This is a genomic window from Scopulibacillus darangshiensis (genome assembly GCF_004341035.1).
Taxonomy (GTDB): Bacteria; Bacillota; Bacilli; order Bacillales; family Sporolactobacillaceae; genus Scopulibacillus; species Scopulibacillus darangshiensis.
Map to the genome: position 1 here is coordinate 57672 of NZ_SLXK01000009.1, position 57671 is coordinate 115342.

At 42.6% G+C, this 57671-nt stretch carries 43 protein-coding genes and 2 pseudogenes (2 of these 45 cut by a window edge); 33 read left to right on the forward strand and 12 right to left on the reverse strand.

Features of this window, described 5'->3' with window-relative positions; genetic code table 11:
• The 10 genes and pseudogenes from EV207_RS08300 to EV207_RS08350 form a co-directional block, all read left to right on the forward strand.
• Positions 1-723, forward strand: the 3' portion of a protein-coding gene (locus EV207_RS08300) for an MFS transporter (protein WP_132745588.1). The gene continues 591 nt to the left of window position 1, outside the view; 723 of the gene's 1314 nt are visible here — the last part of the coding sequence; its start codon lies beyond the left edge, outside the window; the stop codon is at positions 721-723.
• A 49-nt stretch (positions 724-772) separates the two neighbouring features.
• Positions 773-2041, forward strand: a complete 1269-nt coding sequence (locus EV207_RS08305; RefSeq protein ID WP_132745590.1) for a M20 family metallopeptidase — start codon at positions 773-775, stop codon at positions 2039-2041.
• Between the two features lie 92 nt (positions 2042-2133).
• A pseudogene (locus EV207_RS08315) lies at positions 2134-2735 on the forward strand (AroM family protein).
• A 28-nt stretch (positions 2736-2763) separates the two neighbouring features.
• Positions 2764-3723 carry an aminopeptidase gene (locus EV207_RS08320; RefSeq protein WP_132745596.1) on the forward strand — a complete coding sequence of 320 codons (960 nt, stop codon included), beginning with the start codon at positions 2764-2766 and terminating at the stop codon, positions 3721-3723.
• 180 nt (positions 3724-3903) lie between these two features.
• Entirely contained in the window at positions 3904-5988 is a 2085-nt protein-coding gene (locus tag EV207_RS08325) for a sigma-54 interaction domain-containing protein (protein WP_132745598.1), read from the forward strand.
• 191 nt (positions 5989-6179) lie between these two features.
• A complete protein-coding gene (gene nhaC / locus EV207_RS08330; RefSeq protein WP_132745600.1) occupies positions 6180-7628 on the forward strand; it encodes a Na+/H+ antiporter NhaC in 1449 nt (482 codons plus the stop codon).
• 20 nt (positions 7629-7648) lie between these two features.
• Positions 7649-8827: a beta-aspartyl-peptidase gene (gene iadA / locus EV207_RS08335; protein ID WP_132745602.1), complete on the forward strand. Its 1179-nt coding sequence runs from the start codon at positions 7649-7651 to the stop codon at positions 8825-8827.
• A 198-nt stretch (positions 8828-9025) separates the two neighbouring features.
• Positions 9026-10030: a D-cysteate sulfo-lyase gene (gene cuyA / locus EV207_RS08340; protein ID WP_132745604.1), complete on the forward strand. Its 1005-nt coding sequence runs from the start codon at positions 9026-9028 to the stop codon at positions 10028-10030.
• Positions 10031-10244: 214 nt separating this feature from the next.
• Entirely contained in the window at positions 10245-11687 is a 1443-nt protein-coding gene (gene nhaC / locus EV207_RS08345) for a Na+/H+ antiporter NhaC (RefSeq protein ID WP_132745606.1), read from the forward strand.
• Between the two features lie 4 nt (positions 11688-11691).
• Positions 11692-12564: an MBL fold metallo-hydrolase gene (locus EV207_RS08350; protein ID WP_132745608.1), complete on the forward strand. Its 873-nt coding sequence runs from the start codon at positions 11692-11694 to the stop codon at positions 12562-12564.
• Between the two features lie 85 nt (positions 12565-12649).
• On the opposite strand, the pseudogene EV207_RS08355 reads toward EV207_RS08350, so the two are convergent.
• Positions 12650-12973: pseudogene (locus tag EV207_RS08355) on the reverse strand (sodium/glutamate symporter); the annotation flags it as partial.
• Here EV207_RS08355 and EV207_RS08360 point away from each other — a divergent pair.
• Entirely contained in the window at positions 12973-13332 is a 360-nt protein-coding gene (locus EV207_RS08360) for a LysR family transcriptional regulator substrate-binding protein (RefSeq protein ID WP_132745612.1), read from the forward strand. The pseudogene EV207_RS08355 and the gene EV207_RS08360 sit on opposite strands and share 1 nt — an antisense overlap.
• A 25-nt stretch (positions 13333-13357) precedes the next feature.
• On the opposite strand, the gene EV207_RS08365 is transcribed toward EV207_RS08360, so the two are convergent.
• Positions 13358-14191, reverse strand: a complete 834-nt coding sequence (locus EV207_RS08365) for an AraC family transcriptional regulator (RefSeq protein ID WP_132745614.1) — start codon at positions 14189-14191, stop codon at positions 13358-13360.
• 193 nt (positions 14192-14384) lie between these two features.
• Between EV207_RS08365 and ebgA the strand changes: the two genes are divergently transcribed.
• The gene (gene ebgA, locus EV207_RS08370) at positions 14385-17441 is read left to right on the forward strand and encodes a beta-galactosidase subunit alpha (protein ID WP_132745616.1); all 3057 of its coding nucleotides are present in this window, start codon (positions 14385-14387) and stop codon (positions 17439-17441) included.
• 42 nt (positions 17442-17483) lie between these two features.
• Positions 17484-19628, forward strand: coding sequence for an MGH1-like glycoside hydrolase domain-containing protein (locus EV207_RS08375; protein ID WP_207902934.1), 2145 nt, complete (start codon positions 17484-17486; stop codon positions 19626-19628).
• A 44-nt stretch (positions 19629-19672) separates the two neighbouring features.
• Here EV207_RS08375 and EV207_RS08380 read toward each other — a convergent pair whose 3' ends face one another.
• Positions 19673-21385: a sigma-54 interaction domain-containing protein gene (locus EV207_RS08380; protein ID WP_132745700.1), complete on the reverse strand. Its 1713-nt coding sequence runs from the start codon at positions 21383-21385 to the stop codon at positions 19673-19675.
• Positions 21386-21671: 286 nt separating this feature from the next.
• Here EV207_RS08380 and EV207_RS08385 point away from each other — a divergent pair, with 286 nt between their 5' ends.
• The 14 genes from EV207_RS08385 to EV207_RS08450 all read left to right on the forward strand — a co-directional run bounded on the left by EV207_RS08385 (position 21672) and on the right by EV207_RS08450 (position 39235).
• Positions 21672-22478 carry an SDR family NAD(P)-dependent oxidoreductase gene (locus EV207_RS08385; RefSeq protein WP_243646993.1) on the forward strand — a complete coding sequence of 269 codons (807 nt, stop codon included), beginning with the start codon at positions 21672-21674 and terminating at the stop codon, positions 22476-22478.
• A gap of 45 nt (positions 22479-22523) precedes the next feature.
• Entirely contained in the window at positions 22524-23954 is a 1431-nt protein-coding gene (gene gcvPA / locus EV207_RS08390) for an aminomethyl-transferring glycine dehydrogenase subunit GcvPA (protein ID WP_132745618.1), read from the forward strand.
• Complete coding sequence (gcvPB, locus tag EV207_RS08395; RefSeq protein ID WP_132745620.1) at positions 23941-25521, forward strand: aminomethyl-transferring glycine dehydrogenase subunit GcvPB; 1581 nt, start codon at positions 23941-23943, stop codon at positions 25519-25521. Before gcvPA ends, gcvPB begins: the two co-directional genes overlap by 14 nt.
• A 62-nt stretch (positions 25522-25583) precedes the next feature.
• A complete protein-coding gene (locus EV207_RS08400) occupies positions 25584-26879 on the forward strand; it encodes an ABC transporter substrate-binding protein (protein WP_243646994.1) in 1296 nt (431 codons plus the stop codon).
• Positions 26880-27074: 195 nt separating this feature from the next.
• Positions 27075-28007 carry a carbohydrate ABC transporter permease gene (locus EV207_RS08405; protein ID WP_132745622.1) on the forward strand — a complete coding sequence of 311 codons (933 nt, stop codon included), beginning with the start codon at positions 27075-27077 and terminating at the stop codon, positions 28005-28007.
• Complete coding sequence (locus tag EV207_RS08410) at positions 28007-28837, forward strand: carbohydrate ABC transporter permease (protein WP_132745624.1); 831 nt, start codon at positions 28007-28009, stop codon at positions 28835-28837. Before EV207_RS08405 ends, EV207_RS08410 begins: the two co-directional genes overlap by 1 nt.
• Before the next feature lie 191 nt (positions 28838-29028).
• Positions 29029-29550, forward strand: coding sequence for a cupin domain-containing protein (locus EV207_RS08415; protein WP_132745626.1), 522 nt, complete (start codon positions 29029-29031; stop codon positions 29548-29550).
• A 20-nt stretch (positions 29551-29570) separates the two neighbouring features.
• On the forward strand, positions 29571-30866 hold the full coding sequence (locus tag EV207_RS08420) for a dicarboxylate/amino acid:cation symporter (RefSeq protein ID WP_132745628.1): 1296 nt from the start codon (positions 29571-29573) through the stop codon (positions 30864-30866).
• A 750-nt stretch (positions 30867-31616) separates the two neighbouring features.
• Complete coding sequence (locus EV207_RS08425; protein WP_132745630.1) at positions 31617-31802, forward strand: hypothetical protein; 186 nt, start codon at positions 31617-31619, stop codon at positions 31800-31802.
• 305 nt (positions 31803-32107) lie between these two features.
• Positions 32108-33913, forward strand: a complete 1806-nt coding sequence (locus EV207_RS08430) for a DUF4091 domain-containing protein (protein WP_132745632.1) — start codon at positions 32108-32110, stop codon at positions 33911-33913.
• Between the two features lie 49 nt (positions 33914-33962).
• Positions 33963-36992 (forward strand): discoidin domain-containing protein, encoded by a 3030-nt coding sequence (locus EV207_RS08435; protein WP_132745634.1) that lies wholly within the window; start codon positions 33963-33965, stop codon positions 36990-36992.
• Between the two features lie 366 nt (positions 36993-37358).
• Complete coding sequence (locus tag EV207_RS08440) at positions 37359-38012, forward strand: DUF2306 domain-containing protein (RefSeq protein ID WP_132745636.1); 654 nt, start codon at positions 37359-37361, stop codon at positions 38010-38012.
• 50 nt (positions 38013-38062) lie between these two features.
• Positions 38063-38338, forward strand: coding sequence for a sialidase family protein (locus EV207_RS08445; protein WP_132745638.1), 276 nt, complete (start codon positions 38063-38065; stop codon positions 38336-38338).
• A 63-nt stretch (positions 38339-38401) separates the two neighbouring features.
• Positions 38402-39235 (forward strand): MurR/RpiR family transcriptional regulator, encoded by an 834-nt coding sequence (locus EV207_RS08450; protein ID WP_279389182.1) that lies wholly within the window; start codon positions 38402-38404, stop codon positions 39233-39235.
• 178 nt (positions 39236-39413) lie between these two features.
• Here EV207_RS08450 and EV207_RS08455 read toward each other — a convergent pair whose 3' ends face one another.
• Positions 39414-40151 (reverse strand): IclR family transcriptional regulator, encoded by a 738-nt coding sequence (locus tag EV207_RS08455; RefSeq protein WP_132745642.1) that lies wholly within the window; start codon positions 40149-40151, stop codon positions 39414-39416.
• A gap of 173 nt (positions 40152-40324) precedes the next feature.
• Here EV207_RS08455 and EV207_RS08460 point away from each other — a divergent pair, with 173 nt between their 5' ends.
• Together EV207_RS08460 and EV207_RS08465 are read left to right on the forward strand one after the other, a co-directional pair.
• Entirely contained in the window at positions 40325-41206 is an 882-nt protein-coding gene (locus tag EV207_RS08460; RefSeq protein WP_424511357.1) for a dimethylarginine dimethylaminohydrolase family protein, read from the forward strand.
• 72 nt (positions 41207-41278) lie between these two features.
• The gene (locus tag EV207_RS08465; RefSeq protein WP_132745644.1) at positions 41279-42133 is read left to right on the forward strand and encodes a dimethylarginine dimethylaminohydrolase family protein; all 855 of its coding nucleotides are present in this window, start codon (positions 41279-41281) and stop codon (positions 42131-42133) included.
• 69 nt (positions 42134-42202) lie between these two features.
• On the opposite strand, the gene EV207_RS08470 is transcribed toward EV207_RS08465, so the two are convergent.
• The 5 genes from EV207_RS08470 to gabT all read right to left on the reverse strand — a co-directional run bounded on the left by EV207_RS08470 (position 42203) and on the right by gabT (position 48383).
• Complete coding sequence (locus EV207_RS08470) at positions 42203-43141, reverse strand: aromatic acid exporter family protein (protein WP_132745646.1); 939 nt, start codon at positions 43139-43141, stop codon at positions 42203-42205.
• A gap of 168 nt (positions 43142-43309) precedes the next feature.
• Positions 43310-44662, reverse strand: a complete 1353-nt coding sequence (locus EV207_RS08475; protein WP_132745648.1) for an APC family permease — start codon at positions 44660-44662, stop codon at positions 43310-43312.
• Positions 44663-44721: 59 nt separating this feature from the next.
• Entirely contained in the window at positions 44722-45510 is a 789-nt protein-coding gene (locus EV207_RS08480; protein WP_132745650.1) for a carbon-nitrogen hydrolase family protein, read from the reverse strand.
• Positions 45511-45627: 117 nt separating this feature from the next.
• A complete protein-coding gene (locus EV207_RS08485; protein WP_132745652.1) occupies positions 45628-47019 on the reverse strand; it encodes an NAD-dependent succinate-semialdehyde dehydrogenase in 1392 nt (463 codons plus the stop codon).
• Between the two features lie 44 nt (positions 47020-47063).
• Positions 47064-48383 (reverse strand): 4-aminobutyrate--2-oxoglutarate transaminase, encoded by a 1320-nt coding sequence (gene gabT, locus EV207_RS08490; RefSeq protein WP_243646997.1) that lies wholly within the window; start codon positions 48381-48383, stop codon positions 47064-47066.
• Positions 48384-48492: 109 nt separating this feature from the next.
• Between gabT and gabR the strand changes: the two genes are divergently transcribed.
• The 3 genes from gabR (at position 48493) to EV207_RS08505 (ending at position 51941) form a co-directional block, all read left to right on the forward strand.
• Positions 48493-49953 carry a MocR-like transcriptional regulator GabR gene (gabR, locus tag EV207_RS08495; RefSeq protein ID WP_132745656.1) on the forward strand — a complete coding sequence of 487 codons (1461 nt, stop codon included), beginning with the start codon at positions 48493-48495 and terminating at the stop codon, positions 49951-49953.
• A 92-nt stretch (positions 49954-50045) separates the two neighbouring features.
• Positions 50046-50516, forward strand: coding sequence for a hypothetical protein (locus EV207_RS08500; protein WP_132745658.1), 471 nt, complete (start codon positions 50046-50048; stop codon positions 50514-50516).
• 225 nt (positions 50517-50741) lie between these two features.
• Complete coding sequence (locus EV207_RS08505) at positions 50742-51941, forward strand: MFS transporter (protein WP_132745660.1); 1200 nt, start codon at positions 50742-50744, stop codon at positions 51939-51941.
• Between the two features lie 41 nt (positions 51942-51982).
• Here the strand turns inward: EV207_RS08505 and EV207_RS08510 are convergent, their stop codons facing one another.
• Positions 51983-52930 carry a nucleoside hydrolase gene (locus tag EV207_RS08510; protein WP_165886877.1) on the reverse strand — a complete coding sequence of 316 codons (948 nt, stop codon included), beginning with the start codon at positions 52928-52930 and terminating at the stop codon, positions 51983-51985.
• A 373-nt stretch (positions 52931-53303) separates the two neighbouring features.
• Between EV207_RS08510 and EV207_RS08515 the strand changes: the two genes are divergently transcribed.
• Positions 53304-55472, forward strand: coding sequence for a glycoside hydrolase family 84 protein (locus tag EV207_RS08515; protein WP_243646995.1), 2169 nt, complete (start codon positions 53304-53306; stop codon positions 55470-55472).
• A 219-nt stretch (positions 55473-55691) separates the two neighbouring features.
• On the opposite strand, the gene speB is transcribed toward EV207_RS08515, so the two are convergent.
• Together speB and EV207_RS08525 are read right to left on the reverse strand one after the other, a co-directional pair.
• Positions 55692-56669, reverse strand: a complete 978-nt coding sequence (gene speB / locus EV207_RS08520; protein ID WP_132745664.1) for an agmatinase — start codon at positions 56667-56669, stop codon at positions 55692-55694.
• A gap of 102 nt (positions 56670-56771) precedes the next feature.
• Positions 56772-57671, reverse strand: partial view of an APC family permease gene (locus EV207_RS08525; RefSeq protein WP_132745666.1) — the 3' portion only. Its footprint extends 465 nt past the window's final position; 900 of the gene's 1365 nt are visible here — the last part of the coding sequence; its start codon lies off the right edge, out of view; the stop codon is at positions 56772-56774.

A 57671-nucleotide genomic window follows, 5' to 3' on the forward strand; every position in this document is an offset into this window, starting at 1 on the left:
GCTTCCCATGGGGAAACAGAAGGGTCGCAAGAAGAGACAAACGATGGAGGAGTTTCCAATCATAAAGTTGAAGATTTGGGGATTCAAGTCAGCAATCGGGATTTGCTTAAGAGTTGGACAATGTGGCGTTTCTTTTTCATGTTTATGGGCTATAACATTGTCCAATTAGGCATCGTCACTTGGATGCCCACATATCTCATTAAAGAAAAGCATGTGAGTTTAGCGGCGACGGGTGTTCTCTCGTCTATCCCAAGTTTAATCGCTATTTTCGCTACGATTCTCGGCGGATGGTTATTTGATCGGTACTTTCATCGTCATCACCGCCGGATGATCGTGCCATTGTCAGTGATCACGGCTATCTTCCTGTTCTTTATGTTAAGTGCTGATACCGTTACGCAGTTCGTCGTCTTTGAATCGCTTGGCATCTTTTGTTCCACGTTATGCTTTATGCCGATCTTTGGCATGCCGATGCGAATGTTGTCTTCAGCTGTTGCGGGTGTAGGTAATTCGATGGTCAGTTTCGGCGGTCAAGTCTCGGGAATCATCACGCCAATGATTATTGGGGCATTGGTTCAAGCCTTTTCGTATGAGGTAGGTTTTGGATTCCTTATCTTCGGGGCGGCATTGACAGCTGTTTGTTCACTTTCCCTGCCTGAGACACAGCAGGGATTCCAAAAAGCGATCTCGAAAAATATTGGTCTTAAAGGAACAAAGGCAGGTTAATCAAAGGAAGAGCCTGGCCATATTAGTCAAGAGAAAGAAGGTTTTGCAAATGCATCAATCAAGGGAGGCCATAAAACGGCAAGTATTGGCTGCCGTTGAAGAACATCAATCTGAACTGATTAATCTCTGCTCTGAGCTGATTCAGTTTCCAAGTGAAAACCCGCCTGGTGATTCGGGGCCGATTAATCGGATGATCCATGACTACCTTTCAAAAAACGGAATGGAAGCTGTCTGGCATGAAGCTGGCGATAAGATGTGGAACCTGGCTGCCGAAACGGGTAGTGAAGAGGGAAAAACACTTGTCTATTGCGGCCATACCGATGTTGTTCCTGCCGGTGACCGAACGAAATGGGATTTTGATCCTTTTTCGGGAGAGGTCAAGGACGGATGGATGCTCGGCCGCGGAGCCAGCGATATGAAAGGCGGTTTGGCAGGTATTCTTTTTGCTGCAGCACTTTTAAATCGATTAGGTATCGAGCTGCCAGGCAAGTTGGTTCTGGCGATCGTGCCTGATGAGGAAACAGGCGGAGACTTGGGAGTGCCTTGGCTGCTTGAGCGCGGGCTTGTTAAGGGTGACGGTTGTTTGATCGCCGAACCGTCAACACCTTTGAACCCGACATTGGGACAAAAAGGGGCATGTTGGTTTGAATTGACTGTTAAAGGTGCACCAGGACATGGCAGTCTGGCACCGTTGTCAGGCGTTAATGCCATCACCCAAATGGTTCAGGCTATTGAACGCCTTCAAAGCATATGGGATATAGACGTTCATATTCCTGAAGAAGTGAAGCCGATCACAGCTATTACAAAGAAATACATGGCTGACACCAAGAATTATGAAGAAGTCGTCGAGCATGTTACGGTTAACATTGGAACGATCCAGGGCGGAACAAAGTCGAATGTCGTGCCTGATCAATGTACGATCGAGGTCGATTGCCGACTGCCGTTCGGCATTACGCCAAATGATATCTTGCAATATGTTCAACAAGAATTGAATGATTTGGACCTTGATTATGACCTTCGACCGTTTGGTTTCCAGAGCATAGCTAATTTTACAAGTCCTGAAGATCCAATTTGCCAGTCTGTCGTCAATACCATTGCTGATGTGACCGGCGAAGAAGCATACGGTGTCATGCAATGGGCAAGCAGTGACGCACGCCATTTTAGAGACTATGACATTCCAGTGTTGCAATACGGCCCAGCATATTTGCCGACCATTCATGGCTTTAATGAACGTGTTAAAGTGGAAGATATCATTCGCTGTGCAAAAGTTTATGCATTAACTGCCATTGATTTTCTTTTTGAATCGGCATCTGAGTAAAGGTCGAAAATGGGAGGGGCGAAGGTAAGGTGAAACAAACAATCGGGTTGTTAACGATTGGTCAGTCACCTCGGGTCGACATGACACCTGAGATGAAATTGATTCTAGGAGAGCATGTCGAATTGGTCGAGATGGGAGCGATCGATGGTTTGTCGGAAAAGGAACTCCAGGATTTTGCTCCATCTCCGGGTGGCGCGGTGTATATTTCCCGTTTGAAAGACGGGCGCTCATCAGGTTATCCAAACAAGCTCTGTTGCCTAAGCTGCAGGAAAAGATTGAATGCTTGGAGAAAAGGGGCGTTTCGTCGACAATTCTAGCGTGTACCGGGAATTTTCCGTCTTTTAAACATAATAGGCCCATCATTTTTCCGGATAAAATTTTGGCCTCTGTCGTTCAAGGTGTTTTATGGAAAGGGACACTTGGTGTCATTGTGCCGTTGGCGGAACAAATCCAATGGTTAAAGGAAAAATGGCAAGGTTTCGGATTGGATGTTCTTTATGCTTCAGCCTCACCCTATGCGTCAGATGATTTTCGCGATCCGGCATGGGAATTGAAGATGAAAGGCGCAGATATAATCGTATTAGATTGTATGGGATACACGGTGGAGCACCAAGCCATCGTTCGCAATGCGAGCGGATTGCCCGTGATCCTGTCGCGCAGCCTTGTAGCGAAAGTTGCGGATGAACTTTCGTGAAAATCGGAGTAAGAAAGGAGAATGCTTTATGAAAGGCCAGGATCTGGTCGGCAAAGCCAAACAAATCTATCAAACGAATCTCCTATTGCAATCAGATGAAACAGTTTTAATCATTACGGATACGACACGAACAGATATTGCCCAAATCTTTTTCGAAGCAGGCCTATCTTTTGGGAATGACACCCAAATGATGGTGATGAAACCGAGAGGAAAATCGGGTGAAGAGCCTCCCAAGTCAGTAGCGGAAGCTATGAAATGGGCAGATATTGTTCTCTGTATTACTGAGCACTCACTGACACATACCAAAGCCCGTAAAGCGGCAAGCAAAGAAGGAGCGAGAGTAGCCACCATGCCCGGCGTTACTATGGACATGTTGACAGAGGGTGCCTTAACTGCCGATTATGATAAAGTGAAGAAGCTTTGTCATGCTGTATCAGAACGTCTCAATCGAGGAAAAACGGTGACAATTTTCACCGGAAAGGACAGGCGTCATCAATTAACCATGAACATTAATGGCAGGAGAAGTGTTGACAGTACCGGTGTTTTTCCCAGCAAAGGTGATTCAGGGAATCTTCCGTCCGGTGAAAGCTTTTTGGCACCGGTTGAAGGTTCCGCCAATGGTCAAATCTTGATCGACGCGTCGATTTCCGGTATAGGCAAACTGGTGGAATCCGTTTTGTTGACCATCAAAGAAGGCCGGTTAATTGAGGCGAGCAGTGACCAAGGAGCGAGGCTGCTTGACATGCTGGGAAATGGTGCGGGCCGCGAAGTCGGAGAACTTGGTATCGGAGCGAATCATAACGCCAGAGTCACCGGCAATATTCTTGAAGATGAAAAAATCTATGGAACAATACACATTGCGTTTGGCACGAATATCACCTTCGGCGGCACTGTGGATGCCGGCGTTCATATCGATTGCGTCACCTTGCGGCCGGAACTTCGGATTGATGATCAGGTTGTTGTCAAAGAAGGAGACGTCTTGGTATGAAAATAAAATAAAAAAGGTCAGCCCCCCTGTGAAAATACAAGGGGGCTGCTGTCCTTTCGCGGCTTTGTATGAGCTTTAGTAAAACCCTGAATTTGGAATTTGGAATATTTGAATGGTTCAATTATAGTTGATCTAATCACTATTTTATTATGTGCCTCAGGTAATTTGGAGGGGAAGCTTGTGAAAACCTATGGGACAATTCTAGTTGTCAGTTATCAACGAAACACATTAAAAACGATGATCGGTCAACTTCGTGAACTTAAACTTTATGAATACTTTGAAATAGAAGCGCGTACTGTGGATGAACTGTTTCATTCAACAATAGGGGAAGATACGCTCGTTCTCATTTCAAGCCGGATTGTATTCACTATGGCCAAACCTTATTTATCTCAGGATACATCTTATATTATCGCGGATCGGACAATTAATTTTGCTAAAATCAGACAGCTGCTTGAACTTCCTAAAGGGTCAAAAGTTTTGCTTGTAAGTGATATAAAGGAAGCGGCAGAGGAAACGGTATTGATTTTAAAGGAGGCCGGCATCGACCTTGATTTCAAGCCTTTTTACCCCAATGCAAGATACGATCAGGCCGTAAGAGTCGCCATTACACCTGGTGAATCGGAATTGACGCCTCCTTCGGTTGAGAGAACGATTGATGTTGGTTCAAGGATCATTGATATTTCATCAATTATGGAAGTCTTCACCCATTTTAACATGCCAAACGCGGCTTTTCGGCAATTATCTGCACGTTACATGCAATCATTGCTGCACGTTACAGATCAACTTAGCCAGGAAATTTTACAGACCAAGCTGCTTAGGAATAGTCTCAAGCAAGTTGTAGATTATTCTGACGATGCAATGCTGCTGTTAACTAAGGATGGTCTTATCAACGTTATAAATCAAAAAGCGACTGATATCCTTAACTTGGACGGAAGTGACGTTCTTGGAAAACCAATGACAAGCAGCATTCATTCATCATTTTCTAAAGCCATCTCATCAATTAAAGACGACTATGATTTTTTTAAGGACGTCGATCAAATCACGTATTACATTCGGAAAAAGGAGATAGTTGTTGATGGAGACTTTTTTGGCACTGTTATTTTGTTTCGCAAAGCAAATGAAATCCAGCAAATCGAACATCAATACCGCAATCAAACGAAAAGCAAAAATTTTATAGCTAAATATAGCTTTGAAGACATTATAACCAGAAATGAATCGATTCTTGAAACGATTAAAGTGGGGAAAAAATTAGCGCAAAGCAATGGGACAATCCTAATTCTTGGTGAAACAGGGACTGGAAAGGAAATCCTTGCACAAGCTGTCCACAATGCGTCACCGCGCTCGTATTATCCTTTTGTTGGTGTGAATTTTGCAGCTTTCTCCGAATCCCTGCTTGAAAGTGAATTGTTCGGTTATGAAAAAGGCGCTTTTACAGGTGCCAGTAAAAACGGCCGGAGCGGTTTATTTGAACAGGCCCATAGAGGCACCCTTTTTCTTGATGAAATTGGGGATGCCGCGCCTGCTCTTCAAAATCGTCTGCTCCGTGTTTTGCAAGAAAAAGAAATTATGCGGGTTGGCGGGGAGCAGGTTATCCCGCTTGATCTAAGGATCGTTGCTGCTACAAACAAAAACCTCGAAGAAATGATAGAGTGTGGGACATTCAGAAAAGACCTTTTTTATCGGCTTAATGTCTTGCCTATTTATGTTCCCCCTCTAAGGGACAGACCAGAAGATATCCCTCTATTGGTACGGCATTTAACTGCGGAAATAGCAAGGGAAATGGTGAAATCCCCCCTGAACTTTTCAGACGATGCCTTTACAGCTTTAAAAGAGTATCACTGGCCGGGGAATATCAGGGAACTTCGCAATGTCGCTGAATATCTCATGCATGTATGCGAAGGTACAGTTTTCAAAGAACACCTGCCCTTTTTATCAAAACAACAACGATTTATCAACATCAAGAGGGAGGACAATCAAAACTTTGTAGACTTGCTCGATGACTTTAAAGAAAAGGGGTTCCTAAAGGAGATGCTGATGATTTTACGGGTTTTATCCGAAAATCCCCGCACGCAGTCAGGGAGGAACGCTATTTTGCAAGATTTGCATCAGCTTGGCATTTGCCTCACGGAGCAACAATTAAGGTACAGGCTTGAACTGCTTCGTGATGTAGGAGCGATTTCAGTTCACCGCGGTCGGAAAGGAACGTCAATAAGCCAAAAGGGAAAAGATTTTCTAAACCTTTGTAATAAAAAAAGTGATATCTAATATGTGGATGGGTTCACCTTTTTAAATGGGTGAACCTATTTAGCCAAAAAAGGGTGAACCAGGTGACCCTGAAACATGGCTGTAAGCGGACGATTCATAGTTAATTAGTTGGCATGGAACTTGCTTATTAAGAGTAAATAGAATTTGCGGAATAATCCGTAACAACCTTAACACTTGGGAGGAGACGATCAATGAAAAGAAAGCCTACACTGCTTGAAGCCATATTGCCGATTGCGATCATGATCTTTTTACTTGCATTTGGTTATGGCTATTTAAAACTTAGTCCTGAGCCATTGTTAATCCTTGCCGCATTTTGTGCGGGAATAATCGGCCTGCGTGTCGGTTTGACGTGGGAGGAGATGCTGGCCGGGATCCGGAAAAAGCTTGATACATCGATGCCTGCCATGCTTATTCTGATCTCAATCGGTCTGTTGATTGGTACGTGGATGGCATCCGGCACGATTCCAATGATTATATATTACGGTTTGAAAATCATTGATCCTAGTTATGTAATCGTGATCGCATTCATCGTTACCGCCATCGTTTCTATTATTACTGGGACGTCGTGGGGGGCAGCCGGGACAGTCGGCATTGCTTTGGTTGGGATCGCGCAAGGACTGGATGCACCTGTCGCGGTAACCGCCGGGGCCGTTGTCAGCGGGGCTTATTTTGGTGACAAACTTTCCCCATTATCGGACACGACCAACTTGGCCCCTGTTGCAGCTGGCAGTGAGTTATATGAACATGTCAAACATATGTTGTATACGACGATACCCGCTACGATTATTTCGCTGATCATCTATTTCTTTCTTGGCTTTCATTTAACAGGAGGAGCAAAGGCGGCATCTGAAAAGACAACAGCCATGCTCCAATCTTTAAGTGACATGTTCAACTGGAACCTGCTCCTATTATTGCCGCCAGTGATTATCCTTTATGGATCGATTCGCAAAAAGCCGACGCTGCCGACGATTGTCATATCCGCAATAGTCGCAGGAATATTAGCTAAGTTTGTTCAGGGTTTTTCTTTAAAAGCCATTTTCACATCTGGTGTAAGCGGGTTTAATGTCTCTATGATGGAAACAATAGGATATAATCCAGACAGTGTTGTTGCTGATGTGGCGACGTTGCTTAACCGCGGTGGACTTGAGTCAATGATTGATGTGACACTGCTCGTCTTCTGTGCCTTTGCCTTTGCCGGTATTATTAGTGAATCAGGTTGTTTAACTGTTTTGCTGGAAAACCTGATGAAAGTGGTTAAGAAGACAGGCGGACTGGTTCTTTCAACTGTCATCTCTTGTATAACAACTGCTCTAGTCACAGGAAGCTCGTATTTATCTATCATTATTCCAGGAGAAATTTTTAAAGAAACCTATCAATCTAGGAAACTAAAAGCCAAAAACCTATCCCGAACACTAGAGGACTCAGGAACGGTCGTCGTGCCGATTATTCCTTGGTCAGAAGCAGCGGTATACATGGCGGGAACGCTCGGCGTCTCGACACTCAGCTACGCACCGTGGGCGTTCTTATGTTACCTTGGCTTTATTTTTGCCATTATTTACGGTTATACGGGCTTCGGGATTGCAAAAGAAGAAAGTGTCTCAACTAGTAAAGCCGGACAACAAAAAGATATGAGTCAATAGATGCACCAGGAGGAATAGAGATGTTAAAGCTGATAAAAAATGCAAAAGTTTATGCGCCAGATTATTTAGGTTTGAAGGACCTTTTGCTTGTAGAAGGCAAAATTTATGCGATTGAAGGGAAAATAGAGATTTCCGATCATTGGGCTAATCCTGAAATCATTGATGCTGATGGAAGAATGGTGATCCCCGGACTGATTGACCAACATGTGCACTTAATAGGTGGCGGGGGCGAACTAGGCTTTGCCAGCCGTACACCGGAAGTGATGCTGTCCAACATTATAAAGTCAGGAATAACAACTGTGGTTGGTTTGCTTGGAACAGATGGCACGGCACGGCATATCGAATCGCTGCTTGCAAAGGCAAAAGGGCTGGAAGACGAGGGGATTACCACCTTTATTCATACCGGTTCTTATGGTTATCCAAGCCCGACGCTTACTGGTCATGTGAAAAGAGATATCATGTTTATTGATAAAATCATTGGGGTGAAAATCGCTCTTTCCGATCACCGTTCTTCCCAAATTTCGAGCCGCGAACTAACATATTTGGCTTCTGAAGCGAGAGTCGGCGGGATGTTAAGCGGGAAGCCTGGCATGGTGCACATTCATATGGGTGATGGCAAAGGTTATATGACGCCAATTATAGAAGCCATTGAAAACAGCGACATCCCCATCCATCAATTTGTTCCGACACATGTGGCAAGAAATCGCGGTTTGTTCGATTGCGCTATTGATTTCACTAAAAGAGGCGGGAATATTGATATTACTTCATTTGCAGAGGGGCAAGATATTAATAACGAGATTAAACCGAGCGATGCGGTGCTGGAATGTCTCGATCAAAAGGTGGCGCTTGAGCATGTGACGCTAAGTTCAGATGGCAACGGCAGCATTCCGAAGTATGATGCCGATGGGCGAATTACCGGAATAGGGATCGCAAAACAAGATACCTTATGGCTGACCGTTAAAAACCTTGTTAAACAAGGCATGGATCTATCGGATGCTTTGCTGCCCATAACTTCAAATGTTGCCAAACGAATCGGAGCCTTTCCGCAAAAAGGGCGGATTGCAAAGGGCTGTGATGCCGATCTCGTGATGTTGAACGACAACCTCGATATTGATGGCGTCATCGCCAAAGGCCAAATCATGATGCAAGACGGCCGCGTCGTTGTTAAGGGGACATTTGAAGGTGATATTTTTATATGAAAAGGGACAAAAAGGTCAGCGCATGAGCGTTGCCCTTTTTGTATGGATATATGTTTTGTTATGCTAAAAACCGAGAAGATACTTTTCTAAAGATGAAAATACCAGAATTCTGTATGATGGCCAATAGAAGGTCATTGGCTATTCCTGTCGAATTCTAAATTAAGCTCATTTTTAAGTCATAAATAGAAGGTGGATACCATGGATTTAACAAAATACCCAAAAAGAAAGTATACATTAAGCGAGACGCCAATCGAAAAGCTCGAAAATCTCACGAAAGTGCTCGGCGGCCCTAACATTTTTATGAAACGCGATGATATGCTTGGCCTTACTGCCGGAGGGAACAAAACAAGAAAGCTGGAATTTCTCGCAGCGGATGCCCTGGAACAAGGGGCGGATACATTAATAACATGCGGGGGAGTGCAATCGAATCATTGCCGCTTGACACTCGCTGCCGCGGTAAGGGAAGGATTGAAATGTCAGCTTGTATTGGAGGAAACCGATTACAGCCTGTATAACCCAAAAGCGAGCGGGAATAACTTGCTGTACCATCTAATGGGCGCCGAAAAAATTAAAGTGACAACAGCAGGTCACGATCTGGCGGAGGACATGCAGGAGTTAAATGAGGAATTGGCACGGGAAGGCCGTAAAGGTTATATGATTCCAGTCGGGGGATCAAATGAGACAGGCACGTTAGGTTACATTGCTTGTGCCAAAGAAATCATCGGGCAGTCAGGCGATATGGCCATCACTTTTGATCATATTATTACACCAAGCGGCAGCGGCGGAACACAAGCCGGGCTGGTAGCTGGTTTTAGCGGGAGCGACAGGGGAAATCATGTGATTGGCATCAACGTTAGCCGCAATAGGGAAGAGCAGGAACATCTGATTCGGGACTTGCTGGAAAGAACCTTTTCATTTCTTAGAACCGACGGCATCACAAAGGAAGCAATCCGCTGTTATGGAGACTATGTTGGCCCTGGATATGCGATACCGACGCCGGAAATGGTGGAAGCCGTCCAGCTTGTCGCTCGGACGGAAGGTATTTTGCTGGATCCCGTTTATACGGGAAAAGCAATGGCTGGTCTGATTGACTTGGTTCGCCAAGGCCATTTTAAAAGGAATGAAAATGTTTTATTTATTCATACGGGAGGCACGCCTGCACTCTACGAATATAGTTCCGTAATGCTGTCGGAAGAGAACTGAAGTAAGTTCCGCTTTCATAAAATAATTCCCTCCATTTGAATGCCATATCCTATAATCAAATAGAAAAAACCCATGTTCTTTACCGCTTTTATTGACTAAAGTCCTCATTTAAACTAAAATGTTTAATTATTATCAAAATTGCATTTCTCGTTTTAATAGTATGCAAACTTACTGGATTTAAATGATTTAACTAAGAATAAGGGAGAAATACGATATGAGGGCAAAACAACCGGGCTTTTTTCAGGCGATTATTCCGTTAGTGATTCTAATGATTACAGCGGGGTTTTCCATATTTGTTTGGAACGTAGGGATGTTCGTGCCTTTAATAGCAGGAATTTTGGCAGCGGCAATTCTTGGTTATTTATTGGGGTATAAATGGACCGAACTTGAAAAGTTTCTGATGCAAGGGGTGTATCGCGCCCTTACACCTATATTTATATTGTTCCTTATTGGAACGATAGTCGGAACGTGGATCTTAAGCGGCGTCATACCAACTCTGATTTATTACGGCTTGGCTCTAATCCATCCGTCCATGTTTGTCCCGGCAGTTGCTTTGACAACAGGGATTCTGGCACTATCACTTGGCAGTTCCTTTACCTCAATTGCCACATTGGGATTGGCTTTTATGGCGATTGGCCAAAGTATGGGTTTCCCGCCTGCTCTTGTGGCAGGGGCGGTCATTTCCGGGGCATACCTTGGGGATAAAATATCACCGCTTTCGGATACAACAAATGTTGCACCTGCGATGGTGGATACCGATTTGTTTAGCCATGTGCGGCACATGATGTGGGACACTATTCCCGCTTTTATTATATCACTTATTTTATATTGGATAGTCGGGATGCAATTTTCATTTGATAGCGCCAATATACAAAATGTACAGGATGTTATGAAGGCTTTGGATGCGTCCTTTAATATCCAACCTCTGTTATTAGTTCTCCCTTTATTTACAATTGTTGTGATGATCAAACGTTTATCCGCGGTCCCTTCTTTAATGTTGATTAGCGTTCTTGGAGCGGTGGCGGCTGCGATTTTCCAAAGCAGTACGGTAACGGAGATCGTCACCGCGATAACAAACGGATATACGGGGAAGACCGGTGTAAAGACCGTTGACGCACTCCTGAGGCGCGGCGGCATCACATCGATGTTAAATACGATTGGGTTAATCATTGTCGCAACAGCCCTTGGCGGTATTTTGGAAGGCACGGGTGCTTTTAAAGCAATGACTGATATATTTATCGGAAAAGTCAGGAGAACGGGATCATTAATTTTATCAACGTTGGCGTCAACGTTTATTGTAGGGTTTGCAAGTGGGTCACAGTTTTTAGCCGTCATTCTATCAGCCCGTTCGTTTACACAGACTTATAAGGACCGGGGATTGGCCACGAAAAATCTGTCCCGTTGTGTGGAAGCTGCGGGTACAGTCGGAATTAACCTTGTGCCTTGGGGAGTGCCCGCTGTATTCGCCGCAGGGATCTTAGGTGTTTCGCCGTATCAGTTTATCCCGTATATCTTTTTTGCTTTCCTTGTACCAATAATAAATGCTATTTACGGTTATACCGGGTTTTCAATTGCGAAACAAACATACTCAAATAGTGAATCGCCATCTTCTAATATTGAGGTGTCAGATACGGAAGCGGAGAACCTAAGGAGTTGATGATATGAATGCAAAAGCGGTTATAAAGGTATTAGGGACAGCACAGGATGGCGGGGTCCCTCAAGCGAATTGTACCTGTGACCATTGCCTTGCAACCTATGAAAATCCGAAGTTAAAACGTTTCGCGGCGGCATTGGCTGTCATCCTCCCGAATAAACAACGATGGCACCTTATTGACGCGACCCCGGACTTGCGCGAGCAAATGGCAACTTTACGTCAACACAAGTTAGGTTTAATGGATAGTGTATTATTGACCCACGCCCATATTGGCCATTACACAGGATTGATGTTCTTAGGGAAGGAATCGATCTCGACCAAGAGATTACCGGTATACGCTGATGACACACTGAAAAAATTTCTTTCCGCCCATGCACCTTGGAAGCAACTCATCGATTTGGAAAATATCCGGGTCAAATCCATGCAAGCTAATGAAACTTTTGAAATTGATGATCATGTGACAATCACACCGCTTGAAGTCCCGCACCGCAATGAATATTCTAATACATTTGGCTTCATCATTTCGGGGACCAATAAGAAACTGTTGTACATTCCTGATATTGATAGCTGGGAAGTCTGGCAACAGGACATTAGACATGTTGCGGCAGAAATGGATTACTGTCTATTGGACGGCACCTTTTATTCGGAACAAGAGCTTGAGAAAATGGGAAGGACATACAAAGAAGTCCCGCATCCATTGCTGACTCATACGATGGATTTGCTTCAAGAGGTTGCTTCTAATGGAAAAACAAAGGTTTACTTCACTCACTTTAATCATACGAATGCTGCTATTGACCCAAATAGTGAGGTGAGGGAGATTATTAAAAGCAGGGGCTTTTTTGTTGCCGAAGAAGGCATGGAGATTCCGTTGTCCTTGTGAAAAATAGATTTTAAAAAATAAACAGGGGACAAAAAGACTCACTCTTTTTGTCCCCTTATCGATTTAATTATTAAAAACATAAGTCCTATTTAAATATATTAATAAAAGCAATAATAATTGGAATACCCAAGCTATCAATTAAGAATGCTCCGACGATCGGTACAATCAAAAAGGCCTTCTTAGATTCACCGTATTTTTTCGTTATGGCATCCATATTAGCCATAGCGTTAGGTGTAGCCCCTAATCCGTGTCCGGAAAGTCCGCCGACCATAACGGCTGCATCGTAATCCTTACCTAAAATACGGAAGGCGACAAAAACCCCCAGCAAAACTATGAAAATAACTTGAACGAATACGATAACTAAGAGAGGAAGAGCCAAATCGACAATCTGCCATAGTTCTATACTCATTGAAAAATCGAACAACAATGCATCTTTCTGAATTAAAAGAAGAAAATCTTATTCTAAGCCAACCGGGATATGAGACTAGGCAAAATATCCTCGATGCCTGCCATGAAGCAGGATTTGAGCCTCAGGGAAAATATGAAATAGAAAGACTGGAAACCGCATGCAGTTTAGTGGAAGCGGGACTTGGCATGTCCATCATTCCTGAAAGCTATTTAAAATATTCCCATACAAGTGGAATAAATATAGTCAGATTGAAACACCCCACGCCAAAAAGGACCGTCTATATCGCTTTTCAGCCCGACCGTTATTTGCCTCCCGCGATTCATTATTTTATGGATCTCATCATCGACTTTTTTAAGTGAAATTGAGGGGTCAGACCCCTCAAACTCATTTCCTCCTTACAAACTGTTCCCGATATTTTATCGGGGACATGTTGTTATGCGCTGCAAATGTCTTAGAGAAATGTGAAAGGGTATTAAAACCAACAAGTCGGCTTATTTCGTTAATTGAAAAGCTGGTTTTGCGCAGCAGCTCGCAAGCTTTATTCAATCGGTGCTGAATAAGGTATTGTTTCGGGCCAAGTGTAATGTATTGTTTAAAAAGCTTAAAAAGATAGGTGCGCTCGATTTTGACAAGGGCGGAGATGTCTTCAATGGTCAAATCGGCATGTTGGTATTGGCTGTGGATCACATCAAGCGCTTTGGCCACATATTGCTCCGCCTCACTCGTTTTGTATCGCAAGCTGTTTTCATGTTCTGTCATTAATATATTGAAGACATGGTACAGCTCTCCAAGAGCGGCGTACAATTTGTTTTTATTGCAATATGTAAAAATTGAAGATATGAGATTGCCTATTTGCACGTCCTTATCATAACGGAACGTATATCTGCCGTTTCCGAGTCCACAGGAAGAAAGCAGCCTTTCGCATTGCGTCCCCTTAAACCCTACCCATCTATAGCTCCATGGATTGCCGACAATAGGGTAATAATTGTTGTCAGTGTAAGGAGGTATAACAAAGCCATCCCCGGCTTGCAAATGATGAACGTCATCATGAATGAAAAACAAGCCTTCCCCCTCCAAAATATAATGCATGAGATAATAATCGATTTGCTCATATTGGTAGGGTTCTCTCGGCTTTACGTCTTCAAATCCGCATTCATAGACAAATAATTCTTCGCTGATTATCTCATCCGTTTGAAAAGTGCCGACTGTATCAAACATTAAGATTCCCTCCTTTTCTATTATTCAACATAAAGACAAATAAGGGCAACAAAACGATATAGATTAAGTTTATAAGGAAAAATATAATGAAGGCGTATGCAATGATTGTATAAATAATTTGCCTGGGTGTAAATGGATTAAAGGCACCGGGTTTCGCAACATTTGCTAAATAGGGGAGAAGGGAGTAATCAAGGTGAATCAATTAAAACGGTGGGAAAATATCGGCATAGACGAAATTAATAGACTTTCGCCCCGTGCGGATTATTTAAGTTTCCCGTCAAAACAGCTAGCGGCAAAACAGATCAAGGAGAGCAGCCATTTTTACATGAACTTAAATGGAGACGACTGGCGTTTTTTATTTCTTGAGGCGCCTGAATACAGTCCCAAGGATTTTTATAAAACGGCTTATGACGCATCCGCTTGGGATACGGTTAAAGTCCCTGGCAACTGGCAGAGACAAGGATACGGAAACATGCATTACTCGGATTTGTGGTATAGCTTCCCGATTATTCCGCCGCATGTTCCAACTGAAAATCCAACAGGCATTTATCGAAGGCAATTTGTACTGGATGAGAAAAAAGATAACGGTCAAATGATTCTCCGCTTTCAGGGTGTTGACTCCGCATTCGAAGTTTATTTAAATGATTCGTTTGTCGGTTACAGCAAAGGGGCGAGGATACAATCGGAATTTGATGTCACAGAGTACTGCAAATCAGGTTCAAACTTACTAACAGTAAGGGTGTTTCAATGGTCTGACGGAACCTATTTAGAAGATCAGGATATGTGGTGGCTTAGCGGGATATTCCGTGATGTCGACTTGTATTATCGGCCTGATGCCGGACTTTATGATGTGACAGTCAAGACACTGTTTGACTCTGATCTGGAGGATGGGACATTAAGTGCAGCGCCTTTATTTACAGAAAAGAAGGGCCAAACGATTCTTTATGAACTGACGGCTCCGGATGGGAAGACCATTTTTGAAAAAGAGCTGCCGGGAGAACAGCCGCTCGTTCAAAAGGTTGTGTCGCCTTATAAATGGTCAGCAGAAACGCCATTTTTATACGACCTGTATATGACGGTGAAAATGGACGGCAATATCGTGGAAGTCATCCGGCAGCGTGTTGGGTTTCGATCCATTGAAGTTAAAGGGCGGACGTTCCTTGTCAATGGTGTGGCGATCAAATTAAAAGGTGTGAACCGGCATGATTATCATCCCAAGACCGGACGGGTTGTTACTAGGGAATTAATTGAGCAAGATATCCGGCTTATGAAACAGCATAATATCAATGCCATCAGAACGGCACATTATCCGAATGCCCCTTATTTCTATGATGTATGTGATGAATACGGCATGTATGTGATTGATGAAGCGGACCTGGAATGCCACGGTTTCGAATTGACGGGAGATTACGGCTGGATTTCTGATAACCCGCTTTGGGAAAAGGCATTTGTGTCAAGACTTAAGAGGATGATGATGAGAGATAAAAACCATCCATCGATTATTATGTGGTCGCTTGGCAATGAATCCTCTTTTGGCTGCAATTTCCGGGTGATGGCCGAATTCGCGAAACAAACGGATCCGACCAGGCTTGTCCATTATGAGGGCGATAGTGAAGCGGAAGTCTCGGATGTCTTCAGCACCATGTATACGTGGCTAGAGGATGAGACGAAGATGACGATGGATCACGTGATTACGAACACGAAAAAACCGCATATTTTATGTGAGTATGGCCACGCCATGGGCAACGGGCCTGGTAATCTAAAAGAATACCAAGATCTCTTTTACGCCCATGACCATTTACAAGGCGGTTTTATTTGGGAATGGTATGACCATGGCGTCGAAACAGTTGACGAAAATGGTGAGGTGTATTACAAGTATGGCGGCGACTTCGGGGATGAACCCAATAACCGGAACTTTTGTATTGACGGCCTGTTAATGCCAAACAGGCAGCCTTCTCCTAGTTTATTAGAATATAAAAAAGTGATTGAACCGGTAAAAACAGAATGCGTCGATATGGCTGCCGGGATGTTCAGGTTGAGAAATCACTATGATTTTTTGGATTTGAGCCACTTTAAGCTTTTATGCTCATTTTATGAAGACGATGTTTTGCTGGAAGAAAAAGAAGTGAAGCTGCCGGATATTCCGGCAAGGGAATCTTCTGTTTTACAGATTTCTTACCCTCATGTTGAAAAGAAAGATGGGGCCCATTACTATCTTCGCTTTTCCTATCGTCTTAAGAAGAAAACGGCTTGGGCAGATCAAGGCGAAGAGCTGGCAGCTGCGGCATTTACGTGGCATAAAGAAGCGCGGAAAAAACGCGCAGTTCAAACAGGTGAGAAACCGATCAATGTCAGTCATGACGATCACAGGGTTATTGTAGAAGGCCAGGATTTCAAAATAATGTTTGATGATGTAAAAGGGACGCTTTTGACAGTGGAGCGGGATGGCAAGGTCTGGATTGAGCAGGGGCCGCGGCTTAATTTCTGGCGCGCCCCTATTGATAATGATATGTATTTGCTTCGTGATTATAAAGAAACGCATTTTATGCATTTATGGCATGAGCTGGTGCAGTCGGTTGACTACACATTTAAGGATCAGGATTTCATTTGGCGGGTCCGAACCTACAACGGCACTGTTAACAGCAGTTGGTATTACAGCTCAGCCTATGAGTATCGCGTTTCGCCTGACGGGACGATCCACTGTGAGATCCTGGGGACAGCTTCAGGGAAAAAAGAAAAGGCACCGGCCATGCTTCCGAGAATTGGGGTAGAGATGCATGTTAATAAATCTTTTGACAAAGCAGCTTGGCGCGGCTTAGGCCCTGGTGAAAATTATCCAGACTCTAGAGAAGCAAGCTACCATGGCGTTTTCCAAATGGGCATTGACCAGTTATTTACGAATTATGTTAAGCCGCAGGAAAATGGCAACAGAATGGCTTGCGACTGGATCGGCTTACAAAATAAGAAGAACGATGCACTGCTTTGTCAAGCGGAAGACACACTTAACTTTAGTGCATCACGATATGAAGACACAGATATGGAAAATGCCCGGCATACAAAGGATCTTATCAAGCGTGATTATCTTGTCTGGCACTTGGATGCCCGCCAAAATGGCTTAGGAAGCAACTCTTGCGGACAGGATCAGTTAGATCGATATCGATGTAAATTTGAGGATTTTCGGATGAGCTTTCGGCTGAAAATGGCAAGTCTCGGGGATGACTCTTTGGCGGCATTAGGCCGGGAAAATTAAAAGGCAAGACATGAATCTATCATTTAATCTGGGAGGGTTAACATGAAGAACGCAAGCAAAATAGTTCTTATAATAGCTGGCATTTTACTCGTTTTTGGCAGCATCGATATGAATAAAAGTATGGCGTTCTCCACGAAAAATGACATGATTAGAAAATTTCCCAATGTCCTTGATCTTCATGGCGTCCCGCAAGAAGCGAGGACCAATAAGCTAAACACTTTCACAGACCTTGGTGCTTGGCATGGCTATTCCTTGCCTCCAAAGGATCGGCAACAATTTTACGGAGGCTTTACAGGTCCTATGCTCATTGCCGGCAACCATGGCCCATTGTATTTAAGCAAAGCTTTTAATCAAATCCATATTACTGATAATGACACGGGCAAAGAAATAAATCTATTAAAGGATAAGAGTCCTGAAATGAATGCCTATCCAGGAATGTTAAAGCAAGTTTATCATCTTGATCACTTTGATTTAACCCTTGAACTAAGGTATGTGACTAATAGAACGGCACTGGTTAAAACGGTTATTAAAAATAGATCAGGGCACAGGCTAAATCTAAATATTAAATGGACCGGAAAGCTTTTAAAACCTAAGAAGGAACCTTATAAAAGCGCTGAATCGCTTTCAGCCAGCAAAGGTGGTGTCCAAGTTGACTTTAATGGGTTAGAAAACCTGAATGGCTCATCCTTTGAGATAACATACCCTTATAAAGTTAAAAGTGTTATTGAACATGACAGATACACGACTCAGCTTAAAAACAATGTTAAGGTGCCTGCCAAAGGCGAGCATGTGTTATATTCCGCGCAAAGCTATACGTTCACAGCAAAGGAGAGGGAAACTGAGCATAAGAAACTCGAGAAGGTCTTTGCTCATCCGAAAGAATATATCAAACAAACTGATAAGAGATGGCAAGGTTATTTAACTCGAACGTTAAAAAAAGGTTCTGCGCAAAAAAAGTATCAAAATGTTGCGGTCAAGAGTATGGAAACGTTAATCACGAACTGGAGAAGTGCTGCAGGGGATCTCAAAACAGATGGCATTACACCGTCAATAACCGGCGGAGATTTCAGCTATGGGTTTTGGTCTTGGGATACATGGAAGCAAGCGGTTGCCGTTGTAAACTTTGATCCTCGTCTTGCCGAGGATTCAATCCGCTCGATGTTTGACTATCAAATCACAAAGCATTCAAATCGTCCGCAAGATGAAGGCATGATTCCTGATGTCATCTATTTTGACAAGGAAGAAAATAATTACCGGAATACGAAGCCGCCTCTTGCCGCATGGGGCGTCTGGAAAGTCTATCAAAAAACACAAGATAAATCATTTCTCAAGGAGATGTATCCTAAGCTCGTTTTGTATCATGACTGGTGGTACAAAAATCGCGACCATGATCACAATGGCATAGCGGAATACGGGGCGACCGTTGATCCTGCTAACAATAGTCCAGAAGCTGCTCTTGAAGCGGCGGCTTGGGAAAGCGGCATGGACAACGCGCCCCGATTCGATCAAGACTTTGGCATCAAGATTCTTAAAAACTATGATAAGAAAGGCCAGTTGGTGGGCTATTCACTATCACAGGAGTCAGTCGACTTAAATGTCTATCTTTATGCCGAAAAGTTATACCTTTCAGAGATAGCAAGTGTCCTTGGGGAAAATAAAGATGCCAAAGCTTTCAAAAAAGAAGCCCACGACATAAAGAAATATATCCAAAAGCATATGTACAGTAAGAAAGAAGGTTATTTCTACGATATTGATATTGAGAGCAAACAACCGCTTGTTGAAAGGGGAAAAGGGATTGAAGGTGTCATTCCGCTTTGGTCGGGCCTTGCAAATCATAAGCAGGCAAAACAGGTGAAGAGAGCTTTGATGGATGAGAATCAATTTAACACATACATGCCGCTGCCAACCGTTTCAAAAAGCAATCCCAAATTTGATCCTGAAGAGTATTGGCGAGGTCCGGTATGGTTAGATCAGGCATATTTTGCTATAAAGGGTTTGGCTAACTACGGATATGGGTCAGAAGCAAATACATTAACCGCGAAGCTATTTGAACATGCGGACGGATTGCTTGGGAATGGACCGATTCGGGAAAATTACAACCCCGAAACCGGCGGACAGTTGAACGCTCGGGATTTTAGCTGGTCATCCGCGTTCTTCTATTTGCTTGAACAAAACTACCTTCGTTAATAATCTAATAAAAACCATGCGCCAATTTGGCGCATGGTTTATTGCTAATTTTTAATACCGTATTTATCGATCTTCCGATAGAGTGTTCGAACACTTATACCAAGCTCTTTGGCGGTGAGTTCTTTTCCCTCGGAGTCGTAACCATTTTTGGCAATCAATTGTTGGAGCAGCTCCTTTTGATAAGAGTGAAAGGAGCCCTTAATATTTGCAGGCTTTTTTGGGTCTGTATGTGACACTATCCGGTCGGGTAAACTTCCTTTGGTGATTATTGTACCTGTTTCCATATTCAGCGCGTATTCCATAGTGTTTTCAAGCTCCCTGACATTTCCCGGCCAGTGATAAAGATGCAATATCTCAAGTGCCTCTAAAGAAATTGCTTGAATAGCTTTGCCAGTTTTAGACGCATGCTTGTGCAAAAACGAATAGGCTAACAGCTCAACGTCTTCCATTCTTGATTTTAATGGGGGAATGTTGAGTGGAATCACACATAATCGAAAAAAGAGATCCTCCCGAAACTTGCCTTCTTTCATCAATTGTTCTAGGTTTTGATTCGTGGCGGCAATGATTCTTATATCAATGGGTATGGGGTGGTTGCCCCCGACCCGTTTGATAGCATGCCCTTCAATGGCATTTAGCAGCTTGGCTTGCAAATGGTAGGGCACCTCGCCTATTTCATCCAAAAATAACGTGCCGCCGTGTGCCGATTGGAAGTGGCCTTTTTTTCCGCCCTTTTTGGCACCCGTAAAGGAGCCTTCTTCATAGCCAAACATCTCACTCTCAAATAAGGATTCCGGGATGCTGGCACAGTTAATCGAGATAAATGGTTTTTGCGAGCGCTGACTTGTATCGTGAATGGCTTTGGCAAAAACACTTTTGCCCGTACCCGTTTCACCTGTTAAGAGCACAGTAGATGAGCTGTTTTTTATATTACATATTTTGGTCTTCAAGTCCATTATCGCAGGACTTTCTCCATTAATTTGTTTAAAGGGGTGCATGTCGGTTATTTCTTTCTCTGGCTTTTTATTGAAACGGAGGATCATGCCTATGCAGGCATCATTGTCTATCGCAGGTGTTAAGTGTATCGTTATAGCTTCATCTTCTATTGTGGTTTCGACGTGTGAAGAATGATGTAACACCTTATTAATAGATTCCCCGGTGAGAAATTCATTAATTGTTAAAGGGCACAATTTTTGCGGTTTCATAAAAGACTGTACTTGTTCATTTTGGTAAACGACGAGGCCGGTCGGATCGCAAATCATTAAAGGATCAGTAGAGGTGCTAAGAACCGACTGTAGGATTTGCAATATGTTGCTCGTGCGATAGATTTCCTCCTCTTGCTCAATGATAGAGATAATAATATTTGTAATATCATTCAAAATATGGGAGTAATCTTCTTGATGTTTTATTAATCGCTGATGGCCATCCTTCGTAAATGATGTTAAAGAAATAACGCCAAACGATTCATTGTTAATATGAATCGTGTGCAATAATTCACTTTTGGCAGGACACTGTGATTGAAATCGGCAGCCCTGACAAACATCCATCTTTCCAGGCTGATCCATTAAATAAAATCCTTCATCAAAAGCACGTTCTATTGAAGGCATATGTACTGAGATCCCTTTTTGCTTGCGGTACCGATTTGTGGAGATGACTAACTCTCCATCCGCTTGAATGATTGCGAAGTCCATTTTCAAAACTCGGGAGATATTAAGAAGCAGCTGTTCGATCCTCGTTTTCGCCTTTTCTATTAAAACCATCAATAGCTCACCTCTATGCTGGCTCGGATTTTATGAAAATTATAAAAAAAATTGCTAGGTTTAGCAATAGTGTTATCTGAATTAAAAATTATTTTCGCTGAAAATGTATAGGGAAATTGACACAATTGACAATGATGTGTCAACAATGTCATACATTTTCTTTCACCTTTCCCCTTTTTTCGCTCCAATTACGCCCCGTATCATCATTTATTAATTTAATTAACTTGGCATAGGATTTGCATATCTAAAAATGAATATAAAAATAAGTCAAAGGAGTGGCTGAACATTGATCGAAAATGTATCCGAAATAACTGATAAAGCAAATGAACTGCTCGGATTAAAGGGAAAAGTCGCTGTGATTACAGGTGCGGCTTCAGGAATTGGACTGGCAACTTCGGAGTTATTATCTGAATTAGGCGCCGATGTTGTGATGGTTGATATTGACACTCACTCCGGTCTAAAGGCATCAGAACAAATTGCTGAAAAGGGCGGCAAGGCTGCTTTTATTAAATGTGATGTGACGTCAAGTACCGATTGTAAAAACATTGCGGAACAGATCGAAAAGGACTACGGAAAAATAGACATTCTATTCAATAACGCCGGAGTTATTAGACGAAAAAACGTTGTTCATCTTGGAGAAAAAGATTGGGATATTGTTCTGAACGTTTCACTTAAAGGTGTGTACTTATTATCAAAATTCATCATACCCGTCATGGCTAAAAACGGGGGCGGAAGCATTATTAACACCGGTTCCGGTTGGGGTCTAAAAGGCGGGGACAATGCTGCAGCTTATTGTGCAGCAAAAGCTGGTGTCGTTAATTTGACAAAAGCAATGGCCATTGACCATGGTCCCCAAAATATCCGGGTGAATTGTGTCTGCCCTGGGGATACAGATACGCCTTTACTTCGGGATGAAGCCAAGCAATTACAAGAGGATGAACAATCATTCTTAGTTTCCTCTGCACACGGCAGACCGCTAGAAAGGCTTGGGACACCAGAAGATATTGCGAAAACCGTTCTTTATTTAGCGAGCGAGCTGTCTTCATGGGTAAGCGGAACAGTTGTGACAGTCGATGGCGGCGGTCTTGCGTAACAAATAAATCATCTAGGCTTAAGAGATTCGTGGAGGCGATTATATATGGCAATCGAAAAACAAATAGCTCATCCGTACATTCCGAATACGGTACCTGAAGTGCAAGAAGAAATGCTGCGAGAAATCGGTGCTGAAAGCATAGAAGAATTGTTTGAAGGCATTCCAGAGAGTTTAAGATTTAGGGGAAAAATGGATTTGCCTCAGCCTTTAACAGAATACCGGTTACGGCAGCATGTGGAGACGTTGCTTAATAAAAATAAAAGCTGCAATGAAACGGTCAGTTTTCTTGGGGCCGGGTGCTGGCAGCATTTTGTTCCGGCAGTGTGCGATGAAATTAACCAAAGGTCGGAATTTTTAACAGCCTATGCCGGAGAACCTTACGAGGACTTTGGCAGGTATCAAGCTTTATTCGAATATCAAAGTTTGGTAGCCGAACTTGTTGATATGGATGTGGTCAATGTCCCGACCTTTGATTGGGCGCAAGCAGCGGCAACATCCTTGAGAATGGCTTGCCGTATGACAGAGCGCAATGAGGTGCTTTTGCCAAAAACAATTGATCCTGATAAATATTCAATGATCAAGAATTATTGCTCTCCGGAGATAAATTGCACTCTAGTAAATTATGATGGCATATCTGGGCAAATAGATATGGACGATTTGGAAGAGAAAATTTCAACAAAGACGGCGGCCGTCTATTTCGAAAATCCGTCCTTTTTGGGGTTTATAGAAGAAAAGGGATCCGCGATTTCCGAACTTGCCCATCAGTTTGGGGCAATAAGTGTGGTCGGTGTTGACCCAAGCTCCTTAGGTGTATTGGAACCGCCAAGCCATTACGGGGCTGATATTGTATGCGGTGAACTGCAGCCGCTCGGCATGCACATGAATTATGGCGGCGGTCAGGCGGGATTTATAGCGACAAGAGATGAAGAAAAATTTATAAAAGAATACCCATCAAGGTTGTTTGGCATCGTTCCAACGGTTAAAGGCGAATATGGTTTTGGTGATGTCGCATATGAGAGAACATCATTCCACGATCGGGTAAATGGGAAAGAATCGGTAGGAACACAAACAGCTTTATGGGGGATTACAGCGGGCGTGTATTTATCCTTGCTTGGCCCCCATGGGATGAGAGAGCTCGGGCAGACGATCATGCAAAAATCACAATATGCGATGAAGCGCTTATCGATGATAGAAGGTGTAACGGCTTCGCGGTTCAATTCAACAAATTTTAAGGAATTCGTCGTTGATTTTAACGGTACTGGGAAAAAGGTCGAGGATATACATCAAGCGTTGCGTGAAAAAGATATTTTTGGCGGCAAAGATTTATCAAGTACCTTCCCGGAACTTGGCCAATGTGGATTGTATTGCATTACCGAAATCCATACAAAAGATGACATTGATCGGCTTGTAAAAGAAATTGAAAGCTGTACCAAGAAAAAAAGTCAGGGAAAGGATGATAAACATGGCGCAAGTTAGTGAACCGAAATTAAGAGATTTTCATCAGGCAAAGTGGGATGAACCATTAATCTTTGAACTCCATCAACCGGGTGAAAGAGGGGTTGTTGTTCCGAAAACAGAGCCTGAAATTGAAGCTGAAATTGGCGACGGCTTCACAGCCCTGCCAGAAAATATGCTTAGAAAAAAGGAGCCTCAATTACCCGAGGTGTCCCAGGCAAGGGTATTAAGGCATTATCTCCGTTTGTCACAAGAAACACTTGGATCGGATTTTAATGTGGAAATCGGTCAAGGAACTTGTACGATGAAATATATTCCAAAGGTCAATGAATTTCTCGTGCGCAACCCGAAATTAACAGAGCTGCATCCATACCAAGACGAAAGTACGGTCCAAGGCATGTTGGCAGCCATCTACCACCTTGATCTTGCGATGAGAGAAATTTCAGGAATGGATTATTTTTCATTCCAGCCAAGCGGCGGCACGCAAGCCTTATTTGCCATGGCATCGATTGTTCGTGCCAAACATGGGGCCACAGGTGAGGGCGAAAAGAGGGATGAGATCATAACAACGATGTTCTCCCACCCTTCACAAGCGGCAACAGCTGTTGTAAAAGGTTATAAGATTATTACCCTGAAGCCTGATGAAGATGGTTACCCTAGATTAGAAGATTTAAAGAAAGTTGTTTCCGACCGGACAGCAGGTTTCGTTGTCGCCAATCCAGAGGATACGGGAATTTATAACCCGCGCATTAAGGAATTTACTGATATCGTCCATAAAGCAGGCGGCATTTGTTACTATGACCAAGCCAATGCCAATGGCTTACTTGGAATAACAAGGGCGAAAGAGGCCGGGTTTGATATGTGCTTCTTTAACCTGCATAAGACATTTGCCGCACCGCATATGTGCGGTGGACCAGCTACCGGAGCTCTTGGGGTTAAGGATGAGTTAAAACAATTTTTACCCGGTCCGATTGTTGAATGTGATGGCGAAAAGTACAGACTTAATCATCAATTAGCCAGCAGTATTGGGAAAGTCAGGTCTTTCCATGGTGTTCCGCAAACGGTGCTAAGGGCATACGCATGGATTAGAAGCCTCGGTGCTGAAGGTTTGAAAGAAGTGGCCAAGATTGCTGTATTGAATAATAACTATTTGTACCATAAGGTCAAGGAAATAAGGGGAGCAAGTGCACCATATGTCAATGGGGGGCGCTTGGAACAGGTCCGTTACAGCTGGGAACAAATGACTGAAGAAACCGGGGTGACGACGGAAGATGTACAACGGAGAATGACTGATTTTGGTCATCATTATTGGACGAGCCACCACCCTTATGTTGTTCCGCAGCCATTTACACTTGAGCCAACCGAGTCTTACTCAAAAGAGGACCTCGATGAATACATTGCGGCTTTAACTCAAATTTCAAAGGAAGCTTATGAAGAGCCTGAAAAAGTGCAAAATGCGCCATATAGAAGTGTTATTCATAAAATCGAGGAAGAAGATTTTTTGGACAATCCTGACAAATGGGCCGTGACATGGCGAGCATTTTTAAAAAAGCATAATTGGAAAGAAGGAAAGGTTAAATCTGAATGAAGTTTGCAACATTGTATAAACGCCTTAAATCGTTAAATTAAAAACAGGATGGAGGCAAAGTGATGAAGAAGTTGAGGTATTTGTTGCTATCATTGATTGTTATTACCTGTATGGTACTAAGTGCCTGTTCGGGCGGAGGCAATTCAACAAGTGGCAAAAAAGGGGGAATTGGCGGGGAAATTACGATTTGGGGTTGGGACGTAGCTGCAAAATCTTTGCAGGATGCTGTTAAAGGATTTAATAAGAAATATCCTGATGTAAAGGTAAAGGTTCAAAATTACAGCGCCTCTGAAGTCTACGACAAACTGACGGTCGGCCTGCAAGCTAGAGGGAAAGGTTTGCCTGACATCGTGATGTTAGAAGATGGCGAATTCCCTAGTTATACGAATGAGTTTCCCGATGGCTTCGTCAATTTATCAAAGCTGGGATATGATAAGTACGCGGATATTTTCAGTTCATCTAAAATAGCTGAACTGAAAAATAGTAAAGGCGATCTTCTCGCTGCGCCATGGGATATTGGGCCGGCCGGCGTCTTTTATAGAGTCGATTTGTTTAAGAAAGCCGGGGTTAACCCTGATTCAATTAAGACATGGAAAGATTATATAGAAGGGGGCAAGAAGATCCAAGCAAAAACGGGGGCTAAGATGCTTCCAATTGATATTTCAAACAGTACCGAAATATACGAGATGATGCTGCAAGAGCAAGGGATCATGTACACAGATAAAAAAGGCAAGGTTATGCTGACATCTGACAAGGCACAAAAAGCGATGAATGTATTAAAGGAATTAAATGATAATAAATTGATTGACAATGTCAGCGGCTGGAATGGGCTTGTTACTGCAACGGTTAACGGATCAGTAGCAACTGTCCCATACGGGGTTTGGTATTCAGGATCAATTAAAGATCAAGCACCAAAGTTAAAAGGAAAATGGGGCGTTTTTTATCTGCCAGCCTTTGAAGGCAGCAAGGGACGTTTTGCAAATTCAGGAGGCTCTTCGCTGCTTATTCCTTCATCAAGTGACAATCAAAAGACTGCTTATGCCTTTTTGAAGTATTTCACAACAAATAAGGATGTACAAATGGAGGCATTCAAGGATTATGGCTTGTTTCCTTCTCTGCTGGAAACATACAATGACCCATATTTTGATAAGAAATCTCCGTTCTTTAACAATCAAAAAGTATACCGCCTCTTTGCTGATGAGGTAGAAAAGGTGCCGGCGGTGAACGTTACGGCAAACTATAAACGGTCAAGCAAATTTGTCGCCGATGCCCAGGCCGCCATTCTGATCCGCCATAAATCGGTAAAGAAAGGATTAACTCAAGCTGCCGAGCAAATGAAGAACATTACTAGCAGATAACACTGTAAAGAAAACTTGCTGATTGGCAAGCCTTTAATAGGCGTAGCCAGAGGTTAGTTGCACTTATGTGCGTAAGAAAGTTTATACTTTCTTATTAACGAATCAAAGGGGAAGGATGAACCAATCCTCCCCTTCACCTGAATTTACGCTATGGCGCTTTTGGCAGCGAATTGACATGAGGAGGTTTTACTGACTATGCAGCTCCCATTAGAAAAAAATAACAAGAAGGTTGTGCAAACAAAAGCGGCAGATATTAATAGAAGGAAGAGATGGATTACCCCAAAATCAGCACCTTATATTTTTATCGCACCAACTGTTATATTATTAATCATTTTTACGCTGTATCCGATCGTTTCATCGTTTTTATTAAGCTTTAAAACAAAGATTGCTGGACAATATGTTTTTTCGGGATTTCATAATTATATCCGTCTTTTTCACGACCCCGTTTTTTATAAGTCATTAGTCAACACATTTGAGATCTTAATCATTCAAGTACCGATCATGATTTTCCTTGCCTTAATTATTGCCGTTCTTATTAACTCGCCTATTGTTAAGTTAAATGCGCTGTTTCGAATCTCCTTTTTTATGCCTGCCATTACTTCTTTAGTGGCGGCATCTCTTGTATTTATGATATTGCTGGATAACAATACAGGGCTTGTCAATTATTTGCTTTCCCTTATGGGTATCCATAAGATTGCTTGGCTGACACAGCCTTTTTGGGCCAAGGTGTCAATTATTATCTTAATGTCATGGCGCTGGATAGGCTACAATATGGTTATTTTTTTGGCGGGATTGCAGGGGATCGGGCAGGATTTATATGAGGCGGCAAGCATAGATGGAGCAGGTAAGGTAAGACAATTTTTTTCTATCACATTGCCCCAATTAAAACCTATTTTTGTATTTACCGTTGTTTTATCGACGATTGGCACGCTGCAGTTGTTTGATGAGCCATACATTTTGACCGGCGGAGGCCCTAGTAATGCCACAATGACAATAACGCTGTATTTATATCAAAATGGATTTAAATATTTTGACTTTGGATATGCATCAGCCATTGCCTATGTGTTGGTTATTATTACAGCGATTCTATCGTGGATTCAGTTAAAATGGGCAGGTGACAAAGACTGATGAAAAATCAATACTCTCCTGTAAGTAAGACGGTGATTTATCTTCTTCTTATTTTCGGTGCCCTTCTTTCTATTGCACCTTTTTATTGGATGTTTGTTGGCGCGACTAATGCATCAGGTGACATTTTGCATATTCCGCCCCGCTTGTTGCCGGGGAAGCATCTTATCGAGAATTTTAAAAATCTGCAGGAGTCGCTGGGAATGACAAGAATTATGTTTAATTCATTGTTTGTTTCGTTAGTCTCGACATTCCTAAGCCTTCTGATATGTTCAGCCGCGGGATACGCCTTTGCTAAATTTAAATTTAAGGGCAGGGACGTGATTTTCTTTGCTATATTGCTGACAATGATGATCCCTTCTCAAGTCACATTAGTGCCATTGTTTAAATTAATGGTTGCACTTAACTGGTTAGATACGTACCAAGCTGTTATATTGCCGCAATTAGCCGTTCCATTTGCCATATTTTTAATTAGGCAAAACATGTTGTCTTTCCCCGATGATCTTTTGAAGGCGGCAAGGATCGATGGAGCCGGAGAGCTGCGTATCTTTTTTACCATTGTTTTACCTACAATGAAACCCGCATTAGCAGCGGTAGCGATCTTTCTGTTTATGTCGCAATGGAATAGCTTCATTTGGCCTTTAGTCGTCTTAAGCTCCCCGGATATGTACACACTGCCGGTCGCGCTCTCAAGTTTAATAGGTCTAGCCCGAATCGATTATGGCCAAGTGATGCTGGGCGCAACCATTTCTACCGTTCCCGTTATCGTCTTTTTCCTGATATTCCAGAAGCAATTTATTGCAGGGATTTTAGGGGGATCGGTAAAAGAATAAAAAGGAATATGATTAGAAAGAGGGGGGATGGCACGCATAACCCCCGGGGGGCGAGCAAAAAAATCCCAATGGCTTCTTGAATAGGAATATCACCAGTGAAACATACCTAAATTAAAGGGCTTCGGCATTTTTTGTCGAATCTTTAATTTAGGTTATTTTATTTTCCATTAATGATTGAAGGGATTTCTGCCATGAATATAAATGAATTGCAGTCATGGGTTTCAAAACTTGGACTCACTCCCCACCCGGAAGGCGGCTATTATAAGGAAACATTTAAATCGCGGGAAGTGATTTCTGACAAGGAGCTGGATGTCGATTTCACAGGGAATCGAAAGCTTTACACGAGTATTTACTTTCTGCTAACATCCAATGATGTTTCACATTTTCACCGCCTGAAGTCTGATGAGTTATGGTATTTCCATGGAGGAAGTCCTTTATCCATCCATGTCATCCATGAAAATGGCCAATATGATGAAATTAAATTAGGAATTAATCTGGAAAAGGGGGAAGTGCCACAAGCCTTGGTGCCTAAGAATTCGATCTTCGGGTCGTCTGTCATGGAGAAAGATACATACTCTTTAGTTGGTTGTATGGTTTCACCGGGTTTTGATTTTCAAGACTTTGAGTTGTTTACACAAGATGAGCTTTTATTGAAGTATCCCGGGCACAAGGATATTATTATGAAATTGGCGTACAAACGTATTCCAAAATAAGTTAAGAAGGGGAATCATGAATGCATATTCTAAAAGCCTACCGCTTTCCGCTCACTATTTTATTATCCGTTATAATTGGGGCGATTCTTGGCCTGGTTTTTGGAGAAAAGGTGGAAGTCATCAAACCGCTTGGTGATCTTTTTCTCAATTTAATGTTTACCCTTGTCGTGCCGTTGGTGTTTTTCAGCATTGCTTCAGCGGTTGCTGATACGGACAATGCAAAGCGCTTGGGGAAAATTATGGGCAGTATGCTCGGTGTCTTTATTATTACTGGCATCGTCGCTTCTCTCATCATGCTTTTGTCGGTGTCATTGTTTTCCCCGACAGAAGGGGTAAGCATCACACTTAAAGCACCTGATCATGTTGAACAAGCCAAAAGCTTCAGTGATCAGCTCGTGCAAGCGTTCACAGTGGACGACTTTTCAAAAATCTTTTCACGGGAAAATATGCTGGCATTGATTGTTTTTGCGGCACTCGTCGGACTTTCAACGAGTTTAATCGGTGAAAAGGGAAAGCCATTTGCCAGTCTGTTAAAGTCTGGATCAGAAGTCTTTATAAAATTTGTCTCCATCGTCATGTATTACGCTCCGATTGGCCTTGGTGCTTATTTCGCTTCTTTAGTCGGTGTCTTCGGACCGCAGCTCGTCGGTGATTATGCCCGTGCCGCCGTTGTCTATTATCCGACCGCCATCATCTATTTTCTTGTTGGCTTTACCCTTTACGCTTTCCTTGCCGGTGGTCCGCTTGGAATCAAAACTTTCTGGAAAAATGCTGTGTCACCTACGGCTGTGTCATTAGCAACATCAAGCAGTGTTGCTACGATTCCTGTCAATTTGGAAGCCGCCCAAAGAAATGGTGTTCCAAGAGATATTCGTGAGACTATCATCCCAATTGGAGCAACGATTCATATGGATGGCTCGTGCTTAAGTGCCATTTTGAAAATCGCCTTTCTCTTCAGTATCTTTCAAAAGGATCTCCTTACCCCAAGTGCTTTTCTCATCGCCATTGGTATCGCACTATTAAGTGGTATGGTCATGAGCGGTATTCCTGGCGGCGGTTTTATCGGAGAAATGATGATCGTCACGATGTATGGTTTTCCAACAACAGCATTGCCGATTCTTGCAATCCTCGGCACCCTCGTCGATCCGCCGGCGACCATGGTCAACGCTGTCGGTGATAATGTGTCCAGTATGCTTGTCACCCGTATAGTTGACGGGAAAAATTGGTTGAAGAGAGCGCTTAGCGGCAATGGCTCGGGAAGCTCCGTACAGAAAAATGAGTCCGGTCAATACAGCGGCGAAAACCCGCATATATAAGGTCCACTTTAAAAAATAAAATATTAAGGCAATGCACATGAGACTTCGCACATGAAAATCTCGTGTGCATTTTTGTGTTGCTAATAAAGGCGGTAAAAGGACAAAGCCAGGTTGGACATCAGGAGAGATGGGCTTCATGAAGACACCAAGCCGGTAAAAAGAGGGGAGAAAATGTCTTCATAAGGCGATGAAAGACAAAACACGCCGGAAAATCGGGTGAAATGTCTTTCATAAGGGCGATGAAAGACAAAACACGCCGGAAAATCGGGTGAAATGTCTTTCATGAGGGCGATGAAAGACAAAACGCACCAGGAAATCGGGTGAAATGTCTTTCATGAGGGCGATGAAGGACAAAACGCACCAGTAAATCGGGTGAAATGTCTTTCATGAGGGCGATGAAAGACAAAACACGCCGGGAAATCAGTGAAAATGTCTTTCATAAGGGCGATGAAAGACAAAACACGCCGGAAAATCGGGTGAAATGTCTTTCATGAGGACGATGAAAGACAAAACACGCCGGGAAATCGGGTGAAATGTCTTTCATGAGGGCGATGAAAGACAAAACGCACTAGGAAATCGGGTGAAATGTCTTTCATGAGGGCGATGAAGGACAAAACGCACCAGTAAATCGGGTGAAATGTCTTTCATGAGGGCGATGAAAGACAAAATGCACTAGGAAATCGGGTGAAATGTCTTTCATGAGGGCGATGAAAGACAAAACACACCGGGAAATCGGGTGAAATGTCTCTCATGAGGGCGATGAAGGACAAACCCCATCCGGAAATCAGGCCGATTAGGATACTAACCTTTAACCTGAATGCTTTTTCTCTTTTCTCTGCCGAACTGGTAATAATAAAAGAGGAGAATGCCTGCGTGCAAAAGCGCAAGAATGAGAAATATATTGCTGTAGATAGTGCCGTCCGTGTAGAGGCTTGACCTGCAGGCACCTTCCGACAAGCACCATCCAGAATGCTTGGGAGAGAAGGCCGATCAGGGAAGGAAAAGAAAGCATTAAGTATTTTAAAAAAGAGAAAAGACAAGTAAAAGAAGAAGTCGATGGGATATAAATCCGGCTAAAGGTCTGCCTTGATTTATAGTTCTTTTCTATCATTCTCCGTAGTGATTCAAAATGCACTAGCAGGTTTTGAATATTCGGTATATTATGGTATATAGGGTTATCCCTACAACCCTATATTGAAACAAAAGATAAAAAATGTTTATTGCTGGAGGCGGTATTTGTTTTGTGTACAACAATTCTTCCTAATCAAGGTGAAGCTGAAAAGAATATTAAGCCTGGTCCTGGGTTTGATTTTACTGTTGTCGATGACATCTCTCATTCTACTAAGCTTACCGTTGAACGGGCCCTCCCAAAAAAGGGGTTAAACACCTGGATACCATCAGGAAATTTCGAAGGTTCTTCTCTTATTAAGGTTCCGAGGTTTCCAAGTGACATCTCAGGGGATATCAAAGATCGCGATCTAAAGTTATCAACGGTACGTAATGAACAAGTTTCAGCTCAATTGGCGGTAGCAAGTACAAAAGGCATTATAGATTTACGGACCTCTGTCTGTGATCTTAAAAGTGAAAACGGCGATAAAATATCATCAAAAAATGTTCATGTCCGTTATGTCGGTTATGTGCCGGTTGCTGAATCTATTAATGGCGCACCTATTCACTCAGTCGCGGGGTCTGGTGTTTCCGGCGATCGCCATCCCGATGTTGTAGCTGATCCGTTAATCAACGCAGCAAAAATTGATGTGGCGGACCATCGGGCTCAGCCTATTTGGTTTACCTTTAATATTCCGAAGTCGGCAAAACCAGGCGTCTATCATGGGGAGGTTTTACTTGCATCTGGCAACGATGAAACGATTACCTATAATCTCACAGTGGATGTTAAAAACGCGATTATGCCCGATTCGAAAGATTATAAGTTTCATCTGGATGTTTGGATGAATCCGAATGCGATCGCCACTGCCTATCACGTCAAACCATGGCAATCAGAAAAGTTTTGGCATTTGATTGAGGTCTACTTTAAGGATCTGGCAAGCAGTGGCCAAAAAACAATCACAACGCCGATCATACAAAATCCCTGGTTAGTCGGCTGGAACAATTGGCAGCCGCAAACTGCCACGGGGTATGACAGTATGGTCAAATGGAAGCATGACGGGGAAAATTGGGATTTCGATTACTCGATTTTTGACCGCTATGTAAAAACCGGACTGAAAGCAGGAGTTGGACCGTATATTACCGCTTATTCTCTTTTGGTATTTAGAGGCCCGCAAAGGATCACCTATTTAGATGAACGGACAGGTAAAATGATAGAAAAAAGGACCGAGGTGGGGAGTCAGTTTTGGACCGAAGCATGGACAGCATTTCTTCAAGACTTTTCCGCTCACCTAAAGAAAAAGGGCTGGCTTGATAAAACCTATTTGGCGTTTGACGAACGGCCGGCTGACATTGTGTCACAGGTCATTGATTTAATTAAAAATGCCGCACCTGAGTTTTTGGATCAAACCCAAATGGCGGGTACTCAAGATGTTGGCCTGTACGCGCAAAATCTATCTCTAGGCATCAGTGATCTAACACAAGTTTCGGGTGAATGGATCGATGAAAGACATCAAAAGGGAAAAGAAACGACATTTTACATGTGGGCAGGGGATACCCATCCCAATACACTGACATTTTCTCCTTCTGTAGAATCGCGGATGATTGGCTGGATTGCCGCGAAATGGCATTTGGATGGCTTCTTACACTGGGCTTACAACGACTGGACAAATGATGTCTTTAAAGAGCCGGTTTATGCGTTCACGCAAGGGGATGAGTATTTCATTTATCCTGACAAAAATGGTCCAATGTCGAGCATTCGCTGGGAACTATTGAAAGAGGGCATTGAAGATTATGAACTTCTTCAAATGGTAAAAGAAAAGGATCCAAATAGTGAAAATCTGAAAGAGGCATTAGGTCTAGCAACACGCCAATGGGACGGAAGAAAAAAAGACGTTAACGATCTCGTGCAAGCCCGGCACCTGATTATGGAGGAACTCTGAGTCCCAGTCACCGGAGTAAAGAGGATTTTATCATAAAGGAGAGGTTTTTTTGATTAAGACCAAGGGTCGTATTCTGTTTCTGCTCATGATCTGCTTTCTATTAATTGGGACCTCCGCTGTTCATGCGAAAGGCCAGAATACAAAGTCTAAAAAAGAAGAAGCGACGACGATTGGTAATGTCACAGATATTTCGGCTGACGGAAATACGTACATATTCTCAGCCGGCAAGACTAAGGTTCGTGTCGTTTTTTATGAACATGACATGTTCCGGATCCAAATGGCACCGGACGGCAAATTTACTGATCCTACTAAAGGCAAGATTGTGTTGAAGGATGACCTTCCTTCGATCAAAACACAATGGGACGATGCGGGGGATTACTATAAAATTTCTTCAAAGCATGTCGTTTTACGAGTGTATAAACATCCCATGCGCTTTGCTTTGTACAAGGATGATAATAAGACGCTGATTTGGAAAGAGACAAAAGGTTTGACATGGACGGATGATAAAACGGTACAAACCTTAAGCCGCGGGGGTAAGGAACAATTTTTTGGCGGCGGGATGCAGAATGGCAGATTCTCACACCGCGGTGAGAAGATAAATATATCCACGTCTTATAATTGGAATAACGGCGGTCATCCGAATCCTTCACCTTTTTACATGAGTACGAAAGGTTATGGGGTCTTTCGCAATACATTTGCATCAGGAACGTATTCTTTTAACGACCCGGTAAAGGCGAGTGAGAATGAAAAACGGTTTGATGCTTATTACTTTTACGGTCCTAGCCTTAAAGATATCCTTGATGGCTATACCGAACTGACCGGACGTCCATTTATGCCGCCTATTTACGGATTGGAATTGGGTGATTCCGATTGTTATAACGAGGATGGCGAAACGACAACGGATGCCTTGAAAATAGCTGACGGTTATAAAAAACACGATTTTCCTGCAGGCTGGATGCTAGTTAACGACGGTTACGGATGCGGTTATGAAAATCTGGAAAAGGCGGGGAAGGAATTAAGAGACAGGCACATTCAACTCGGATTATGGACTGAGGATGGTTTGAAAAATGGAAAATGGGAAGTCCAGAAAGCCGGTGTCCGTGTTCGAAAACTTGATGTTGCTTGGGTTGGTCCTGGATATGAATTCGCATTTGATGCAGCGAAATCTGCCTTCGATAATATCGAAGCCAACAGCAATTCCCGCGGATTTGTGTGGATGGTGGAAGGCTGGGCAGGGACGCAGCGTCACGCCGTCATGTGGACCGGTGATCAGACCGGATCATGGGATAATATCCGGTTTACGATTCCGACCATTGCCGGATCGGGACTATCGGGAATGGCTTATACAGCGAGTGATGTAGATGGGATCTTCGGAGGCAGTCCTGAAACCTATGTTAGGGACTTGCAGTGGAAGACATTAACGCCGGTGTTAATGACGATGTCCGGCTGGGCTCCGAAGGATAAGCAGCCTTGGGTATACGGAGAGCCGTACACATCAATCAATCGCAAATATTTGGACCTGCATGAACGGCTTCTCCCTTATATTTATTCTTATGCGGACATTGCTCATGAAACTGGCGTGCCCCCGGTCAGAAGCCTTGTTCTCGAATATCCGAATGACCCGAACACTTGGGATGATACAACGAAGTACGAGTTCATGCTGGGAGAATCGTTCCTTGTCGCTCCAGTTTATAAGGACAGCAAGGAACGAAACGGGATTTATCTTCCAAAAGGGACTTGGGTAGATTACTGGAATGGAAAAGTGTACAAAGGACCGCGTCTCATTAATAACTACTCGGCACCATTAGATAAATTGCCGCTGTTCGTTAAAGCGGGTGCCATTGTTCCAATGCGCGCTCCTAATACCAATGATTATGATAGGGCACAGCAACGTCCTTTGACGTTAGATCTTTATCCACAAGGTAATTCTGACTTTTCGCTTTACATGGATGACGGTGTGACCCGTGAATATAAAGAGGGGGCTTCAGCCAAACAACATATTAAGATGTCTGCACCGAAAAAAGGGCGAGGCAATGTAAAAATTACAGTTGGCGCGTTAAAAGGAAAGTTTGCTGGCAAGCCGGAACACCGTGGTTACGAGCTAACTTTACACACCGGCAAGAAGCCTGCAAACGTGGCCATGGGAAAGGGAGAGAAATTAAAACAGTATAAATCAAGAGATGCCTTTGATAAGGCGGATAACGGCTGGTTTTATGATAAACATGATCGCGGTGGCATTGTCCATGTTAAAACAACGCCAATGTCGGTCGACAAGCCGTTCACTATCACATTGCACGGCACAAGCAGTATTGGGGGCAAAGAAGCGGATCCTGCAGCATTGACTCGTTTGCAGGCGCCGGATAAGCTAACTCCAGCCAAACCTGCCGAGGTTAAAGCAACATTCCTGAATGGCAGTGATGCAGACATGAAGAATGTTGACTTGTCGTTGGACCTTCCCGATGGCTGGTCGGTTCAGCCAAAAACCGACACAAACTTTAAGAAAGTAAAAAATGGCCAAAAAGTAACTGCGGTGTTTACGGTTACTGCACCTGATGAAACCAAGGAAGGCATCTACAGCATCATCGCGCGTGCTGACTTTAAGCAGCGCGGCAGAGAGTATTCAGCAAGTGAAATTGATGATACGTATGTTATCAACCCGTATAAAATTCCGCAATCTCAAATGACGGCGAGCGCTACAAGTGAACAAACGGGATCTGACCCCGCGTCACATGCTATTGACGGTGATCCAAATACCATGTGGCATACGGACTGGTCGGGATCAGATCACTTGCCGCAGTCGATCACGGTTGATCTTGGCGGGACATACAACATTAACGAGATCAAATATTTGCCAAGGCAAAGCGGAACGAACGGGATTATTACAAAATACAAACTCTATGTAAGTACGGATGGGAAGAACTTTAGGGAAGTATCATCAGGGACATGGGATAACGACAAAAAGGAGAAAGGTGCCACGTTTAACGCCATTGATGCTTCCTATATCAAGTTAGAAGCAATAGAAGGTGTCAATGGCTTTGCTTCCGCTGCTGAAATTAACGTGTTTAAAACAAAAAAATAGGGCTTGATTAGGAGGTTGTGACAAAACTAAAAGAGTTTTCATATGCCGAACAATAAAATGAAAAGTATAATAGCAAATGCGAAGCGTAGTCAAAACACGAAAGACTCCTACGGGAACAGCACGTGTCCGAGGCCCCCGCAAGAAAGCGGTTTTACCTTTCTGAGGAGGCTGAAGCCGTGCCCGTGGTAAGCGAAGTATTTTGACGGAGCGCTTCGTTGCTTTTTATGAGTAAAATACTTCTGTCCCAGCCTCTTTCCGCTTTACCGGGAATCAATTTAAGATTTATTTAATAACTTATTTATCAGGTGTTTAGAATTGCCGGTTATCATGAGAACAAGAGGAAAAGACAGGATGTGAGTTACGAGTATGAAAAAGAACCCAAAAAAGAGTTGGTGGATTTTAGTCATTGTGTCAGTTGGGGTAATGGTCCCATTTATGATTCCGTATTTCACTTTAGATTCTGATAAAAGCCGGGTGCCGCTCGCACCGGCGACACATGAATATCCTATCTTAGTCAGCCATATTGTTTTTGCTTTTATTGCTTTAATAACGGGGCTTCTCCAGTTTGTCGAGCGGATTCGCATCACCAATCCCAAGATCCATCGCATTATCGGCAAAATTTACGTCAGCAGTGTCTTTATAAGTGGTCTCCTTGCTTTGGCCGTCATTTTTTATGTTGAAAACTTCACAAAATCAATGGCTTTTCTCACTTTGGCTATTCTATGGTTATTCACATGCTGGAAAGGTTATCGCAAGGCTGTTAAAAGGCATTTTAACGAGCACCGTGTATGGATGTTGCGCAGCGTTGGTTTGACTTTGGTCGCTGTAAGTGCCCGCCTATTAGTGCCTGTGCTTCTCCTCCTGTATTACATTTTAAATGATTTCAGTCTTCCAGGTGGAAGAGATCAGGTATTCGAAGTGATTTTAAATGTGAACATCTGGGTAGGCCTGGTTCTCAACTTTATTATAGTTGAATGGGTGATTCTTAAGAAATCAAAAGGAAAAAACAAAAAACCATAAATGAGTATACCCCCAAGTGCTGTGATCTACAGTGATGACCACGGTAAGACTTGGAAACGAGGGGAGTCGCCAAACGACGCGATTCGAGAAGCGGCAAAGCACGTTTGATCTTTTCCAATCCGGCAAGTACGAGCGGCCGGCAAAATGGCACGATCAGAATTAGCGAAAATGGCGGCAAGACCTGGAATCGTTCCTCTGTCGTTACCCCAGGCGATTACGCATATTCAAGCTTAACCGTGCTGCCGAACGGAAAAATTGGTTTGCTTTATGAAAATAATAAGGGCAGCATAATGTTCACAACGATTTCCCGATCAAGCCTTAAATAGAGGTTAAGTTTAATATCCGCTCCCAGGATATATGTATAATGAGAAGGGTGAGGGGGTGGCAACATTCTATCATTTCTAGACAGCAACCTTAAATTAACGAAATCTGAGAAAAAGTTGTATGATTTTATTGATGATCATCACGAAGATATTATCTATGACTCTATCACGGAACTATCGGAGAAATCCGGTATCGGCAACGCAACAATCGTCAGGTTCTGCAAAAAACTGGGATTTAAAGGCTATCCCGAATTCAAGGTAGCTTTGGTCCGAGATTTGTCAGCCCGGGTACCCGGCAATGTCTTCAGCGGACCGATTGAACAGGAAGATTCTATAGAAACCATTGCCAAGAAATTTTACAAGGTCAATTTGGAAGCCCTCGAGGCAACAATGTCAAATATGGATTATGACATGATCAAGAAAGCGGCCCTGCTATTTAGAAAAGCAGGCAGGGTTCACTTTGCAGGCATCGGACACTCCGGTATGACGGCTTTGGAAACGAAATATAAGTTTATGAGAATCGGCTTTCATTCAGACGTCTATACTGACGACCATACCATGCTGATGATGGCGTCGATTATGGACAAAAGTGATTTGGTTTTTGCGATTTCTCATTCGGGCGAAACAAAAGAGATCGCTAAAATGCTGAAAATCGCCAAGACGAATGGGGCGCATATTATTTTCATCACGGGAAATCCCTCACCCGTAAATAAAGATGATGTTGATTATGCCATCCATTACAGTTCGACAGAATCCCTTTTTCAAACCGGTGCCGTGTCGACGAAAGTCGCCCAACTGTTTGTCATTGATCTCATATACACAGAAGTGGCCAGACTATCGATGGATGACGCGATTGGGAAGAAAATTAAAACAGCTCAAATTATAAAAACAAATAAGTGATGGCCAAAGAGCTTGAATTTGGAAAAAGTATGCCCTGCACACGTCCTGTCACGCGTACAGGGCTTTTTTAGTTAATCAGAAAGTATAACTTTCTGACGCACATAAGTGCAACTACGCCTCTGTCTTCGCCAAAGGCTCGCCAATCGGCGAGTTTTCTTTACCTGATGGAAATTAATATTTATGGTTTATACCCTAATTTAGACGAGATGCGCATACCGAATGCCACTGCTTTCTCTATTAATAGGTTTTGTCTTTCCTCAGTTATATTGAAATTGACATAACCTATACTTATTGCACCTATTAGTTCCCTCAATTGATTAAATACAGGGGCTGCAACGGATGATGTGCCTTGTGTTTTCTCACCGTGACTTATGCCGTAACCCTTTTGTTTCGTAGAATTTAGCAAGTCTACAAAAGCATCCTTTTCTTCTCCAGTTAATAATGCGTTGACGATTTTCACAGCTTCATCCTGTGGCATGTGAGCAAGCATCACTTTATTAGCGGCTCCGATGTTCATAGGGATACGTATGCCTAATTGGTCATTAATCCTGATTGGATTTGTCAAACAATCAATTCTTTCGACGACCAAGGACTCGAGTCCAAATGGTTTACTAAAGTAAATACTCTCTTCCACTTCTATCATTAATTTTTCCATTTCCGGGCGTATTAAACTTACGAAGTCCAAACTATCGTACAACTGCAAGCCGTATTCTAACCATGTATTTCCCAATGAATAGAGTTTTAGCTCTGGGTCTTGTTGAATCAGCCCATGTTTCTTCATTGAAGCTAGTAGGCGATGCATCGTGCTAACAGGTAAATCACATGCCTTAGACAGTTCAGTAATCGAAAACCATTTTTTTATGTCATTGCTGGCAAGGACTTCTATTGTCTGCATTGCTCGATCAATCGATTGCATATCCTCATCTCCTAATTTATCTATTATCTACTATAACTTATAAATAACTGGATTAGAAAGATTCGATAAATTCAAAAATAATATTAACACAAAAGCTTAGCATCAATATTATCATAATCAAGGGCTTTCTATTTACGGAAGCTAATTTCACAATATGGAAATGAGGTGTGACATTGTCTTACTGTCAATCGATGGTAGAGCGGCTTAATACAGTTATCGTAAAACGTCCAAAAGAGGCATTTATTAATCAAGATTATTTAAGCAAAGAATGGGAGAAATTCAACTTCATCAAGGAACCCAATTTTACAGAAGCTGAAAACGAATATAATGAGTTCATCACCATTCTTAGAAAACATGTGGAACACATTGAATTTTTGCCTGCTTCAGAAATAACAGGACTAGATTCTCTCTATGCCCACGACCCTGTAAAGTTCACGGGAAAAGGTGCTATCATTTTAAAATCAGGGAAAACATTGCGGCAGCCAGAAGCGGACGTTTATAAAAAGCTTTTGCAAGAAAAAAACATTCCAATAATAGGCGAGCTTACAGGTAGTGCTGTTGCGGACGGGGGTGATATCGTGTGGTTGGATGATCGAACTCTGGCCGTAGGACGCGGTTATCGGACGAATGATGAAGCGATCCGGAAAATTAAGGAAATGACTAAGGAGATGGTCGATGAATTTATAGTTGTTCCACTTCCGCATGATCAGGGAGAGGCCGAATGTCTCCATCTCATGTCACTCATAAGTCTTGTGGACACTAATCTTGCTGTCGTTTATTCGAGATTAATGCCTGTCTTTTTTCGGCAATTACTTATAAAACGCGGCATTCGGCTTATTGAGGTTCCTGAAAAGGAATATCATAGACTCGGTTGCAATGTCCTTGCTTTGGCACCACGAGTTTGTGTTATGGTTTCAGGAAATCCTTCTACAAAACAAAAATTAAAGGATGCCGGGGCGACCGTTTATGAATACAAGGGGCATGATATTTCTTATCTTGGAACAGGCGGACCGACCTGTCTTACCTGCCCGGTCATACGGAATTCAGGAGGCTAATGACCACTTTTAAGAGTAAAATCATTAATCGCGGGGAATTTTAAGAGCTAAATCACCGTGTGGAGGCCAAAAATGGATTTCCCTAAAGATTCCCTAAGTAAAGTAACTTGTCACAATGAATATGGGACCCTCCAGCGCGTCCTTTTATGTACACCACAGTTCATGGAAATAAAAGAGGTCATTAATGAAACACAGGAGCGTTTTGTCAACGATGATATCAATTCTCTTCTAGCAGTGGAACAACATGAATCACTTATTAAAGTTCTAGAGAAAGAAAATATCGACGTCATCCTTCTTACCGCAAACGAAAAATTTCCGGAACAGGTGTTTACCAGAGATATTGGATTTACAGTCGGTGAGACGTTGTTTTTGGCCAACATGAAGCGCAAAGTTCGACAAAACGAAGATAAAACATTCGCCAAATGGCTCACTGAACATGGCATTTCTTTTGAATCAATAAAAAATGGGAGTATTGAAGGCGGAGACGTCATCGTTGACAGTACCAGAGTATGGGTGGGTTCCAGTGACCGGACCTCCATGGAAGCAATTGATGAACTGAGGGGGAAATCCCCTGGCTTCGAGATAACAGCAGTGCCATTTATGGAAGAGTATTTGCATCTTGATTGTGTGTTTAACATTATCTCACCGAACGAGGCGTTAATTTATCCGAAAGCTTTTGATAGAAATGTTGTCAACACATTGTCTTCGTGTTACGACTTAATTGACGTGTCATCAAAAGAGCAATTCACCCTGGGAACCAACATTCTTTCGATAGGTAATCGAACCGTGATCAGTTTGCCTATAAATAAGGAAGTGAACAAAAAGCTGCGGAGACGGGGATTTTCTGTCGTGGAAGTGGACATTTCCGAAATCATTAAATCCGGGGGTTCCTTTCGCTGCATCACCCTGCCGCTGATAAGGGAATAAAAAAGGACTGGGCGCATTGCCGGTTTCCGCCTCCTTTCCGGCTTGGCCCAGCCCAGCTGCGGCCGAGACTTAGAACTTGCTTTTAAGTTCTAAATACTTTTCCATTTCATTTACAAAATGCGCAAGGGATGAACGGATCTCGAATTCCTGTCGATCCTGTGGCAACGGGGATTCGCGAAATTCCACCCGCATGGCTTCCAAATCTTCTAGGAACTGATCTGCCGTGTTTTTTGGCGATACCCTTTGGCTTAAGCGATCCAAAAAATCCGAAATGTGCCTTCCTTGTTTATAAGTCCGGTCAAGCGAGGCAATCATCGGCATAAGCCGCTCTAAGATTTCAAATTGTTCTCCCCGCATTATAAAATACGAGTGGTAACTGTCCTTTTTTTGGAAGGGGTGATTTTCAATATCCTTAAGTGAGAGGGATTTGGCTTCTTTTAAAATATCGGCTGTTTCAAGAATTTCTTTTCCTGTCCAATCTGAGTCACCGTCACGAAGATAGGTGGCGAACTCCTTTAAAATGATCGCAAAGTTTTCTTCAACTTTTTTTCGGTATCTCGTAATTTGATTTTCCAAACTCGGCATATACCAGTTAAGTAAAAGCGCAACGCCAATGCCGATGACAATAACGCCAACTTGGTCCCAGATAATGGCCCAAGTCGTTTGCCCTTGGGAGTATAGCTGCAAGATAATAACCGAACTTGTTCCTACAGCATCCTGCGCCCTCAGTTTTACAATGGATGGAATGAACAACAGTAAAACGAGCATAATTGTCCAAGGGTGATACCCCAGGAGATGAAAAAAGATGACTGAAAACACCATCGCCAACACACATGCTACAAACCGTTGCAGTGCACTGAATAATGATGCCTTTTTGGTTGGTTTAATACATAAAATTGCAATGATGCCTGCCGAGATATAAAAATTTAGCCCCAGCAGCTGCGCAACGCCAACAGCAATGCCAGCCCCAATTGCGGTTTTTAAAGTTCGATAGCCTACATTAAACATCCTGTCTCCCCAATAGTTCTATATTTTTCACCCGGAAAATTAACATATCCTATCGTTATTTTACCCTGTCCTGTCCCGCTCAACAACTTTAGTGCAATAAGAAAGCAAACGAGCAGCCATGGACGGCAGCTCGTTTATTAAAAGCTTATATTTTTTTCCCAGTTTTATTTAGGAAGCGGCATCCACATCGTTAATGCTTAATTCCGGCGGGGATTTCCGGAACATTTTCGTTAAATATAATAGGTAAACGAACCCTATTGCCGCCCATATCACCCCAAGAATCAATGCGTTTTTGTCTAAATTAATCAGGAGCCATAGATCAAAAAAGGCGCCGATTAAAGGAAGCAAAAGATAAAAAATAATATTTTTTCCTGAACGCATACCCTTTTTAACAAAATAATGCCCAATAACAGAGAGGTTAACAAAGGTAAAAGTGACAAAGGCACCAAAATTAATAAAGGAAGTTGATGAAGCAACATCCATTTTCAATGCGAGAAGGGCAATAACAGCGACGGTTAAAAGATTAAATATGGGTGTATGATACCGTTTGTGAAGAAAACCAAAAACCTTCTTCGGTAATACGCTGTCGCGTCCCATCGCAAATAATAAACGTGATGCACTGGCTTGAGCGGATAAACCGGAAGCGAATTGAGCCGTAATCATGCCAGCGAGGAAAATCGCGCTAAATAAATTTCCCCCAATAAACTTTGCGATTTCAAATCCAGCAGAATCAATGTTTTTGAAATGATGAAAGTCCGGATAGACGAGATAAATAAAGTAAGAAGTGATAACAAACACGCCCCCGCCTATTAAAGCAACAAAAAAGATCGCACGCGGAATCGTTTTTTTAGGATTAATGGTTTCTTCCGATAATGTCGTGACTGCGTCAAAACCTAAAAAGGAGTAACAAGCAATGGAAGCTCCAGTTAAAGCAAGTGAAAAAGATGCATGACTGTTAAAAAAACCAGCTGAAGAAAGAAATGTACCTGTCCCTTTTCCATTCATGAGACAAATGATCGATAAGATAATGAACAAAAAGATAACAAGAAATTGGAACAGCATCATTAAAAAATTCACTCGGGATGACACGCGAAGACCTACAAAATTAATAATGGTTGTTACAACAATAAAACCTGCTATCCAAATCCAATTAGAAACAGAAGGAAAAGCTGCATGGAGGTAAACGCTTCCAATTAACCAAATGACCATAGGAAGAAATAAATAATCAAGCAGTACCGCCCAGCCTACTAAAAATCCTAAATGAGGATTGATTGATTTCCGTGTATAAGTGTAGGCGGATCCTGACACGGGATAAGCTTGTACCATTTTACCATAACTATAGGCAGTAAACAGCATGGCAATTAAAGCAATAAGGTATGCGGTCGGAACAAGACCGTTTGTCGCTTCGGCTATGACACCATAAGTGCCAAATACAATCATTGGAGCCATATAGGCAAGTCCAAACAAAACTAACGGTGTTATTGTGAGTGATCGTTCCAAAGATTTTCTTCCATTTTCCATCAAACCAACCTTCCTTTAGCTTATTTATCCCCCAAAAGGTTAATATAAATTTGGCGAAATTATGAGGTAACATTCGCTAAGTTCTTTTTTATAAGGGTATGCAAGTTATTTGTATAAGCGAGCTTGGGGTCTCGATTTCCTTGCAGCCGGATTTCTGCTGTACGGACACCTTCTTCTGAATCAAGCTTGAAAATGACCTTTCCTTCGGGATCGACGGCCATGCTATGTCCAAAAAAGGCGAGTTCCCCTTCATGGCCTATCCGGTTACAAATAACGATTGGCACTTCATTTTCCAAGGCACGGCTTTGCATGTAAATATTTTGGTGATGTTCGTATGGGATCATGTTAGCTGTGTTCACTAAAATAACTTCTGCTCCGTTTAGACGAAGGAGCCGGGAAACCTCTGGAAACTCTAAATCATAACAAATCATCACACCAATTTTTCCAAACTTTGTGTCGAATACAGGCCAGCTGCTTCCTCGTGTGAAGTATTTCGCCTCTGTGTCAAACAAATGTGTTTTTCGATAAATGCCGCAGGTCGTGCCATCATCTTTTAATAAAGCACTGGATATATAAAAAGCGCCATTTTCTTTTTCAGGAAATGAGACGAGTGCATGGATTTTTTGGTCTTTGCACACTTTACCGAGCTTTTTCAAGGATTCTCCATCTTTTGTTTCAGCAATCGCCGGCAAGATGTCCCCGACTGAATAACCGGTTAGAGCCATTTCCGGAAAAACAACAAGATCTGCATCCTGCTTTTTTGCCTTTTTTAAATAGCCAATCATCTTTTCAAGATTTTTTTGTTTATCTTTAAGAACGGGATCAAATTGCGCTGTTGCAATGTTCACCTTTTTGCCTCCTTTTAACAATAATTAAAAAACTTTAGAGAAGGATCGTATAAAGGAAACTTAGGCTATCGCCTGCACTAAATCTTGGCGAAGCCCAAGTTTTCCTTTAGTTATTCTTTATACATGCCCAATAGACAGGTATTTTGTTTCAAGATATGGCTCAATGCCTTCAATACCGCCCTCGCGTCCAAGTCCGCTTTCTTTCATGCCTCCAAAAGGGACGTGAGCAGCGGAAGGGGCACCATCATTCCATCCGACAATCCCAAAATCCAAATGGTCATGTAAATAAGTTCCGGTTCTATAGTCATTTGTGAAGAAATAGGCGGCAAGTCCGTATGGGGTGCTATTTGCAAGTTCCAGCGCTTCTTCAATATTTGTAAAGCTTGTGATTGGAGCGACCGGGCCAAAGGTTTCCTCTTGCATGATGGCCATGGTCGGGTCGACATTTTTTAATACTGTTGGATAAATAAAGAAATAACCTTGTTCTTTATCGGCATCAAATTGATTGCCGGTAAGCACCTCGGCACCCTTCTCAACGGCGTCATTAATCTGTGAAACAATTTTATCATAGCCCTTTTCATTAATAATAGGTCCGATATCCGTTTCTTTTTCCAGGCCGTTGCCGACTTTTAATTTTTTAACCGCCTCGGTCAGCTTGTTGGAAAATGCCTCAAGAACATTTTCATGAACAATAATGCGGTTGGCGCAGACGCACGTTTGACCGGCGTTTCTAAATTTTGATGCGATCGTTTGACTTACAGCAAAATCAAGATCAGCATCTTCAGCAATAATTAAGGGTGCGTGTCCTCCTAATTCCATCGTGACATGTTTTACTGTATCGGCGCTGCCTTTTATTAAGGATTTCCCTACAGGGGTAGAGCCCGTAAATGTGATTTTTCTGACATATTCACTATTTGTAAAGATTGGTCCAACGTCTCTGCCGCGGCCATTCACGTATTGAATGACATCTTCTGGAATGCCCGCTTCGTGGGCAAGCTCGATTAATCTCATTGTCGTCAATGGCGTTTCTTCTGCAGCTTTTACAATAAAGGTGCATCCAGCGGCAAGAGCGGGTGCCGCCTTTCTGGTCATCATAGCAGCAGGGAAATTCCATGGTGTGATGGCTGCGACCAATCCAATCGGCTGCCGGCTGACAACAATCCGTTTTGTTTCAGTGGCTGCTGGGATCGTGCGCCCGTAGATTCGTTTCGCTTCCTCTGCATACCAATCGATATAACTTGTTGCGTAATCGACTTCACCCAATGATTCCTGCAAGGGCTTTCCGTTTTCCAGAGTCATGACTTCCGCTATTTCTTCTTTATTTTCTTGAATTTTTTGTGCCCATTTTTCTAGCATTCTTGAACGTTCATGGGCGTTAATTTTTGACCACTTTTTAAAGCCTTCATGTCCGTTTTTTAATGCTTGGTTGATTTCTTCCTTGGTGTGAACTGATACTTCTTTGATTATTTTACCCGTTGCGGGATTATGAACCTTTATTAGATTCGGCATTTGTTGACACTCCTTTTTTGCTTGCTTTGCTGCAATTTAGTGTATTAGATCTGATTATGGTCGAACGCTTTTTCCAATATCGCCAGTCCTCTCGCCAATTCATCGTCTGTAATAACTAATGGGGCCAGAAAGCGGACGACATTTCCCTTGAGACCGGCGGAAAGCAGTAATAGACCATTTTCATTCGCGAACTTTACAATGTCAGCTGTTTTCTTTTTGTCAGGCCGTTTGCTGTCGCGATGATCAACGATTTCGACCGCCACCATTGCACCCAACCGGCGAATGTCACCGACATAGTCATGCCTTTCAGCGAGATCAAGCAGTTTCGCTTCAATCTTTTGTCCGAGGCTTTCTGCTTTTTCTGGTAAATTTTCCTCTTCCATTATGTCTATGACAGCTAATGCGGCGGCACATGCGACAGGACTGCCTGAATAAGTGCCTCCAAGCTCTCCTGGATCTGCGACATTTAATATTTCTGATTTGCCTACCACACCGCTAAGCGGCAAGCCTGCAGCCAATGATTTTGAAACCGTCATCAGATCCGGTGTCACGTCAAAATGTTCAATGGCAAACAATTTTCCCGTCCGGCCAAATCCAGTTTGAATTTCATCAGCAACAAAGACGATCCCATGTTCCTTACAAAAGTCGCTGACAGCTTTAACAAACTTTTGAGGGGGGATAATAAAGCCGCCTTCACCTTGCACTGGTTCCATGACAACACAAGCAACCGTCTCGGGAGCTACCACAGCAATAAAGAAGTCTTTAAACTCCTCAATCATATGATCGATATAGGCTTCTTCCGTCATTTCACTTGGTTTGTGATAGAGGTAAGGGAACGGCGCTTGATAGACTTCAGGAGCAAACGGACCGAATCCAAATTTATATGGTTTGACTTTACTTGTCATACTCATCGTCATATTCGTCCTTCCATGATAACCGCGGACAAATGAAACCACTGCTTGCCTTCCCGTGTAACGGCGGGCAATTTTTATAGCATTTTCGACAGCCTCGGCACCGGAATTGAAAAGAATCGCCTGTTTTTCAAAGCTGCCTGGTGTGATTTTGCACAACTTTTCTGCCAGATTAATATAGCCTTCATACATCATCACGTTAAAACCGGGGTGCAAAAATTTTTCGACCTGTTTATTAACTGCTTCAGTTACTTTGGGATGACTGTGGCCGACGTTCAATGTGCCAATCGCACCTGCGAAGTCAATCCATTCATTCTGATCAATATCTGTAATTGTTGCTCCGGCTGCATGATGGGCAATATTTAAGTTGCCGTTGCTGACGCCTTTTGGAACATATTTTTCCCTTTTTTCTTGTAATTCCTTTGTTGTAACGTAAGAGACCGTCATCATTATCACCCTTGCTTTCGTAATATGAATATACTAATAAGTATGGCGATTGTCTGGTATAATGAAAAGTACCAAAAAGTAAAAATTTTGGGCACCAGATGAAAGAGGGCAGACCATGATTTTATTAACATTAGATAAAAATGGTGAAGCAAAATATATATACCAGCAGATTTATGAAGGGATCAAGACGGGGATCCTTGAAAGAAAGCTTAAATTTAATGAAAAGCTGCCTTCCAAAAGGGAATTGGCAGGGCAATTGAAGGTCAGCGTTAATTCGGTCGCCAACGCATATGGGCAATTGCTTGCGGAAGGATACATCTATACGATCGAGAAAAAGGGGTATTACGTCGAAAATATTACCCAGTTTATCCAGCAAGAAGATGCCGTAAAAGACAAGCTGCCATATGATCTAAAGGAAGACATCGAGGATAAAGAGGGATGGCTGTCACTCTCGCATATGACCTCTGATATATCAATGTTTCCTTTTGCGGAATGGATGAGGTGCCAGAATAAGGCCGTGAAAAATCATAAAAAAGAGCTTTCAGAAATTCTTGATCCTCAGGGACCTTATGGAGTAAGAGAAACGATTTCCCGTATGTTAGGGTTATCGCGCGGGGTTAAATGCGAGCCGGAACAGATTATAATTGGTGCCGGCTCGCAGCAATTAATCAGGCAGTTGATGGCGATGCAGGCGAGAAGCACGGTGGTCGCTATGGAGGACCCGGGATATTCCCGCTTTTATACTTTATTGAAAAACATGGACTTTGGGGTTCGCCCTGTTAAACTGGATGAAAAAGGCATTGATGTCAATGACATTAACGCTACAAAGGCAAATGTTGTGTTTGTGACGCCATCACACCAATTTCCCACTGGTAAAATTATGCCGATTTCAAGACGCATTCAGCTGCTAAATTGGTCCGCCGAATCTACCGACAGATATATTGTGGAAGATGACTATGATAGTGAATTTAAATATGAAACGGATAATATCCCCTCCTTGCAAAGTTTGGACCGGAATCATCGCGTCATCTATACTGGCACCTTTTCGAAAACAATGTTTCCGGGTTTTCGCATGAGTTATATGGTGTTGCCGCCTGATTTATTAAGAGACTATCGCCGCCATTATTCTGATTTAATGCAATACAGCAATTCACTGGTTTTATTCACATTGCATTATTTTGTGGAAAGCGGCGGGTACGCGAGACATGTAAAAAGGATGAACCATCATTATGAAATGAAAAGAAGGCTTTTGATAAAGGAGCTTCACATTCGTTTTAGAGGTGATGTTGACATTGAGGATGTGCCTGCAGGACTTCATTTTCTTGCGCAATTTAGAACGGATAAAGGATATGAAGAGATTGAAGAGCAAGCGAAACAGGAAAAGCTTGAAATCTATTCAATGAGGCGTTTTATGCTAAAAAATAAGTATAAAGAAAAAGAAAAAGTTGAATTAGTTATCGGATTTGCAAATATACATGAGGAAAAAATTGTCGAGGCTGTTGATAGACTGTATCGGGTAATTAAAACGGGGTCGAATCTCCCCGTATTTTTCAAAAAAACGTCGACAAATGTATAACGATCACAACAGGATATTTGTACATTTTGTAGAAGTCTATAATATAAGGTTATCGGTATTTCCAAAATAGCCATGGAAGGCGGGTGAATGGTATGTTCAAGAATGGTATGTTCAAATGGATGCCATATAAAGAGCAAAATATGTGTGAAAGAAAGCTTAATAGGGTTATGAGACGTTTAGAAATCGAAAAGTTCAATTTCAATTGGGATCGCAGCAGTTGTTTTATTGAATTTTGTTATAAGGAAAAATCATACAGGGTGGAACACTCTGTTCAAAGAGCGAAAGACAAAGGTATTATTTTAAGGAACGGATTGGATTGTTTATTTGAGTTGATTCAATCCCTTGAAAATCTGTGTGACATCATTAATAGGGGAACTTATAAACTCGAGACTTGGATATTCGGCATGAAACAGTCATCTCCAGCAAAAGAGGTAACTGAATATGAAGAGGAATTTCATATAAGATATAAGTCATTAGGGCCGCAAAAACTTGCCGAATATAATAATGAGGAGCTTATTCCCGTTGCACCTGAATCACCTCTAGGGGATTTTGACCGAAACTAGAGTATCCAAAACAATTACTCCAATAAACAGAGCCAAATGTAAAACAGGCGCTTGATATGATAAGGTCAACCAGTCATTTTTGGTTGACCTTATATTAATTATCTTGCATAATTTCTTTGTACTCAGACAGAGCAAAAGCTGCTATTCGAAAGCATAAAGTTAGTGCCTTTTCAATTTAAAATAGCAGTAAAATGGGGAGCTGACCCTGATTAGGAGGTTCAATCATTGAGATCCTTTGCTTTTGCTTCATATGCCTTATATTTTCTTTCAGGTTTGGTTATTACAACGATCGGATCCGTTCTTCCCCAGCTGCTAGCCCATTATCATGTATCCTATACTATTGGCGGCCAGTTAGTGTTTGCCGGTTCAGTGGGATTCATTATTGGCGTCCCGATTTCGTCTTTCTTAATAAACTGGTTTGCAGAAAAAAACGTCTTATCGATGGCGGCTGCTATTATAGCCTTTGCTCAATTCAGCATTTTCTTTCTTCCACCGATTGGCTTGATATTCTTTCTGACCTTTTTAAATAGTATTGGTGTTGCAATGTTAGAAACAGTTGTTGCCACCTTAATGATGGAAGTTTTTATAGGCCGGCGAGCGGTAGTCATGAGTTATCTGGAAGTATCATTCGGTCTCGGCGCCTTGCTGATGCCCATCATTTCGAGCATTTTCATATCACAAGGCATTTGGAGGTCTTCATTCATTGTGACAGGCTGTTTTGCCGCCGTCTTGGTGATTGTCTGGCAGACGATATCATATTCAAAAGATAAGATAGATCTTTCAGAGACGTTAGATGCGGGCGGACTGCCGCCTCAATTTTTGTCTAAAGGGAGAAAAATGCTGGTATTATCATTATTTATGATGATGATCCTTATGTACACGGGGATAGAAGGCAGCCTAAATAATTTCCTAGCCTCAATTTTTATTGCCTACTTGGACACAGTTCCGTATTATGCTTCTTTAAGCATTGGCTTTTTTTGGGCGGCAATGGTCGTCGGAAGAGTTGCGACGGGTTGGATCATTAGGAAAGTGACATACAACCTTTTTCTATTTTGGGGTATGGCAGGGACAACGTTAGGCTTGATCTGTTTTATTTTATTCAAGAATGCTGCGGTCGGTTACGGGTTTGTTATAATCATGGGACTCACGATGTCAGGGGTTTATTCCATTACGATGGTCTACGCTAATCATATGTTTCCTGGCCTCGCTCGTTTGGTCACGAGCTTAATAACCGGATTTGCCGGTTTAGGCGGGGCGATTTTTCCCGCTTTAATCGGTGCCACCATGGATCGCTCTGGAACAGCAACAGCCCTTTGGTATGTCGTCGCTTTTGCAGGTCTTTATTTGACGGCACTAGCAGCCATCTATATTTTTCAGCTTAATATGAGGAAGAGTACGAACGTGATCGACAAGCATTGTTTGTGATTACGGGGGATGACATTGGTTCATCCCCTTTTTCACTTATATTAATTAATGAGAGAGCCACTCATAACCGCCACAAAGTCATTCACAAAGTGCTGCACACTAAAGTCTAGAATAATCTTGTTGATTGGATATCCCGGTTCAACTTTCGGAACCGGACGAAAATCAGCATAGGTTAACCCTTTTGATGAACCATCGTCAACGACGAAGACTTGGCGGTTAACGCCTTTATAGTGATCTTTGCTTGTAAGGCATGAAAGTGCGGCGACATCGTGTAATGGGCCCCCGTTAATACCAGGCATGATGTGCTGATATTGCGAACTGTAATAATCCATAATGGGTTTAATAATTGGTGTAAAGGGAGTTGTTGTTTGGTTTGAAAGATAACGAATGATGTCGTTTGAAATAATTGATCGATTACTGACATTCAGGGGTAGGAAGGTAAGGTTTTTCCCATATGTAGTGACGATTTTCCCCGCTGGCGGATCGCCATAAATATTAGCCTCGGCTAAAGGGCTGATATTTCCGGGAACAAAAAATGCCCCTCCCATTATAATTATTTCTTTGACATCATGGATGTTGCTTTCTGCTTCAAGGAAGGTAAGAGCCAAAGTCGTTAAGCGGGACAGGTTAACAAGCGTCAGCTCGCTGCCATAAACTGTGATTAATTCGTAAACTGTATGAAAAGGATATGTATGAGTAATTTTGGTGCTCTCCGTATTAACCGCCCCGATGCCATGATAGCCGTGGAGGTCATAAAAATACTGCGGCGGCTGGCCGGAGAGAGGGGCTTTGGCTCCATTGATCAGGGGGATGTCATCCCTTCCGGCAAGCTTGAGTAAATAGGCGCTATTTCGCAAGGCGTCTGATTGGCTGACATTGCCATACCCGCACACTAGCCCAACCAACTCGAGCTCAGGATGAAGAAGAGCATACATAATAGCAAATGCATCATCGACTCCTGGATCAGTGAACAGCAAAATCTTCTTCACATCAACCCCTCCTCTAGAATATTTTTCGGGACTGATACCATTTTATTAGTAAAATTAAGTTTTTAGCCTAAGTTATTGGTGGGGGGGTGAGCTGGAAGTTTAACCTAATAAATAGGAAGGCGCTAATGGCATTAGACAAATCTAAGTTAGCTAAGGCGGTAAAGTAGAATAAAGTATAGGACTGATGTTCTTTGTTACCAAATATATACATTAAGTGTAACGCCATCCAGATGAAGACACCAAATCGATAAAAGGTCAAGATTTCCCCGATGGAAGATCTAGGACCTTAGTGGTATAGACGGGTATACAAATCACAAGTATGCTTATTACTATACACTTTTTAAAATATTTTAACAAAGGGAAGGTGATGGTTTTGTTTCGCAAATCGCTTGTTTTTTGCTTGGCGTGCATGTTGCTTATTCCAATGGCGATTGGAGGCGGTCAGGCAAGAGCAAAAGAGAACACTAATGAAAACAGCTTCGGTATCAATCCAACCCCTCAGCATTTAAAGGTTATTGGAAAAGGATTTCCGTTGACGCCAAAGGTTGGCCTCGTTGTCGGGGATGATACCGATCAATCTGCTATCAAAGTTGTAGAACAAACATTAAAGGAAGCCGGTGTAAATAAAATCATTAAGAAAAAGGCAAACGAAGCATCTCCTCATACACCGGTGACGATCTGGCTTGGAAGTTTTTCCGACAATCCGAAGGCGAAGAAAGCCTTAAAAAGCGTCACATCAGGCAAAGAAGACTTAAAAAAGGAAGGGTATCTCCTTGCCTCGGGTATTGGCAATAAAGACAATAAAGGCATTGTACTGGCTGGTAAAGACAAAGCAGGGACTTTTTATGCGGCCAAAACTTTTGATCAGTTGATCCAGAAGCGGACTGGACGTGACCTTGTACCGTCCGTAGTTGTTGCTGATTGGCCGGATATGCCGATCAGAGGGTCAATTGAAGGCTTTTACGGCCCGCCATGGTCTCATGAAGACCGGCTCCGCCAGCTTGAGTTTTATGGAGACAACAAAATGAATACTTATATTTATGCGCCGAAGGATGATCCATATCATAGAGCAAAATGGCGCGAACCATATCCGCAAGATAGATTGGATGACCTGAAAGAATTGGTTGATAAAGCAAAGGAAAATCATGTGAAGTTAACCTTTTCACTTTCGCCTGGAAACACAGTGTGTTATTCGGGAGACAAAGACTTTGAACTGCTAATGAATAAGATGCAAGCTGTGTGGGACCTTGGCGTACGCTCCTATGCCATTTTCCTGGATGACATCAGCTATAACTTCCACTGTGATCAGGATAAGGCTATGTTTGGCGACGATCCTAACCCGACGGCTGCAGGACAGGCTTATCTCTTAAATCGTTTTAACAAAGAATTTATCCAAACCCATAAAGGGGCTGACCGCTTGATTACAGTTCCAACCGGATACGCCGGGAACGATTCGACGGTTTATCGTGAACGATTCGCCGATTTACTTAATCAAGACACGATTGTGATGTGGACAGGCCCTGCCGTTGTCCCTGAAAATGTGACCTCTGAAGGGGCGGAGAAGGTGTCACAAATCTTCAAACATGATTTGTTGCTCTGGGACAATTACCCAGTAAACGATTATGATCGCAACCGGTTGTTCCTCGGCCCGCTTGTAAAACGGGATGCCGATTTGACAGAGCATGGCGTACTCGGTGTGACGGCGAATCCGATGAATGAAGCGGAAGCCTCCAAAATTCCGCTGTATACGATCGCCGATTACACATGGAACCCGCATCACTATGATCCAAAGGATTCCTGGGAGCGAAGCATTCAATCCTTCGGCGGTGATGCTGCAGAAGCGCTAAAAGACTTTGCGGAAAATTCATATTCCTCACCGATCAACAGCAAGGAATCGCTGACGCTTACACCGTTAATCAAAGCGTTCTTAACGGCATACAAAACGGATGAGGCGGACCAAGCCGCACAGAATTTAATTGCCGAATTTGAACATCTTCAAACCGTGCCGGGCAGCCTTCGAAATAAAATGGATAATGACCAATTTCTCCAAGAGGTTGATCCATATTTAAATAAGCTTGAAATATATAGTAAGGCAGGCGTTGCAGCAGTTAAAGCGCTCATGGCGAAGAAAGTAGACGATTCAGATCGGGCAGATCACTATAAGGAAAAGGTCAAGACTTTGATGAAGGAATCCGATGCCATTTCGCAAAAAGTTGGTGAATATGTCATCAGGCCTTTCCTAGTGAAGGCTGTGTATGGCGAAACCGTCGTTTCCAGGCCATTGGATGGTGTCAATAAAGCCCGTGGTGCCGGAGAGCTCATCCAATATACGCCTGAGCAAGGAGATACAACCGGAACAAATATATATGGCTATGAAGTGACTGTTGTGGATGGCAAGGTCGTCAAAAGAGGCGGCAATAATTCACCGATCCCTGAAAACGGGTATGTCCTAAGTATACATGGCAGTGACTGGCTAAAAGATAATGCGCTTTTGGGTGCAAAAGTTGAAATAAATGACGGACAGGTGCTTATTACGAAGTAAAGGAACGGTAAATCCAGTAACCTGGATTAAATAACAAAATAAGAACAAGAAGCCCTCTTAATTTTGAGGGCTTCTTGCCTGTTGTCTATTACCTGTGCGGGTATAGAAGTATAGAATAATAAAGGATAGTAACACAGCAACCGCCACTTTTTGGGGCACCTCAGGAAGGGTGGTTATGATTTGCTGGTTCTACGTCTACATGTTTTTAAGATTCGTAATTTAACCCTTACGTTTGCAGTCTTCGTTCTTCTCCCTTTCTTTCAAGATATAGCTGAGCAAGTCTAGTGAAATTCGGGCTGCTACTTGTCCTGTCATACCGTAGGGATCATATGGGGGGGCTACTTCCACTAAGTCAAAACCGATCACCTCTCCTCTTTTCGCAATTCCTTCAAGTAATTCATTAACCTCATCGTAAAGCAAACCTCCCGGGGAAGGTGTACCCGTTCCGGGGGCGATAGAAGGGTCAATTCCGTCAATATCAATTGTTACATAATATTTTTCCCCAGCCGGAATTTGCTCTAGCACTTCTTCGAATCCCATCTTTCTCATTTGACGAGGAGATAAGATGATGCTGCCATATTCCTTTGCTGCGTTGACGTCTTCTTTTTTGCTGCTGCTGATCCCACGAATCCCTAACTGAAATATTTTTTGGACATGATCCATTTCAGACAATCGGCGGATACAGTTTCCATGTCCATATCGCATACCAGAGCGGTGATCCGCCCAATCTAAATGGGCATCGATTTGAATGACATGGAATGGTCCAAGCTCTTCCACTCCCTTTCCCACTGCAGCTGTAATTGAGTGATCGCCTCCTAAAACGACCGGCAAAGCACCTTTCGAAACAATTTTTTGAATCGCTTCTTTTGTATTCTCATGACATTGCATAATATCCCCATGAACCATGTCCACATCTCCACAATCGACTATCTTCCAGTCAGGCCCAAGATACATCATATCGTTTTCGATATCGTAAGCTCCGTCAAGTCCAAAACTATATAGTGTAGAACCTTCGCGGATTCCCCTAGGTCCCATTCTTGCACCAGATTTCCACTGAGTCCCCATATCATTAGGTACTCCAATTACAGCCACATCCGCATCAAGCTGATTTAGGTCCGTACAAACAGGATATTTCCCAAAAGTACATATACCTGTGAAAGGTAAATTTAAAAACTGCTTTTCATCGCGATTAGACATAAATATTACCTCCTGGTTATTTTTTATTTGTCTGTAGTCGGAGGACAGCTTCCGGCTCGTTTTTGAACTGTTGTACGGTGAGGATTGACCCAAATAAAAACATCAATTACCTTTGGAATTATGAATTTCTTTTTGACCGAAGTTAATATCCGAAAGCTGTTTCCCGGACAGTTTTGTAATATACATAAGATAGATTAAACCACATAACAACCAAATACCCCCGACAATTAATGCGGATAATTCAAGATTTGACCATAACCAAAAGGTTAGTGATGCGCCAATGATTGGTAAACATAGATAACTTACATATTCTTTAACTGAAGAACGTTTACGATTTTTTATAAAATAATGGGCTATAACAGATAGATTAACGGATGTAAATGCAATTAGAGCCCCAAAATTGATAAATTTAATAACTTGCTCTAGAGTAAGTACAATACCTATCATTGAAAACAACCCTATGATAATGATCGCACGGGACGGTGTTTTAAATTTGGGGTGAATATATCCAAATAAATTTTTAGGCAAAACAGAATCTCGTCCCATCGCATACAACACACGTGACGCACTCGTAGTCGCGGCAATACCCGAGGTAAAGTTTCCAATAAGCATTACGGTAATAAATAATACCTTGAATAAACTTCCTCCTATGAGTAGTGCTATTTCGAGGGATGCTGAATCGACGTGTTTGAACGAAAGCCCTGGATGCACTAATTGTGATAAATAGGAGGATCCTATATACAAAATACCTACAATTAGCAACATTAAGATAATAGCCTTTGGAATAGTTTTCTCAGGATTGATTGTTTCCTCAGACAGTGTGGTTAGTGAGTCGAAGCCAAGAAAACTAAAACATAGAATTGCCGCACCAGATAAGACTACTGACATCGGGACATGTGGACTAAACAATGGTTTAGTCGAGATCACGGTCCCTGCCCCTATCCCTTCAAACAAACTTTTGATAGCCAATATACAGAACAAACAAACAAAAACTATTTGAGT

Coding starts and splice junctions, on each gene's coding strand:
- iadA (WP_132745602.1), top strand. CDS start 7,649: ATGTTAAAGCTGATAAAAAATGCAAAAGTTTATGCGCCAGATTATTTA.
- nhaC (WP_132745606.1), top strand. CDS start 10,245: ATGAGGGCAAAACAACCGGGCTTTTTTCAGGCGATTATTCCGTTAGTG.
- EV207_RS08305 (WP_132745590.1), top strand. CDS start 773: ATGCATCAATCAAGGGAGGCCATAAAACGGCAAGTATTGGCTGCCGTT.
- EV207_RS08425 (WP_132745630.1), top strand. CDS start 31,617: ATGAGGGCGATGAAGGACAAACCCCATCCGGAAATCAGGCCGATTAGG.
- gcvPB (WP_132745620.1), top strand. CDS start 23,941: ATGGCGCAAGTTAGTGAACCGAAATTAAGAGATTTTCATCAGGCAAAG.
- EV207_RS08380 (WP_132745700.1), bottom strand. CDS start 21,385: ATGGTTTTAATAGAAAAGGCGAAAACGAGGATCGAACAGCTGCTTCTT.
- cuyA (WP_132745604.1), top strand. CDS start 9,026: ATGGATTTAACAAAATACCCAAAAAGAAAGTATACATTAAGCGAGACG.
- EV207_RS08415 (WP_132745626.1), top strand. CDS start 29,029: ATGAATATAAATGAATTGCAGTCATGGGTTTCAAAACTTGGACTCACT.
- EV207_RS08365 (WP_132745614.1), bottom strand. CDS start 14,191: ATGTTTGATACAGTCGGCACTTTTCAAACGGATGAGATAATCAGCGAA.
- EV207_RS08410 (WP_132745624.1), top strand. CDS start 28,007: ATGAAAAATCAATACTCTCCTGTAAGTAAGACGGTGATTTATCTTCTT.
- EV207_RS08485 (WP_132745652.1), bottom strand. CDS start 47,019: ATGCCGAATCTAATAAAGGTTCATAATCCCGCAACGGGTAAAATAATC.
- EV207_RS08420 (WP_132745628.1), top strand. CDS start 29,571: ATGCATATTCTAAAAGCCTACCGCTTTCCGCTCACTATTTTATTATCC.
- EV207_RS08400 (WP_243646994.1), top strand. CDS start 25,584: ATGAAGAAGTTGAGGTATTTGTTGCTATCATTGATTGTTATTACCTGT.
- EV207_RS08375 (WP_207902934.1), top strand. CDS start 17,484: ATGAAGAACGCAAGCAAAATAGTTCTTATAATAGCTGGCATTTTACTC.
- gabR (WP_132745656.1), top strand. CDS start 48,493: ATGATTTTATTAACATTAGATAAAAATGGTGAAGCAAAATATATATAC.
- EV207_RS08465 (WP_132745644.1), top strand. CDS start 41,279: ATGGATTTCCCTAAAGATTCCCTAAGTAAAGTAACTTGTCACAATGAA.
- EV207_RS08350 (WP_132745608.1), top strand. CDS start 11,692: ATGAATGCAAAAGCGGTTATAAAGGTATTAGGGACAGCACAGGATGGC.
- EV207_RS08475 (WP_132745648.1), bottom strand. CDS start 44,662: ATGGAAAATGGAAGAAAATCTTTGGAACGATCACTCACAATAACACCG.
- EV207_RS08440 (WP_132745636.1), top strand. CDS start 37,359: ATGAAAAAGAACCCAAAAAAGAGTTGGTGGATTTTAGTCATTGTGTCA.
- speB (WP_132745664.1), bottom strand. CDS start 56,669: ATGTCTAATCGCGATGAAAAGCAGTTTTTAAATTTACCTTTCACAGGT.
- EV207_RS08455 (WP_132745642.1), bottom strand. CDS start 40,151: ATGCAATCGATTGATCGAGCAATGCAGACAATAGAAGTCCTTGCCAGC.
- gcvPA (WP_132745618.1), top strand. CDS start 22,524: ATGGCAATCGAAAAACAAATAGCTCATCCGTACATTCCGAATACGGTA.
- EV207_RS08470 (WP_132745646.1), bottom strand. CDS start 43,141: ATGTTTAATGTAGGCTATCGAACTTTAAAAACCGCAATTGGGGCTGGC.
- EV207_RS08405 (WP_132745622.1), top strand. CDS start 27,075: ATGCAGCTCCCATTAGAAAAAAATAACAAGAAGGTTGTGCAAACAAAA.
- nhaC (WP_132745600.1), top strand. CDS start 6,180: ATGAAAAGAAAGCCTACACTGCTTGAAGCCATATTGCCGATTGCGATC.
- EV207_RS08500 (WP_132745658.1), top strand. CDS start 50,046: ATGTTCAAGAATGGTATGTTCAAATGGATGCCATATAAAGAGCAAAAT.
- EV207_RS08320 (WP_132745596.1), top strand. CDS start 2,764: ATGAAAGGCCAGGATCTGGTCGGCAAAGCCAAACAAATCTATCAAACG.